Consider the following 53,439-nt stretch of genomic DNA (forward strand, 5'->3'; position numbering starts at 1 on the left):
GGAAAAATGGGGGGGTCAGCTGCCCGCAAAGCCGAATGCGGCAGGGTGAAGCGCGAATCGGCCAGTCGGGGGGGGTGGTTGTTCCCCCCCCCCCCCCCCCCCCCCCCCGACCCTCCTGTCCCCTCCCAGGAAGGTTCTTCCGGCGATGTCCCCACGCTTGATCACAGTGCTGCTGGCCGGGCTGCTGGCCCTGCTCGGGCTGGCCACCCCCGCGGTGGCGGCGCCGGTCCAGACCCTGACCTGGACGGGCGGCAACAGCACCACCGAATACGCGTCCGCGCCCACCGGCGCGCTGCCCGGCGAGACCACGATCGTCTTCGAGAACAGCGAAGCCACCGGCAACACGACGGGGATGTCGCACACCCTGACGTTCGACACCTCGACGCCGGGCTACAACCACGACGTCTCGCTCAACATCCTGGCCAACCCCTTCGACCCGCAGAACGGCCGCCACGAGGCGACCGTGACGCTCACGCCGGGCAAGTACCGGTACTTCTGCACGATCCCCGGCCACACCGCGATGGTGGGCGAGTTCGTCGTCTCCGACGGCACCGGCGACACCACGGCGCCGACCGTGACCGCCGCGGTGGCGGGGGACAAGGACCAGGCCGGCAACTACATCGAGTCGGCGACGGTGTCCCTGACCGCGACGGACGCGGGCTCCGGCGTCGCGTCGGTCGAGTACCAGCTGGACGGCGGCTCCTGGACCGCGTACTCGGCGCCGGTGGTGGTCTCCGCCGTGGGCATGCACATGCTCCGCTACCGCGCGACCGACGTCGCCGGGAACACCTCCGAAGAAGGCATGGAGCACTTCACGATCGTCGAAGGGCAGGGGGACACGACCCCGCCCACGGTGACCGCGGCGATCACCGGACAGCAGGACTCGTCGGGCAACTACGTCGACGTCGCCACGGTCAAGCTGACCGCGACCGACGCCGACTCCACGGTGGCTTCGGTGGAGTACCAGCTGGACGGCGGGGCGTGGACCGCCTACACCGCACCGGTCGCGGTGACCGGCGCGGGCGAGCACATGTTCCACTTCCGGGCGACCGACGCCGCCGGGAACACCTCACCGGAAGGCATGTCCCACTTCACCGTCGTGAAGAGCGACACCACCCCGCCGATCGTGACGGCGTCCGTGGCCGGCACGCGGGACGACGCCGGGAACTACGTCGGCAAGGCGACCGTGACGGTGGTGGCGTCGGACACCGGGTCCGGGGTCGGCGCGGTGGAGTACCGGGTGGACGGTGGCGCGTGGACCGCTTATGCCGCACCGGTCCCCGTTTCCGCACCGGGCGCGCACACCTTCGACTTCCGGGCCCGGGACGTCGCCGGCAACACTTCGACGGTGGGGACGGTGTCCTTCGCGGTGGTCGCCGGGGGAGACACGACCGCGCCGTCGGTGTCGGTCGCGGTGAGTGGCAAGCAGAACGGTGACTGGTCGTACGTCGGCCAGGCGTCGGTGACGCTGACCGCGACCGACACGGGGTCCGGTGTGGACCTCGTGGAGTACAAAGTGGACAGTGGAGTGTGGACGCGGTACACGGCGCCGGTCGTGGTGTCCGCGCTCGGCGCGCACACGGTCCGGTCGCGGGCCACGGACGTCGCCGGGAACGTCTCGGACGAGGTGAGCGGCGCGTTCACGGTCGTCGCGGCGGTGCCACCGCCGGACGCCTGCCCGAACTCCGACGTTCGCGACACCGTGGTGATCGGCGGGATCGACAGCCAGGTCGAGAACACCGACATCGGCAACGGCTGCACGCTCAACGACGTCATCGACGAAAACGCGGAGTACGCGTCGCACGACCGGTTCGTGAAGCACGTGAAAGCGGTGACCCAGGAGCTGGTGACCAACGGCGTGCTGTCGTCGGGCGACCGCAACCGCATCGTGACGGCGGCGATCGAGTCCGGTGTCGGCGGCCCGCCGGCGACCGCCCGCACGCCGGAGGTGAAGAAGCGGGTCTAGCGGTTCAGGGGAAGGTCTTCCGGAGCAGGGTGACGTCCTCGCTCAGGACGGCGAGCTCCAGGCGGTGGCCGTCGGCGTCGAGCACGGCCACCGTCATCGCCGTCGCGAGGGACAGGCCCCGGCCCGGTTTGGCGGGGCGGGTGTCCCGCAGGGAGACGGTCGGCGAGGCCAGGGTGACGGGCTCGCCGCGGTTCAGGCGTGCCTGCCAGGTCGCGCCCGCCGGCGTCAGGCGCAGGGTGCCGTGGGTCCAGCTGCCGGGCGGCCGGCGCAGCGAGCAGGGCAGCTTGACCGCCGTCCCCGTCACGACGTCGGTCGGGTCGGCCTTCTTCCGGGCTCTTCGGCGCAGGGTCACGCTGTCGACCAGCCCGCCGAGCAGGCCGTCGATGAGGAGATCCAGCATGATCGCAGGATAGTGCGGTTCAGCTCACCAGGCCGGTGCGATAGGCGTAGACGACCGCCTGCACGCGGTCGCGCAGGTCCAGCGGGAGGCACTCGGCGGCGACCACCACGAAGGCGAGCGCGTCCATCGGCCGGGTCGGCAGGTCGCCGACCCGCGTCCCGTACCCGTGCAGGCCGGCACCAGCGCGCTCGATCACGGCACGACAGTAGCGGCCGGCGCGGCCGGGGTGGCGCGCCGCCGCCGGGGCACGATGTGGCCGCGTCGCCGGGCGAGCGTCATGAACACGGCCGTGGTGATGACACCGGCGGCCACGGAGTACACACTCGCCTCGGGCCCGAACTCACCCCCGGTCAGCACGGCCGGGCCGGAGGTGACGCCGTCCAGGAGCCCTCGGGGCGCGTCCGTGCCGGAGACCCCGGTGCCGAAGAGGCCGCCCTCGGCGAAGTTCCAGGCGAAGTGCAGGCCGATCGGCACCCAGAGGGTGCGGGTCGCGGCGTAGGCGGCGGCGAGCATCCCGCCGGCCTCGACGGCGATGGCGAGCGCGCCCCAGACGGTGGCGTGGGCGTTGAACAGGTGCGAAAGCCCGAAGAGCAGGCCGGTCAGCGCCAGCGCGGTCCAGGTGCCGGTCCACCGTTCGACGAACCGGAAGAGGATGCCCCGGAAGACGAGCTCTTCGGTCACGGCCGCGGCGGCCGAGAACCCGAGCAGGGCCACGGCGCCGCCGACCGAGCCCCACCCGAGCACGTCGTACCCGCCGACGAGGGCGATGTTCGCGATGACACAGCCGAACAACCCGAGCCCGACGAGCATCCCCCGCCCGAGCGCGCGCCCGTCCCAGGTGATTTCGTCGGGCGTCCGGTGTTCGGTCCGCCGCACGACCCAGGCGTAGGTGAGCACCGCGAGGACCGCGCTCAGCAGCCCGAGAACCAGGGTGAGCGGCGCGTTCCAGTGCACGGCGCCGACCACGAGGCTGCCACCGAGCGCAACCACCGCGACGGCCACGAACTGCGTCAACAGTCGCATGGGGGACTCCTTCGTGAGATTCCGCGACGGGCGCCGCGGCCAGGAGAAACGCTAGGGATCTGCCGGGCTGGGGACGTCACCGTGGGGTGGACAGTCCCGGGTAGCTCGCACGGGGGACAAGGCTCAGGCGTGATCCAGGTCATGCCGTGTCACAGGATCCGGGGGCGCGGTGTCTTGAGGCCGAACCTGGGACGAAGGAGAACCTGATGGACCTCGCACTGTGGATCGCCGCCGGACTGCTCGCCGTGGTCGCGCTGACCGGCGGGGTCAGCAAAACGTTCGTGCCGAAGGAGAAGCTGGCCGCGGCGCCGGGAGGGGAGTGGACCGCGAGCGCCGGCGCCGGGTTCGTCCGGAGCCTCGGGGTGCTCGAGCTGCTCGCCGCGGTGGGGCTGGTGCTGCCCGCGGTCCTCGGGATCGCGCCGGTGCTCGTGCCGGTGACCGCAGCCTGCTGGGTCCTGCTGATGGTCGGTGCGATGATCACCCACGTCCGGCACGGCGGGTACCGGTTCGTGGCGCTGAACCTGGCCTACCTCGCGGTCGCGGTGTTCGTCGCCTGGGGGCGGTTCGGGCCCGTGTCCTTCACCGCCTGACCGGCGAACACAGGAAGGGAAGACCATGAGCGACCCCACCGGCGCCTTCGTCGCCCACCGCAACCTGCTCTTCACGGTCGCCTACGAGATGCTCGGCTCGGCGGCCGACGCCGAGGACGTGCTGCAGGAGACCTGGCTGCGGTGGGTGAAGGTCGACCCGGAGCAGGTGCGTGACGAGCGCGCGTACCTGGTCCGGATCACCACCCGGATGGCGCTGAACCGGCTGCGCACGATGAAGCGGCGCAAGGAGTCCTACGTCGGGCCCTGGCTGCCGGAACCGCTGCTCACCGCGCCGGACGTCGCCGAAGACGTCGAGCTCGCCGAGAGCGTGTCGATGGCGTTGATGCTCGTGCTGGAGACGCTGTCGCCGACTGAACGCGCCGTCTTCGTGCTGCGCGAGGTCTTCGAGGTCGGCTACGACGAGATCGCGGACGCTGTCGGCAAGACCCCCGCCGCCGTCCGGCAGATCGCGCACCGCGCGCGCCGCCACGTCGACGCCCGGCGGCCCCGCGAGGCGGTGTCCGCGAGCGAGACGCGGGCGGTGCTCGCGTCGTTCCAGCGGGCGCTGGAAGGGCGTGACCTGCAGGGCCTGCTCGACGTCCTCGCGCCCGACGTCGTCCTGCTCAGCGACGGCGGCGGGGTCAAGCAGGCCGCGCTGCGCCCGGTCGCCGGCGCGGACAAGCTGGTCCGGTTCGTCCTCGGCGGCATCGGCCGGGTCGGCGCCGTGCTCACCACCGAGCCGGCCGTCGTCAACGGCAACCCGGCCCTCGTCCTGCGCCTGGACGGCGAGATCGACGGGGTGATGGCCATCCGGCTCGAGGACGCGCGCATCACCGGCGTCTACTACGTCCGCAACCCGGAGAAGCTGACCCGCTTCGGCTCGGAGACGCCGCTGACCTTGCGCTGAGCGCGCACAGTGCGCACTCCGGCGCGCCGCGTGAACGAGGACAGGTAGGGAGTCGGGTACTTGTACGGGTGCGGTGGCGCGCGGCCCGGGTCAGGCTTGACCGGCCGTCGTTGACCGTGGGAGGTCGGAGAACACATGGTGCAAGGCCGGTCGCGTCCCCTCCTCCGGGTCGTCTCCCCCGCGGACGTCCCGGAGCCGCGACCGGCCCCCTCGGGGGGCCGCGATCGTTACGCCGACCTCGAAGACCGCCGGCTGGCCGCCATCCTGGCCGCCGAGGACACCGCCGAAGAGCACGGCCTGAGCCCGCACGTCCGCAGCACCTGCCACGTCCACCGCAGCTGGGTCCACCGGTGCGTCGCCGACGTGCTGCACGTCCTCGTCGTCACCGGGCACCGCTGGTGCCGCCGCTGCGAGTGCCCGGTCGACGTCGCCGTCGACGAGACCCCGCCGGGCGCGGTGCACCTGTTCTGCCCGCGGTGCGGCCAGGCGGATTCGGCGGCCAACCGGCAGGTCCGCAAGGCCTGCCGCGCCAGCCTCGCCGCGCTGCACGGCGGGGCCACCCCGACGTTGTACCGGCTCCCGGACGCGTGAGGGCCATCCGAGGGACGACCGCGCGGTCGCATTGACCCGTCCGCCCGGACGTCCCTACGGTTCACCCGTGGGCAAGGCAGGGGCGACGTGCGGGAAGGGCAACCTGCCCGCGGACACGACGAGCTTCGTGGGCCGCAAGCCCGACGTCGCCGAGGTGAAGCACCTGCTGACGCGGGCCCGGCTGGTCACCCTCACGGGGGTCGGCGGCGTCGGCAAGACCCGGCTGGCCGTGCAGACCGCGGCCGGGCTGTCGCGGGCGTTCCCGGACGGCGTCTGGCTGGTCGAGCTCGCCGGGCTCCACGACCCGGCGCTGGTCGCCCACACCGCGCTGGAGGCGCTGGGGGTGCACGACGAAACCGGCCGGAGCCCCGCGGCCGTGCTGGCCGAGCACCTGCGCGACCGCCGGCTGCTGGTCATCCTGGACAACTGTGAGCACCTGATGGACGCCTGCGCCGCGCTCGCGCACGACCTGCTGCGCGCCGCGCCCAGGCTGCGGCTGCTCGCGACCAGCCGGGAGCGGCTGGCGCTGGCCGGGGAGCACCTCTGGCCGGTTTCCCCGCTGCCGCTGCCCGAAGCCGGCCGTCCGCTGCCCGAAGGCGCGTGGCTGCAGTACCCGGCGTTGACGCTGTTCGCCGAGCGCGCGGCCGCGGTCGACCCGGGCTTCGCGATCACGCCGGAGAACCAGGAGCGCGTCGCGCAGGTGTGCCGCCTGCTGGCCGGCATCCCGCTGGCGATCGAGCTCGCCGCGGTCCGGCTGCGGGTGCTGACGCCGGCCGAGCTGGAGTCGGGGCTGGCCGACTGCTTCCGGTTGCCCGGCACGGTGAAGCGCGGCGGCGAGCCCCGCCACCAGACCCTGCTCGCGGCCGTCGGCTGGAGCCACACCCTGTGCGGCCCGGCCGAGCGCCACCTGTGGGCGCGGGCGTCGGTGTTCCCCGGCGGGTTCGACCTGGCGGCGGCGCGCCGCGTCTGCGCCGGGGACGGGCTGCCGGCCGAGGAGCTGCCGGAGCGGCTCGCCGGGCTCGTCGAGAAGTCCGTGCTGATCCGGGAGTCCGACGGCGACGGGCAGCGGTTCCGGCTGCTCGAGCCGCTGCGGCAGTTCGGCCGGGACAAGCTGGCCGGGGCCGGGGAGGCCGACGCGGTCCGGCGCCGGATGCGCGACCACTTCCTCGACGTCGTCGTGCGCAGCGAAAGCGCGTGGTTCGGTCCGGAGCAGGCGGAGATCTTCCGGCGCACCCGCCTGGAGCACGCCAACCTGCGGGCCGCGCTGGACTACAGCCTGACCGTGCCGGGCGAGCTCGAAACGGGTCTGCGGCTCGCGTCGACGTTGTGGTTCTACTGGGCGGGCTGCGGGGTGTTCGGCGAAGGCCGGCACTGGCTCGACCGCGCCCTCGCGCTTGCTCCCGAGCCGGGCGAGGAACGCGCAAAAGCGTTGTGGGTCAACGGTTACGTCGCGACGCTGCAGGGAGACCACGCCGGCGCGGTGACGATGCTGGAGGAGTGCCGCGCCTACGCGACGCGTGCCGGCGACGAGGTCGCGCTGGCGTACGCGACGCACCGGCTCGGCTGCAACCTGCTCGTCGGGGACGACATCGGCGACGCGAAGACCCTCTTCGAGGAAGCCCAGGCCCGCTACCGGCGGCTGGGGGAGCTCAACAGCAACGTGATGCTGGCGGGCATCGAACTGGCCGTCGCCTCGATCTTCCTCGGTGACCTCGACCGGGCGGCGGAGCTGTGCGAAGAGGCGTGCGAGACCGGGGACGCCCACGGTGAGCAGTGGGCGAGCGCGTACGCGATCTACGTCCAGGCGCTGGTCGCGCTGAGCCGCGGCGACCTCGACCGCGCGGCCGAGCACGGGCGGCACTGCCTGCGTGTCAAGAGCACGTTCCACGACCTGCTGGGCATCGTGCTGGCGATCGAGGTGCTGGCGTGGAACGAAGCCGCTCGCGGCCGGTTCGAGGCGGCGGCCACGATGCTCGGGTCGGCCCAGCCGATCTGGCAGGCGGTCGGCTTCCCGATGTTCGGCTCCCGCTACTTCGGCGCCCCGCACGGCGACTGCGAAGCCGCGGTGCGCCAGGCCCTCGGCGACGGCCCGTTCGAAGCGACGTTCCGCCGCGGCGGCGAGTTCGGCCTGCCGGAGGCGATCGCCTACGCCCTCGGCGACACCACCCCGTCGGCCGCGGCCGAGCCGAGCCGGCCGACGCTGCTGAGCGACCGCGAAAACGAGGTGGCCGCGCTCATCGCGGACGGCCGCTCGAACCAGGAGATCGCGGACCGCCTGGTGATCTCCCGCCGGACGGCGGAGGGCCACGTCAACCGGATCCTGCGGAAGCTGGGGTTCGATTCGCGGTCGCAGGTGGCCGTTTGGGCCGCGCGGGCGTCGCAGGTGCCGGCGCCTTAACGCTCATTCGTCCGGTTCGATGGCGACGCGCCAGACCGCCTCGAAGCCGGTGCCCTTCGTCTCGAACGTCCAGCCGCGCTCGGAACTCTGCGCGCGCCAGACCTCGTCGACACCCGGGTCCGTGGCGGCCTTCTCGGCCTTTCCCGGCGCGCTTTCGCCGCGCGGGCCGAGGTACTTCTCGCCCGTGTGGATCAGCAGCTCGCCCGGGAGCGCCTGCACGTAGTACTGCTTGCGGAACACGACGTTGTCGGAGAACCCGATGCCGTAGGAGTCGCGCTCGGCGACGTAGATGTCTAGGCGGAAGACCAGGTCACGCTGGTCGCTGTCCGGTTTGGCGCGCGTGTCGACCCAGCCCTCCCAGACGAGCCGGTCGGGGCCGGCCCACACCGTCGCCGGGCCCTTCTCCTCGGCCAGCGAATCGCTGAGCAGCTCCTCCAGCGGCGTCACGTTGTCGCTGAGGTCGGCCTTGCGGAACGGGCCGTAGCAGTTCTCGGCTTCGGCGCTCTGGTGGAACAGTTCGAAGTCGACGTAGCGGGGTTTGATCGAGACGCCGAGGTAGAACTCGCTGTGGCTGAACAGGTCCTGGCCGCGCAGCACCTCGGCCGTGTCGAGCCACAGGCGCACCCGGTGCGTGCCGTGGAAGAAGCGCATCGCGATTTCGTAGGCCTCGCGCGAAGTCACCAGGGAGTCGCTGCCGCCGTGGCACTTGTGGACGAACGTGCGCGGCGCGCCCGGCAGCTGCGCGGAAGTCTGCTTGACCAGGCCGTCACTGTGGTTGTAGCTCAGCGTTCCCTCGGCGAAGAGCGTCGAAAGCCGGTTGCCCGCCGAAGCGATCTTGACGCCGTAGCTGCGGTAGTCGGTGCCGACGACGGTCAGGATCCGTCGCGGGTCGAAGTACGACGGGACGTCGAGGAACTTCTTCTGCGCGGGATCGAACGCGGCGACCTCGTCGGCGGCGTTGGCCACGCCGGGGAGCCCGTCGACGAGCCAGCGCGGCAGCACCTGGAAGGCGATGCCGCGGTGGGGCGTGCCGAGCGTGACGATCCGGTGGACGAGCTCTTCGGGGTCGCGCCCCTCGGATTTCATGTACCGAAGCGCTTCGCGGACGACGAGCCCGCCCATGCTGTGCGCCACGATGTCGACGCCGTCGGTGTGGCCGAGCTCGTGCAGGATGTCGATCAGCCGGGCGAGCCCTTGGCCGTAGCGGCTCACGGCCCGGGGCTTGAGGTCGTAGTAGCGGTACACCCACAGCGTGCCGTCCGCGTTCTTCGCGGCGAGCACCCGCCGCGCCACCGACGGGTCGAGCACCACGCTCCCCTCGATGAGGTCGGCGGGGTAGTTCATCGGGTCCGGCGGCGCGTCGACGTCTTCGGCGTAGTACCCGACGACGTTGGTGGCGTCGCGGTAGGAGTACAGCGAGGACTTCATCGCCCGCAGCACAAAACCTTCGTAGATGTAGTTCTCCCCGCGGCGGCCGGGGTAGACGGTGCCCTCGTTGAACCCCTGGTATCCGCTGGCCTGCTCGTCCGCGACGTCGGGCCCGCCGAACCCGCGCACGAGCACGAGCGGCCGGAGTGTTCCCGGAGTGGACATGGCGGCCTCCCGGCTCCTCGCTCCCGAGGCGACGGGAGTGCTTGAGGAGTCGGAGCCGCGCACCGCGTGTTAGAGAGTGGGGGAGACGTTCACCCGAATGCCGGATCAGCCGAGTCGCTTGTTCCAGTCCTCGAAAGCCGCGATGAGGTCTTCCGGCGCGCCGGTGTCCCGAAGCCGTTGAGTCTCGGCCTCGATGTAGCGCCGGTACAACGGGACCAGCCCCGCCGCCAGCTCCGGCCCGGCTTCGGCCGGGTCGAGCGGATGTCCACCCCGGACCCGCTCCGCCAGCCGCACCAGCGACACCGACGGCGCGTCCGGTTGGGACGCGTACCACTCGATCGCTTCGTCGTTGTTCGCCGCGCGGCCGGTGTCCGTCGTGCCCGAGTACAGGAAGCGAACCGGGAACAACACGGCCTTCGTGAACCACACCTTGTCCGCCAGCAGCCGGCGCGGCTCGTGGAACTCGGCCGTCACCGGCTCGGCCGCCAGGACCGCGATCGCGAAGGCCGCGCTCTCCAGCAGCAGCTCCGACGCCGCCGGGCGCGCCACCTCCGCCAGGACGTCCGAGCCGAGCAGGACCCGGCCGTGGTCGGCCAGCTGCAGGCGGTCCAGCGCCGGGAAGCGGCCGTCGTCACGGCCTTCGCGCAACGCCGGGAGCGACGCCCAGAACACGGAAAGCTTGCCGTGCAAAGGGCTTCGCTCCTGCAGCGCCTCCGTCGTCGCCGTGACGGACTCGCGGTCACCCTCGGCGACGTCCGTCAGCACCAGGGCCAGGTCGATGTCGCTCGCCGCCGGGGAGTAGCCGCCGTAGGACAGGCTGCCCAGCAGGTACGCGCCGATCAGCCGGTCGCCCAAGGCATCCTGGTACGCCTCCGCGGCTTCGGCGGCGACGGCGCGGGCGGCGGTGGCGGGGTCGGTCGTGGTGGAGTCGGTCATGCGGTCACCGTAGCGCGGCGCGCGCACTCGGCGATGCGGTCGGAAACCACGGTGATCACCTGCCACGCCCGGTCCAGCACCGCGGTCACCGCGTCGACGGTCCAGTCCTTGCGCCGCCGCAACAGCTCGTACCCCATCTCGAGGTGCTCGACGTCGGCTTCGTCGTGCAGCTCGAAGTATTCGTCGTCCGGGAACGCCCGGGTGCCCGCCTGGCTGAACACGAGGCTGCCGGCTTCGAGGGCCAGGTGCGCCAGCACCGCCCGCTGCACGCCCGGCAGGGTCGAGAACTGGTCGACGAACCACGACGCGCCCGACTCGATGACCGGGTCCCACACCAGCTGCCGGTCGTCCGCGCGGCTGCGGGCCAGGATCTTGTCGTGGCCGATCTCCTCCTGCTGGTGCTCCAGCGCGAGGGCCCGCAGCTCCGGGTCGCTCTCGGACACGACCCGCGCGCTGATCATCCGCTGGAACGCGTTCGACCACGGCTGCAGGTACGTGAGCACCGCCTTCTTCGTCTCGTCGGAGGTGTCCCGGTCGGTCAGCAGCCGGATCAGGTCCGACGACTCGTACTCCCGTTGCCGCTGCTCGTTGTGCCGGGCGATGCGCTCGACGTCCTGCTGGGTCACGATCGGCTCCTTACCGTGGTGCTGCCCGAGATCATCTTTTCGCTGCCGCTAACCAAGATCAACCGGCGAAAGGGGGGCCGGCGCCGGCCGGCCGAAGACGGGGAACCGGAAGTACGTGGTCACGTCGCCGCGGCGGCCCGCTGTGCGGTAGCTCACCAGCTCCAGGAAGCCCCGGTGCCCGGCCAGCGGCCCGGGCGCCAGCGCGGCGGCCAGCGTGCGGAACCCGCCGGGGTCCACGCCTTCGGTGTGCAGCAGGGCGGCGGTGCGCTCGACGGCTTCCTCGTCGTCGGCCGTCAGGCCGGGCAGCCGCAGGTAGGTGGTGGACTCGGCGGCTCGGTCCAGTCCGGACCGGAACGCCAGGCAGCTCAAGGCCGCTTCCCCGGCGTCGGCGCGTTCACCGGTCAGGACGCGGTAAGCCGGCTCCGCGCGGTCACCGTCGTGACTGACGGCCACCGAAGCGACGCGGTTCATCTCGCTGAGTGCCGCGCCGTGGTTGCGGTAGTAGATCTTGACCCGGGCGTCCGCCTCGCCGGCCAGGTCCACCGCGAAGAACTCGATTTCCCGTTCGCCTTCGACGGTTTCGATGCGACGCCGGGCGTCGTCCCACGCAGTGGTCATGCCGAGCCGGTCCATGGCCTCCGCCACGGCCGCCTCGCGGTGCTGGTGCGGCCACGGGTACAGCCCGAAGTACGTCTTGTGGACGATCCCCGACGGCGGGCGCCAGGCGATCGAATGCCACACCGGCGCGGGCGACGGACGCCCGCCGCGCGGGGTGAACGTCTCCCGCACCTTCGTGTCGAAAGCGCTGTCACCAGGGGAAACCACGTCGTGGCCGAGACTGTCGAACAGCACCCGCAGCTCCGGGTGCCGTCCCGACCAGTTCACCGACATCTCGGCGGGGAACCCGTCGTCCGCCACATAGGACGGCTGGGCGGGCACGGCCCCGATCCGCTCGTGGGCCCACGCGGGCAGCAGCCCGCGCAGCAGCAGGGTGGCCCGGACGGACTGCTCCACCGGAACCGCGAGCGCGTCACACGCCGTGGCCCAGAGCCCGCACAGAAAGTCACCGAAGAGCCGGCCCTGCGCCGGATAGTTTTCCCTTATATATTCAGGAAATTCCGGCGCACGACTGGTCACGAGCGGATGTTATCAAACGGATGCGTGCTCAACTAAAACTCAGCACCCGGGTGGTCCAACCAATTGCGCCATGTGGGTTTGCCGCAGTCCGAGGTGGACACGCTGGGACACTTCGGACTCCGGCGTGTCCCGACCGGACACCGAACGGACAAAGCGCAGGTCTCAGACCCGCGCCGGCACCACCGTCATCGCGTGCTTCACCAACCGGATCAACGCGAGCTTGCTGGAGTCCCTGTCACGCGCGTCACACATGACGATCGGCACCCGGTCCGGGACGACGAGGGCCTCGCGGATCTCGTCGGGGGTGTAGCGCGGCGCGTTGTCGAAGCAGTTCACCGCGACGACGAACGGGATCTTCCGGCGTTCGAAGAAGTCGATCGCGGCGAAGCTGGTCTCCAGCCGCCGGGTGTCGACCAGCACGATCGTCCCGATCGCGCCGCGCGCCAGGTCGTCCCACATGAACCAGAAGCGCGCCTGGCCCGGCGTCCCGAACAGGTACAGCACGTGCCGCGGCGAGATGGTGATCCGGCCGAAGTCGAGCGCGACGGTGGTCGTCGTCTTCCGCTCGACGCCGGAGAGGTCGTCGATCCCCGCGCTCGCCTCGGTGAGCACCTCTTCGGTGGTCAGCGGCGGGATCTCGCTGACCGAACCGACCATGGTGGTCTTCCCGGCGCCGAACCCGCCCGCGACGATGATCTTGACGGGCGTCGGGACCAGCTCGGTCCCCGCGCCGTCAGTACTTGATGAGGCCATCGAGAACCGCCTGGAGTGTTTCGAGGTCCGGCGACTGCGCCGGGTTCTGGGTGGGGGAGCGGGTGATGACGAGGCCGCGTTCGATGAGGTCGCCGACGAGCACCCGCACGACCCCCAGCGGGATCTTCACGTAGACGGCGATCTCGGCGACCGACACCGGGTGCCGGCACAGCTGCACGATCGCTTGGTGCTCCGGGCCGAGCCCGGCCGGCTCCTGCTCCGAACGCAGCGTCATGACCTGCGTGGACAGGTCGAGCCGCGCGTTGTCGGCGGGGGTGCGGCCGCTGGTGATCGTGTACGGGCGGACCAGCGGCCCGGCGGCCTCGTCGTACCAGCCTTCGTCGGTGCTCATGTGGCCTCCCGCAGGATCTGCGCCGCCTCGCGCGGCGCCGACACCATGTAGTCCCCGACCCGCTTCACCAGCCGGCTCATTTCGTAGGCGATCATCTCGACGTCGACGTTGTCCGCGGCGAGCACGGCGAGGCAGGCGCCCAGGCCCGCCGCCGAGACGAACAGGTAGCCGCGCTCCATCTCGATCATGTTCTGCAGCACCGGGCCGCGGTTGAACTGCTTGCTGACCCCCTTCGCGAGGCTCTGCAGGCTGGAGGCGATGGCGGACAGCTGGTCCGAGTCGTCCTTGCTCATCCCGGCCGACTTGCCGATGAGCAGACCGTCGGCGGACAGCACGATGGCGTTCTGCGCGCCGACCACGCGGCTCACCACGTCGTCGAGCAGCCAGTTGAGATCGGGTTTGGGGTTCCCGTACTCGTTCATGCGTCAGAAACCTTGACTTTCCTCTGTGGACTTTCCCTGTGTGCTGTCGCGGACTACGCGTCTTCGGGCCCGACGCGTCCCCGGCGGGTGCCCTTGTGGAACGCGGCGAGGGTGCGCGCGGTGCCTTCACCCGGTGCCACGACGTCGTCCTGGCTGTCGTCGGGTTCGTGTTCGAGCTGGGCGACGAGGTTCTGCTGGGGCTCCCGGCGGGGCAGCCGGGGCCGGTCGTCGGCCGGTCGCCCGGCGGCCGGCCCGGCCGGGGGCGCCACCGCGGCGGGCGGGGGCGCCGCGACCGCCGGCGCCACGGCGGGCGCGGGGTCGGGCGGGGTGAGCGCGCGAGCCGGGTACGGCCTCGGCTTGGCGTCTCGCTTCATCGGGATCTGGCCGGTGAACGAGCTGGGCGTGTCCATCGAACGGAGCGGGCTTTCTGCTGCCTGCGGCGCGGGGCCGCCCACCGGGGCGAGGACCGCGGTGGTCTCCGCCGGGGTGGATCCGGGTTCGTCGGCCGGGCTCGCCTGCTGGCCGGCCAGGTGGTGGGTCGGGACGAGCACGGTGGCGCGCAGGCCGCCGTACCGGGACGGGTCGAACGTGACGGTCATGCCGAGCTTCGCCGCCAGGCGCGCGACCACGAACAGGCCGAGGCTGGAGTCGGCCCGCAGCGCCATCGCGTCGAACTCGGGCGCCTCGGCCATCATCGAGTTGGCCCACTCGCGGACGCCGTCCTTCATGCCGAGGCCCTGGTCCGAGACGTCGATGACCACGCCGCGCGCGACCAGGCGGCTGGTCACCTCGACCGGCGAGCCGGGCGGGGAGAACGACGTCGCGTTGTCGACCAGCTCGGCGACGAGGTGGATCGTGTCGGCCACCGCGGCGCCGACGATCGAGACGTCGGCGACCTGCTCGACCTGGACCCGCGCGTACTGCTCGGTCTCCGACACGGCCGCGCGCAGCACCTCCATCAGCGGGACCGGCTTGCGCCACCGGCGGCCGGGCTGCTTGCCGCCGAGGATGATCAGGTTCTCGGTGGTGCGGCGGGCGCGCGCGGCGAGGTGGTCGAGCTGGAACAGCGCCGCCAGCTGGGTCGAGTTGTCCTCGCGGGCTTCCATCTCGTCGAGGATCTGCAGCTGCTGGTGGACCAGGACCTGGTTGCGGTGCGCGATGCCGAGGAACACGTTGTGCACACCGCTGCGGGCCTTCGCCTCGCTCGCCGCCGCGTTGACGGCGGTCAGCTGGGCGGTGTTGAACGCCTCGGCCACCTGGCCGATCTCGTCGCGGCCGTGGTCGAGCTGCGGGAGCTCTTCGGCCAGGTCGACGGACTCGCCGTTCTTCAGCCGTTCCACGATGTCCGGCAGCCGGTTGCGGGCGAGGTCGAGGGAGTCGTTGCGCAGCCGGGCGAGGCGCGTCATCAGGGCGCGGTCGACGAGCGAGCGGGACACCCGCACCGCGACGATGATCGCCGCCAGCGACGCGAGCAGCGCCAGGATGGAGCCGATGATGACGTTGCGCAGCTGGGCGTCACCGGAGTCGATCGCGGCCGCGGAAACCTTGTCCGCCTGGGTGATCGCGAGGTCGTTGAGGTTCTGGGCGACCTGGTTCGTCGCGTTCTGCCAGTCCGTTTCGGACACCGGCACGGAGTTCTGCTCGCTGGGCGACCACGGGCCGTGCTTGACGATCGCCACCTCGGCGGTCGCCAGCTGCTGCCAGGCGGCGCTCTTGACCAGCGTCTGGTACTTGGTGCGGACGGCCGGGTCGAGGAACGGCTCGATCTGCGCCAGCTGCGTCCGGTAGGTCCCGGACAGCTGCGCGAACTGGGCGAAGTCGTCGGGCGCGAAGGTGCCGGCGGAGAAGGCCGTCGACACCAGCGACGTCTCGCGCGACATCGCGTCACCGGCGCGGAAGACCGACGTCGCGGTGATGCCGCCGGTGGCCGCTTCGGCGTCGGGGACCACGCGGGCCTGGGTGTCGAACAGGTTCGACGCCGTGTCCATCACGCCGTTGTAGTAGGTGTTGACCTGCGCGCGGTCGATGCTGCGGAAGCTGATCTGCGAGCGCAGCACCGGAAGCTGGTCGAACTGGGCCTTCAGCGCGTTGACCTTCGTCGCGATTTCGTCCGGCGCGTTGGAGATCGTCGCGGCGAAGGCGTCCTTGAGGACACCGAGCTTGTCGTCGGTGGCCTTCTGCTGCTCCTGCAGCCGGCCCGGGCCGAGCGCCGGGTCGTCCAGGTACTGCAGCGCGGTCTGGCGTTCCTTCTGGAACTCGGCGAGCGCTGTGGCGGCGGGGATGGACACCTCGCGCACGGACGCCGCGACCAGCCGGACGTAAACGCCGTTGAAGAGGAAGTAGGAGGAGACCGCGATCCACAGCACCAGCAGCGTCACGCTGGGGATGAGCACGGTCCGGGTCAGCCTTTTGCGGATCGACTTGTCGTACGGCTTGTCCGACTCGTCCTTGTCGTCTTTGTTCAGCACGGCGGTTCACGAACTCCTGAGTGACGGTCGGCGAAGATGGGGGACCCGGACGAGGAAGCGGACACGACGAAGGGACGCAGCTGCCGCCGTCACCCGTCTTCGCCTCACCCTCCGTGTTGCCGCAGAATCGATCAGGGTCCGTTTTTTACCACGAACCGGTGAGCCACGGTGGTGCTGACCCGGTGAGCCGACGGCCGTCCGCCGAAGCGCGAACGGTGTTTACCGTGTGCTCCGGGGTGACTACCGGCGTTTGCTCTGGTAAGGGCGTCGGCGACGTGTTCGGGGGTCCGGTTCGCTGGGCCGAACGGGTGAAAGGCAAATCGCATTCGCCCGCCACGCCCGACACCGTGGGGCCGGAGACGGACGGGCACGGGTTCTGCCCCGGAAGCCGTCGCCGACGCCGGTTTTCCGGGGTGGCGAGACCCTTCGTCGAAGATTTCGAAAGTACGAGCGGTGATCCGTTGCGGTGCCGGTCTGCCTGAGCCCTTTGACAAATAGGTAAGTCTTGTCAATCCATCTGTACATCATCTATCGTTCTGTAAACCAGCCAACGGAGGAGGGTGTGATGAGCGAGGTGACCGGGACCGTGCCCGCCGGCTCGACCGAGCGGTGGCACGACCGCAAGCGGTACCTGTGGCTGATCGGCCTGGTGGTGCCGTCGCTGGCGTTCCTCGCCATCGGGTTGCACGCGGCCACCGGCTGGGGCGGGTGGTTCTGGATCGGGCCGGTCGTGATCCTCGTGGTCGTGCCGCTCGTCGACCTGCTCACCGGGCTGGACCGCAGCAACCCGCCGGACGACGTCATCGAGCGGCTGGAGAAGGACCGCTACTACCGCTGGATCACCTTCGCGTTCCTGCCGATCCAGTACGTCGGCTTCGCCGCCGCCTTCTGGCTGATCGCCCGCGGCGACGTCGGCGTGGCGGACAAGATCGGCCTCGCCGTGTCCATCGGGTGCATCGGCGGCATCGGCATCAACACCGCGCACGAGCTGGGGCACAAGAAGGAGAGCCACGAGCGCTGGCTGTCGAAGATCGCGCTGGCGCAAAGCTTCTACGGCCACTTCTACATCGAGCACAACCGCGGCCACCACGTCCGCGTCGCGACTCCCGAGGACCCGGCGAGCAGCCGCGTCGGCGAAAGCTTCTACCGCTTCTGGCCGCGCACGGTCTTCGGCTCGCTGAAGTCGGCGTGGCGGCTGGAGCGCAAGCGCTACGCGCGGCGCGACCGGCACCCGTACCGGCTGGGCAACGACGTCGTCAACGCGTGGCTGATGTCGGCGGTGCTGTGGGCGGCGATGGTCGGCTGGCTCGGGGTGGGGGTGCTGCCATACTTGGTGATCCAGGCCGTGGTCGGGTTTTCGCTGCTGGAGGTGGTCAACTACATGGAGCACTACGGGATGCTGCGCCAGCGGGTCGGCGGCCCCGGCAAGCGGCGCTACGAGCGGGTGGCGCCCCACCACAGCTGGAACTCCAACAACATCGCCACGAACGTCCTGCTCTACCACCTGCAGCGGCACAGCGACCACCACGCGAACCCGACCCGGCGCTACCAGACGCTGCGCGACTTCGAGGAGTCGCCGGTGCTGCCCACCGGGTACGCCGGGATGATCGTGCTGGCGCTCATCCCGCCGGTGTGGCGCAAGGTGATGGACCCGCGGGTGCTCGCGCACTTCGACGGCGACATCTCGCGCGCCAACCTCCAACCGTCCAAACGGGACAAGATCCTGGCCCGCTACGGAACCCGCGTCACGGCGGCCGCCCCGGAAATCACCGACACCCGTGGTGACGCCACGGAAGGCGGGATGTGCCCGGGCTGCGGGTACGTCTACGACGAGCGGCGCGGCGACCCGCGCGAAGGCTTCCCGGCCGGCACGCCGTGGTCGGCGATCCCGGACTCCTGGTGCTGCCCGGACTGCGGGGTGCGCGAGAAGGTCGACTTCGTCGCGCCGGGCCGGGTGGGTGCGTGATGCGGATCGAAGCGGACCTCGACCACTGCATCGGCGCGGGCATGTGCGAGTCGCTGTCCCCGGACTTCTTCGAGGTGGGCGACGAAGGCCTCGTCGTGCTGCTCGACGAACAGCCCGGGGAGGACCGCCGCCAGGAGGTCTCCTCCGCCGTCAGCTCCTGCCCGGTGCTGGCCCTGAAACTGCGGGACTGACACCACGACGATGAGTACGGGATTCGCGCCCGAGGGCGGACAGCACCGGCAGCCGATCATCACCGCGGCGATCGAGCTGACCGCGCGGTCGGGCTGGCCGGCGGTCACGATGGCCCGGCTGGCGGAGCTGGTCGGGGTCAGCCGCCAGACCGTCTACAACGAGATCGGCTCCAAGGCCGCGCTCGCCGAAGCGATGGTCTCGCACGAGCTCGGGCGCTTCCTCTCGGTGGTCGACGCGGCCTTCGACCGCCACGAGACCGACCTCGTCGAGGCGATGTACGACGCCGTCCGCGCGGTCCTGGAGCTGGCCGAGGACAACGTCCTGCTGCGCGCGATCGCCTCCGCGTCGCACGGCGCGGCCAGCGAGCTCCTGCCGCTGCTGACCACCCAGGCCGGCACGCTGCTCGCGCGGGCGAGGGCGATGCTGACCGTGCGTGTGCTGGTCTACCGGCCGGCGCTCACGGACGAGCAGGTCGCCGTGGTGATCGACCTGGTCGTCCGCGCGGTGCTCAGCCACGTCGTGCAGCCGTCGGACACGCCGGCGCGCACGGCGGACGGGCTGGCGTGGGTGGCGGCCCGGGTCCTCGGCGCCGACGTCGTCCCGCCGCTGCGCCACACCTGACGGCTCAGGCGTTCAGCGGAGTCCGTGGCGGTCCAGCCACGCGGAGATCTCGGTGCCGATCTCCTTCGGCCGGTCCTCCTGCGCGTGGTGCCCGGCTTCCCCGCACGCGACGACGTCCAGCGCCGCGATGTTCGCTTCGCACCACCGCGTCATCGCCTCGCCGATGAGCAGCGTCGGGGATCCTTCGAACGTCATGAGCAGCTTCGGGACGTCGGTGCTCGTGGCGAGCCACTCGTCGTAGGCCTCGATGCGCGAGACGAGCCCGGCCGGCTCACCGCCGAGCGGCAGCTGACGGGCCCAGGCGAGCACCGGCCGGCGGCTCTCGGGGGTGGGGAACGGCGCGAGGTAGGCGGCCAGGTCGTCGTCGCCGACGGGCGTGCGGACGCCGCCGGTGAACGCCTGCCGGACGAAGAGATCCTGCGTCAGCACCATGTCTTCGCCGACCCCCGGCGTGCGGATCTTCCGCGACCGCTCCGCCGCCTGCGGGGTCAGGTCGTCCCAGGCCATCGGCTTCACGATGGTCTCGAAGAACGCGATCCCGCGCACCCGGCCGGGATGCCGCGCGGCGTGGTCGAAGGCGAGCGCGCCACCCCAGTCGTGCCCGACGAGGACGACGTCGTCCAGGCCGAGCTCGTCGAACCAGGCGTCGAGGTGCCGGGCGTGGTCGTCGAAGCTGTAGCCGAGGTCGGGCTTCGGGGAGCGGCCCATGCCGATGAGGTCGGGCGCGAGCAGCCGGCCGCCGCCGAGGTGCGGGCGGACGTGGCGCCAGCCGTGTGCCGAACCGGGGTTGCCGTGCAGGAAGACGATCGGGGTGCCGGCGCCGGATTCTTCGTGGTACAGGGTCATGGCTTGTCCCTTCAGGGATCCAGTGGGGTGTCGAGGAGGACGGTGAGCTCGCGGGTCAGCGCGGCGGTGCGGTCGCCGTCCCGGCCGCCGAGCGGCGCGAGGAGCCGGTCGAGCAGCTCGGCCACGGTCGTGATCGCCGGCTCGACCACTTCGCGGCCGCGCGCGGTGAGGGCCAGCCGGATGGTGCGGGTGTCGGCGGGGTCGCGAGTGCGGTCGACCAGGCCGTCGGTGTCGAGGGTGCGCGCGAGCTTCGAGACGTAGAGCGCTTCCAGTCCGGTGTGGTCGGCCAGTTCCCGTTGGCTCGGGCTGGTTCCGGTGCGCTCGAGGCCGGAGAGCGAGGCCAGGAACACGTACTGGGCGTGCGTCAGGCCGATCGGGGCGAGGGCGCGGTCGACGGCCGCCCGCCACCTCATCGACAGCCGCCAGACGAGGTGTCCCGGAGTGCTCATGCCAAATACAGTACATGGCTACTAAGTACATGGCTACTATCTGGCGGTCGAGAACGCTCCGGCGGTGCCGAGCCGGATCAGGCGGCGAGCTCCCGGACGCGCGCCATCGCCTGGCGGACCTCGGTGAACCCGGTGGTCAGCGGGCTGAGCCCGACGCGGATGCCGTCCGGACGGCGGAAGTCGATCAGCACGCCGTTCTCGATGAGGACCCGGGAAAGCCGTTCGGCGTCCGGGTGCCGCAGGGTGACGTGCCCGCCGCGGCGGGCGTCCTCGCGCGGCGAGGCGACCGTGAAGCCGAGGGGGACGAGCCACGCGTCGGCGAGGTCGAGCACCCAGCGGCCGAGCGCGACGGCCTTGGCCCGCACCCGGTCGATGCCCGCTTCGGCCAGGAGCGCGACCCCTTCCCGGACGCCGATCATGCCGAGCACCGGCGGGGTGCCGGACAGCGCGCGGCGGATGCCGGGCGCGGGCACGTAGCGCTCGGCCATGCCGAAGGTGTCCGCCGCGCCCATCCAGCCGGTGATCGGCTGCCCGAACTCCGCGTGGTGGCAGGAGTTCACGTAAAGGAACGCGGGAGCGCCCGGGCCGGCGTTGAGGAACTTGTACGTGCAGCCGACGGCGAAGTCGGCGCCGTCGGCGTCCAACGCGACCGGGATCGAGCCGACGCTGTGGCAGAGGTCCCAGACGGTGAGGGCGCCGCGGTCGTGCGCCAGCCGCGTGATGCCCGCGAGGTCGGCGATCGCCGCCGACCGGTAGTCCACATGGGACAGCACGACGGCGGCGGTCCGCGGCCCGGTGACCGCCGCGACGTCTTCGGGGCGGACGTCGGCGGTGTCGATCCACCGCACCGCGGCGCCCAGTTCGGCGGCGACGCTCTCGACGAGGAACCGGTCGGTCGGGAAGTTCGCGGTGTCGGTGACGATCTCGTCGCGGTCCGGCCGCAGCGCCACGGCCGCCCGCAGGACCTTGTAAAGGCACACCGAGGTCGAGTCGGCGACGATCGTCTGCCCGGGCGCGGCGCCGAGCGCGACGCGGCCCAGCTCGTCACCGAGCTGCTCGGGCAGCGCCAGCCACCGTTCGTCCCACGACCGGATGAGCCGGGCGCCCCACTCCTGCCCGACGACCTCCTGCAGCCGTTCGGCGGTGGCGAGCAGCGGGCGGCCCAGCGAGTTGCCGTCGAGGTAGGCGACCACCCCGGGATCGGCGATCGGGACGAACCGGTTCCGGAACCCGGCGAGCTCGTCTTCGGCGTCGAGGCGCGCGGCCCGCTCGGCCGAGGTGTCCACGGCGGTCAGTGCTTTTCTTCCTTGACCCGCGCGGCTTCCTTGCGCACTTCGGCCTGGGTGGCGCGCTCACGCACCAGCCAGTCGGGGCTTTCGGTCTTCAGCGCTTCGATCTGCTCGGTGGTGAGCGGGTCGGTGATGCCGCCGCGGGTGAGGCCGCCGATGGAGACGCCCAGCTTCGCCGCGACCACCTGCCGCGGGTGCGGGCCGGTGCGGCGCAGCTCGCGCAGCCACTCGGGCGGGTCGGCCTGCAACGCGTTCAGCTCGTCGCGCGAGACGACGCCCTCCTGGAACTCGGCGGGCGTGGCTTCGAGGTACACACCCAGTTTCTTCGCCGCCGTCGCGGCCTTCATGGTCTGGGTGGTCTTGTGCGACGTCATGCCGTCCAGGGTAGCCAGCGTCACCCCCGGTAACCTGACCCGGTGACCGACCCCGTCTCCTTCAAGCTCGGCTACGTCCCGGGAGCGACCCCCGCCAAGTGGGTGCGGACCTGGGGCGAGCGGATGCCGGCGGTCCCGCTGGTCCTCGTCCCGGTCGCCGCGGCGGACGCGACGGGGCTGCTGCGTGAGCGCGGTGCGGACGCGGCGTTGCTGCGGTCGCCGATCGACCGCGACGGCCTGCACGCCATCCCGCTCTACACCGAGACGACGGTCGTCGTGGTGCCCAAGGACCACCTGGCCGCCGCGGCCGACGAAGTGTCCATCGTGGACCTGGCGGACGACGTCGTGCTGCACCCGCTGGACGACACGCTGGAGTGGCCGGAGCTGCCGGGCCGCCCGGCGCTCGAACGCCCGGCGACGACGGCGGACGCGATCGAGCTGGTGGCGGCCGGCGTCGGGGTGCTGTTCGTCCCGCAGTCGCTCGCCCGGCTGCACCACCGCCGTGACCTCACCTACCGGCCGGTCGGGGACGCGCCGCAGTCGAGCGTCGCGTTGTCGTGGCTCGAAGAGGAGACGTCGGACCTGATGGAGGAGTTCATCGGCGTCGTCCGCGGCCGCACGGTCAACAGCACGCGCGGCCGCCCGCAGGCGCCCGCGGAGCGCAAGCGCCCGGAGCGTAAGCCGGTCGCGAAGAAGCCTGTCCGGCGAAGCGGCGGCGGTCCGGCGAAGCGCGGAAAGCCCCGCCGCCGCTCCTGAGCGCGGTCAGTTCGTCGAGCAGACGCAGTTGCCGTCGGCGCGGTCGGGCAGGTCGGGGTCGTCGAACCAGAAGCCGTTCTCGCCGAGGTAGCGGAACTGCAGCACGGTGCCCGGCGCGACGTCGACCGACGCCGAGCGGCGGCCGTTGGAGCGCGGGGTGAGGTGGTGGCGCCCGGGCGTCCAGTCGTTGAACGACCCGACGACGCTCACCCGTCCGGGCGGTGCTCCGGCGGGCAGGCTGAAGGTGACGCGCTGCGTGCCGGCCCGGCTCTTGCTGATCTTGATCACTGCGGTGACGGCCTTTCACGGATAACGGTCGGGCGGACGTGCTCGGCACTGAGCGCCGACATGATGGCACAGTGGTGACGGTTCGGTCACCCGCAGTGCCCGAAGGAATGACGACGCCGCTCATCGGTTCGCCACCGACCGGGTGGTCCTGCCGCGAACCATGATCATTTCGGCGCCGGAGCTGCGTTCAGGTGCGAGACTGGCGGCCGTGACCGTCACCGTTGATCGTCATGTCAAGGACCCGTGCGCCTGGCTCGGCGCCGTCACCCACGACCTCGCCGGGCTGCCCCCGGCCGGCACGCGGGCGGTGCTCCGCGCGGTGTGGGACGGCCTGGTCGCCGCCCGGCTGGCCGGGTTGCACGTCGCCGCGGTCTCCCCGCGCTGGCAGGTCCGGCAGCGCCACGCCGAAGCCGTCGAGTTCGACCTCGCGGTGCAGCTGGCGCGCGACTGGACCGTCGGCACCGGCCTGGCCATCCCGGCCCGGCTGCCCGGGGCCGCGGTCGCCTGGTCCGCCGCCCGGGCCGACGCCGCGGTCGCCGCGATCGTGCTGTTCTGCGGCACCGCCGAATCGGTGCTGCGCAAGGCCGGCGAGCTGACCCCGGTGTGGGAGGACAGCCTCCTGGGCCCGGTCGCGTTGACCCACTGGCTCGCCGACTGCTGGCGCGGCGGCCACACCGGGTGCCCGCTGCGGCTGCCGGCGCCGCCACCGCCGTGGTGGCGCTGAGCGTGTCCGTCAGGAGATGGCTGGGCCGGGCGAAGCCGGCGTAGGGCGAGAGGAGGCCGGGGTGACCGAACCACCGGCCCCGCTCGCGAGACTCACGGACGGCGCCCGGGCGGCGCTGGGTGCGTTGCTGCAGACCGAGTTGACGGCGGCGTGGACCCGGGCGCGGCTCGCGGGCTGCCCCGCGGCGGTGCTGGCGGAGGTGTTCGAGGCGCGTCGCCGCGCGGTGGCGGAAGACGGCCCCGGCGAGCCGTCACTTTCGCCGTGAAAGATGCGCCGACGGCTCAGCGGTCGAGCACCAGCAGGACCGTGGCCATGATCTGCTCGAGCCGCGCCGGGTCCGCCAGTGCCGCGCTCACCCAGTCGTCCCGCGCCGACCCTCGCTGCGCCACCACGTCCGGCCGGTCGCCGAACAGCAGGCGGACCACCGAGGTGACCGCGAGCGCCGGGTCGTCGCCGCGGTCGAGGCGGGTCTCGATCGCCTGCAGCGCCTGCTCCGCCAGTCCGGCCAGCCGGGCGTCTTCGACCTCGTGCGGGTGGACCAGCTCCAGGGCAGGCAGGTCCACCGGGCTGTCCGCCGGGGCCGGGGCGACCGGGGCCTGCTTGTGCCCGAGCGGGCGCTCGACGTGCGCCGCGTACCACTTCGGGCGCGTCCGCATCGCGGCCAGCACCCGCCGGACCTCACGGTCGAGCGTGTCACGCGTGTCCCGGCCGGCCGGCGACGCGCCGGTGAGCTCCGCGCGCCGGGCCGCCCAGCCGTCCAGCGGCCACAGCTCCGCGCCCGCCGTAGCCGGCACGCCCACCCACGTCAGGATCTGGACGGCCAGTTCGCACAGCCAGCGGTCCCCGCCGAGGGCTTCGCCCAGCCAGCCCGGGAGCCGAGGTCGTTGCAGCGCCCCGATTTCGCCGCGCCGCCGCCGGTGGGCGTCGACCGCGGCCGGGCTCAGGCGGGTGGCGAGCCAGCCCTCGAGGTTCTCGATCGGGTCGACCGCGCGCCGCAGCGCGTGCTCCACCACCGCTTCGACGTCGTCGTGGAAGCGGTCGAGGCAGTCCGGCCGCAGCCAGCGGAGCCCGCGGGCGCAGTCCGGGTGCCGGCGCTGCCGCTCCAGCGGCTTGGTGATCCGCGTGAAGACCAGTGGCCAGGCCAGGGTGTAGACGGCGCCGCGCAGCCGCGCCAGGTCGCCGGGCGGGGCGGCCGAAGCGGAGCCCGCGAGCCGGCCGTCGCGGGCCAGCCGGCGCAGCCCCGCGACGTCGGCCGGCCCGATCGCCGGGTGGGTACTGTCGAGCAACGGTCCTCCCCGATGTCGTCGACCGGAAAATGGTCGGTCAGCGGGAGAACCGGAAAAGGCCCGCGGCAGGCCGAATGCACGCCGGACTGGCCACCCACTGGCCACTCGCGAATCACCTGATCAGCGCAGCCGGCACCGCCGATCGCGCCGCGGTCCGCGTGCCACAATCGGGTTCCCATGGCACACGAGGACGGTCTGCTCCGGGAGCTCACCAGGCTGCGCCGGGGCTGGGGGCTGGAAGCCGAACGGCTGCGCACGAGGCTCGGGCCGCTCGTCTCCGGCTGGTGTGAGGTCCACCGGACGGCGAACGACCGCGAGGCGCGACGCGTCGTGCGGGAGGCGATCGCGGCCGCGATCGCCGAGTTCCCGGCCGACGACCGGCTCGCGGTCAACGTCGCGCTCGGCGTCGCCCCCGGCTCCCAGCACGCCCTGCTCAGCGCCCGGGTCGGCGTCCTGGCCGACCGGCTGCGGGTCTCCGAACGCACGGCCCGGCGCCGGATCGACCGCGCGTTCGCCCGGCTCGCCGCCGAGATCGAGGCCGGCGCCCACCCCGGCGAGGGTGCGCCCGACCCGGACCGGGGCTGGTTCGTCAAGCAGCTCAAGGCCCTCGTGCGGCTGGACACCGACGAGCCGGAGCTGATCGAGGAACGCCTGATCGTCGCGACCCGCGACGGCCTGAGCCGGATCTCCGCGCAGTTCACCGTGCCCCGTATCGAAGACGGCCGGGACGGCGAGCGCCGGGTCGACGCCGACGCCCAGCACGGCGTCCGGATCAGCGAGGCGAACCGGGAGGGCCGGCGCCACTTCCGCCTGCTGCTCGACCTGCCGCGGCCGCTGTCCCGCGGGGACAGCCACACGTATTCGCTGGTGTACCGGATCCGGGACGGCCGTCCGATCCGGCCGTCCTACACGTTTGTGCCGCTGGTGACGTGCGAGTCGTTCACCGTGCGCGTCCGCTTCGACCCGCATCGGCCGCCGCGCGCGGTCTGGCGGTTGGACCGGGTGCCGCCTTCGGTGCTCACCGACCCGCCCGAGCCGGGCGAGACACTGCTCCTCGACGGCGCCCACGAGGTGGCGCAGGACTTCGCCGCACCCCAGCTCGGGTACGCGTACGGGCTGCGGTGGCTGAACGAAGATATTCCTTGACTTGAATATTCGGATCGATGAATACTTCGGGGCATGGACCGGATCGCGGCAGCCTTGGGGGACGCAGCTCGGTGGCGCATCGTCGAGCTCCTCGCCGAACGTCCCCGGTCGGTGGGGGAGCTGGCCGAGCTGACCGGGCTGCGGCAGCCGCAGACCACCAAGCACCTTCAGACCCTGGCTCGCACCGGGCTCGTCGCCGTCTTCCCGCTCGGGCAGCGCCGGGTCTACGCGCTTGAAGCGCAACCGCTCACGGCGCTCGCGGGCCGGCTGCGGGAACTGGCCGAAACCACCGAAGCGCACGAGGGTGAGCGGGACGTCGTCGCGCGGTACCGCGCCGCGATCGAGCGCGAGACCGCGGATCGTGACGGGTGGGCGGACGGGCGCACGTTCGCGTTCGAGCGTCTGCTGGCCGCGCCTCGCGACGTCGTCTGGCGGCACTGGACCGACGCGGACCTGCTGGCGTCCTGGTGGGCGCCGCCGTCCATGACGGTCACCGCGTGCGCGCTCGAACCGCGAGCGGGCGGGCGGGCCGTGCTCGACTACCGGGACGCCGACGGCGTCTACCGCTCCGAAGGCCGGGTCGGCCTCGCCGAAGCGCCGGGGCGGCTCGTGTTCACCCTCGCGGTGACCGGCGAAGCGTCGTTCACCGGCCAGTACGACCTCGAGCTCACCGCGGCGCCGGAGGGCACGCGGTTGCGGCTCGGCCTGCGCATCACCGCGACGACCGCCGAAGCCGTCGCCGCCATCGCCGGTATCAAGACCGGCTGGGGTCAGGTGCTCGACCGCCTCATCGACGTGCTCACCCCGGGAAAGGACTGATCACCGTGACCGACCGCAGAGTGACCGCGAACCTGAGCATCACCCTCGACGGCCGCTACGCCGGCCCCGGCGGACCGGGCGACCTGGGCGCGATCCTCCCGTACGCGACCACGGAGGTCGCGCGAGGCCAGCTCACCCGCATTTGGGAAGGCGCGACGACGGCGGTGCTCGGCCGGCGCAACGCCGAGGGTTTCCTGGGTTTCTGGCCCACGGTCGCCGCGGACGAGACCGCCGACCCGCGCGACCGCGGGTACGCGAAGTGGCTGGTGCAAACGGAGAAGGTCGTCTTCTCGACCACGCTGACCGAGGCGCCGTGGGAGCGCACGCGCCTGGTGGACGCCCCGGCCGCGGACGTCGTCACCGAGCTCAAGGCGTCGGGATCGGGCGACATCCTCGTGAACAGCAGCGTGAGCGTGATCAAGGCGCTGCTGGCGGCGGACCTGCTCGACCGGCTGTACCTGATGGTCTGCCCGGAGATCACCGGCGGCGGGCCACGGCTGTTCGAAGACGGCCTGCCCGCGTCCCGGTGGCGCCTGGCCCACCACGAGACCGGCGCGTTGGGGGAAACGGCCGCGGTGTACGACCGGGTCCGGTGAGGACGAGGGGAGCTCGGCTCGAGCTGGAACGGGTGGGGCGGGCGGGGCTCGAACCCGCGGCCAAGGGATTATGAGTCCCCTGCTCTAACCAACTGAGCTACCGCCCCCTGGCCCCGGCGCGCAGGTGGCACGGGGATTTGCAAACGCAAAGAAGACTCAGTTCGCTTCAAGTTATCACAGCGGCCATCCGGGGAGATCCGGTAGGCCAAACAGGTTGAAACGGCTGCCGATCGGGGGAGGCTCGTCTAGGTTGCAAGGGCGTCACCGCTGACCGGAACGGCGGGAGGACTGACCTTTGGCCAGTGCACACCGGGCCGTGCTGCCCGACCACCGGGTGATCCGGCTCGCGCTGCTCGACGCGCTCACCGCGGGGGCGGGCCTGGGGTACCTTGCGCACCAGTACCGGGAGGCGCTCGTGGCGAACTCCGCGGTGATCGGCTTGGCGCTGCTCTTCGTGGTCGCGGCCGGGTACGTGGTCCGCGCCGCCGCGCGAGCGCTGTCTCGGGCGAACTCGCGCGCCGACGCCATCTTCGCCGACGAACTGCGGGACAAGCCGTCGCCCCGGCCGCGCGGAAAGCGTTGGTAGGCAATACGAAGACGGCGGATTCCGCGGCTCATGGCGCGGGGGTGGTGGGCGTCGTGGCTGGTGTGGTCGGCGTCGTCGTAATCGTTGGTGTCGTGGTGGGCGGTGCCGCCGTCGCGCCGTAAGCCGCGTAGGTGAACCAGATCTGGCCGAAGGTCTTCGGCGTGGTCTGGGTGAACATCGCCCGCACCTGGAACGTGCTCGCGGTGTAGGAGCCCTGCACCGTGTTGAGCACGAACGCGTTGAACGGGCTCGGCGTGTTCGCCGAGACGACCACCGCCTCCGGCACCTTGCCGAGGCCGTGCGTGACGGTGCAGAAGCCGCCACCGTCGGTCGTGCAGGTGGCCTGCGCCGCTTGGACGATCGGCGCGGGCGCCGGCCCCACGGCGGCCGACGCGCCGGCGACAACCACCGCGCCCGCCGTCACCACCAGAGCGCCGGCCAAGGCCGCGATCACTGTTCGTGTCATGACGATCCCTCCCTAGGCCCCCGGAGTCGCCTTGCCGACGCGCGCTGTTACGCCGTCCACAGTGGACAGCGAGCGTCAGGCGGGCACGAGCTCCTCCACCGCGGCATCGGCGTACCGCCGGGCCAGCGTCGCGCAGACGATCAGCTGGATCTGGTGGAACAGCATCAACGGCAGCACGATCAGGCCCACCTGCGCGTGCCCGAACAGCACCGTCGCCATCGGGAGCCCGCTGGCCAGGCTCTTCTTCGACCCGCAGAACACGATCGTGATCCGGTCGGCGCGGGCGAAACCCAGCAGGCGGGCGCCCCAGCCGGTCGCGGCGAGCACCGCCGCCAAGAGCACGCCGCAGACCAGCACGAGCACCAGCAGGTGGCCGACGTCGAGGCGGTGCCAGATGCCCTCCGTCATGCCCGCGCTGAACGCCGTGTAGACGACCAGGAGGATCGAGCCGCGGTCGAACAGCTTGAGCGGGCCCGAGTTGCGGGTGATCCAGCCGCCGATCCAGCGGCGCGCCAGCTGCCCGGCCACGAACGGCGCCAGCAGCTGCAGCACGATCCCGAGCACCGCCGAGGCGTCGACCCCGGCGCCGTCGCCGGACAGCAGCAGCGCCACCAGCAGCGGCGTCAGCACGACCCCGGCCAGGTTGGACAGCGACGCGCTGCAGATGGCGGCCGCGACGTTGCCGCGCGCGATCGAGGTGAACGCGATCGACGACTGCACGGTCGAGGGCAGCACCGTCAGGAACAGGACCCCGGCGGCCAGCGCGGGCGGCAGCACCGAGGACGGCAGCAGGAACAGCGCCAGGCCGAGCAGCGGGAACAGCACGAAGGTCGCGGCCAGCACCACCGCGTGCAGCCGCCAGTGCCGCAGCCCCTCCACGGCTTCCCGCGTCGACAACCGGGCGCCGTACAGGAAGAACAGCAGCCCGACGGCGATCGTGGTGGCGGTGCCGAAGCCGTCGGCGACCACGCCCGATGCGGGCAGGAGGGTCGCGACGCCGACGGTGGCGAGGATGGCGACGATGAACGGGTCGAGACGTAACCGGGGCATGGATCTCCTCTCACGGCTATTCTCGGCACTGCCGTGCTCATTGTGAACCCCGATGACCGGACTGACTGTTATCGACGATCGCGATAGAGTGGCCGGGTGCTCGACCCCCGGTTGTGCCGTTCGTTCCTCGCCGTCGCCGAGACGCGCAGCTTCACCGCGGCCGCGCGGCGGCTGGGGGTCGGGCAGCCGACCGTCAGCCAGCACGTCCGCCGGCTCGAACGCGACTCGGGCGGGCTGCTCTTCGCCCGCGACACCCACACCGTCGAGCTCACCGCGCGCGGGCAGGCGATGCTGGGGTTCGCGCAGACGGTCGTCGACACCGAAGAGCGCGCGGAGCGGCACTTCCGCGGGGCCGAGCTGCGCGGCCGGGTGCGGTTCGGCGTCTCGGAAGACTTCGCGCTCGGCGAGCTGCCGGAGATCCTGCACCGGCTGCGCCGCAGTCACCCGCTGGTCGACGTCGAGCTGACCGTCGAGCTTTCGGACGTCCTCGCGCAGCGGCTGCGGGCCGGGCAGCTGGACCTGGTGCTGGGCAAGCGCCGTCCGGGTGCGCACCACGGCCGGCTGCTGTGGCGGGAGCCGCTGGTCTGGATCGGGTCGGCGGCGACCGTGCTCGAGCCCGGCCAGCCGGTGCCGCTGGTGCAGTACCCGATGCCGTCGATCACGCGGCAGCTCGCGGTCGAATGCCTGGAGCGCGCCGGGCTGGAATGGCGGGCCGCCTGTCAGACGTCGAGCCTCACCGGCCTTCGGGCCGCGGCGGCCGCCGGGCTGGGGGTCACGCTGCACGCGCGCAGCCTCGTCCCGGCCGACCTCGTCGAGCTCGACGGCCTGCCCGAGCCCGGCGAGATCGAGTTCATGCTGCTGTCCCGCGAATCCCGGGAGGGACCGGCGGCCGCGCTGGAGGAGTTCGTGCTGGACAGCGTCCGCCGCTAGGCCACGACGCGGAACCGCTCGCGGTACTCGCCCGGCGTGGTGTTCACCGTCCGGCGGAAAGCCCGGGTCAGGGTGGAAACCGTGCCGAAACCGCAGGTGGCGGCGACGCGCGACAGCGAGTCGTCGGTGGTTTCCAGCCGCTGCCGGGCCGCCTCGACCCGCGCGTGCTCGACGTAGGCGGCGGGCGTCATGCCCAGCTCGGCCTTGAACACGCGAGTGAGCTGCCGGTCGGTCAGGTGCGCCCGCTCGGCCAGGTCGGTCACGGTCAGCGCGTCGGCGAGGTGGGCGGCGATGTGCTGGCGCAGGTCGTCGACGCGCCGGGTCGCGGACGCCGGTTCGACGCCGACGCTGAACTGGCTCTGCCCGCCCGGCCGCCGGAGGAACATGACGAGCTGGCGGGCGACGCGGGCCGCCGGCCCGGCGCCGAAGTCGTCCGCGACCAGGGCCAGGGCGAGGTCCAGGCACGCGCTCAGCCCGGCCCCGGTCCACACCGGCCCGTCGCGGATGAAGATCGGGTCGGCGTCGACCGTGACGCCGGGGTGCTCCGCGGCGAGCTGGCGGGCGGTGGACCAGTGCGTGGTGGCGCGCTTGCCGTCGAGCAGCCCGGCCGCCGCCAGCAGGTGCGCCCCGACGCACACCGACGCCACCCGGCGGGACTGGCCGGCCAGCCGGCGCACGGTTTCGACCACGGCCGGGTCGCACCGGGCGACGATCTCCCGGTTCTCCCCGACGGTGACCGCGCCCGGCACGACCAGGCTGTCGATCGGCGTGCCGGCCAGCTCGCCGAAGGTGACGTCCGGCAGGACGCGCACCCCGGCGGAGGTGGTCACCGGGTCCGGCGTCTCGGCGGCGAGGAGCACGCGGTAGCCCGACGGCCGGTCGAGCTCCCGGTGCAGCAGCGAGAAGACCTCGGCCGGGCCGGTCACGTCGAGGAGGTCGACCCGGTCGAAGAGGACGACCACGACCAGCCGCTCGGGGTGCTCCATCGGGGTCCGTTCCGTCGATGTCGGTTTCTGCGTCAAGCATGTCATTGCCGACACGTACCGCCGAGCTTAGCGTCGAAAGCGCCCGGAGAAACCGGGCAGTGCCAACGAAAGGACACCGAACATGGCGAGGACGACGTTGCGCGAGCTCTCCGGGCTCGACGGGACCCCGGCCGCACTGGCCGGCTCGACGCTGATCCTGGTCGACTACCAGAACACCTACACGCGCGGTGTGCTGGAGCTCGACGGCTGGCGGCCCGCGCTGGCCGCGGCCCAGGAGCTGCTCGCCGCGGCCAGAGCCGCCGGGACGACCGTGGTCCACGTCGTCAACGACGGCGGAGAAGGCACGCCGTACGACGTGCGGGCCGAGATCGGCGCCATCCACCCGGACGTCGCCCCGGTCGACGGCGAGGCCGTCGTGGTCAAGAAGGCGCCGAACGGCTTCGTGGACACCGAGCTCGGCGAGCGGGTCGACGCCGCCGGACACGAGGACGTGGTCATCGCCGGCTTCATGACGAACATGTGCGTCACGTTCACCGCCGAGGGCGCGTTCCTGCGCGGCAACCGCCCGACCGTCGTCGCGGCCGCCTGCGCGACCCGGCCGCTGGCGACCCCGGTCGCGGCGGTGACGGCCACGGAGCTGCACCACAGCGCGCTGGCGACCATCGGCGACCTGTACGGCGTGGTCGTTCCGGGCGTCGCGGACCTGCGGTGAGTCAGTCCTCTTCGCCGGTCAGGAGTCTTCGCAGCCGGGCCAGCGCGCGGTGCTGGGCGACCCGCACGGCGCCGGGTGTCGAGCCGACCGCCCCGGCCGTCTCCTCCGCCGACAGCCCGACGACCACCCGCAGCACGACGATCTCCCGCTGCTTCGGCGGCAGCACGTCCAGCAGCCGGGCGAGCCGCTCGTTCAGCTCGAACCGCAGCGCCTGCTGCTCCGGGCCGGCGCTTTCGCTGACGCCGTCGGGGACCTCGGGCACCGGGTCGGTGCGGTTGCGGGCCGCGGCGCGGTGCGCGTCGGCGACCTTGTGCTGGGCGATGCCGTAGACGAAGGCGAGGAACGGGCGGCCCTGGTCGCGGTAGGACGGCAGCGCGGTGAGCACGGCGAGGCACACCTCCTGGGCGACGTCGTCCGCCGAGGCGAAGGACCGCTCGTTCCGGCCGACGCGGGCCCGGCAGTAGCGCACGACCAGCGGCCGGATGGTGGCGAGCAGCCGGGCGGTCGCGGCGTCGTCCCCGGCGATCGCGTCGGCCACCGGCTCGTCGTGGCGGCGCCAGTGGCTGGGGAACGCCTCGGGCGGCGGCGCCGCGGCGATCTCCCGGACGAGGGCCCGGCCGCGCACCCGCAGCAAGGTGCCTTCGACGTCGAGGCCGACGCGCAGCGAGTCGTGCAGCGCGGTGTTGGACTCCCGCAGCAGCTCGGTGATCGCCCGATCCCCGTACTCGGTTGCCGGCATGGTGCTCACCTTTCCCTGTCCCGCTTCTCGTCGGGTGCCGCGGCCCGCTGGCGCCGGAGGCGTTCGCGCACGTGGCGGAGGTTGGAGCGGACGGTCGCGGGCGCGATGCGCAGCGCCTCGGCGATCTGGGTCGGCGTGAACCCGTCGAGCGACCAGGTCAGCACCGTCCGCTGCTGACCGGGGAGGGAGGCGAGCAGGTCGATGAGGCCGGCGTGCTGCTCGACCAGCGCGCCCAGCTTCTCGTCCTCCCGCGGGTCGCCGGCGAGCGTCCAGTCCGCGCGCAGGTCACCCGCCGCGTCGAGCAGCCGCCCGGCGACCCGGCGCACCCAGGCGCGCGGGTCCTCGAGGGTCGGCCACGCCTCCAGCGCGTGCAGCATCGCCTCGGCGGCGACGTCACGCGCGGTCTCGACCTCGAACCCGGCTTTGCACAGGAACGCCACCAGCGGCGGGAAGTCGGCGCGGAAGAACGCGTCGAACTCGTCGTGACTGCACACGGACCCCTCACCGCCCCTCGCCTCCACAGAAACAGGAGCGGTGAGGTGACCGCTACGTGTAACGATCCGGTCAAGACTGCCCGAGAGGAGTAATGCACTGCTCCGGCTCGGTGACGCGATGTGACGAATGGGCGCGGTGGATCTTGGGTACCCCAGCGGACACGAGGCCGCGAACGGTGAGTTCCGGTCACCGCCGCGGCCCGGACGGAGGGGCCGCGGCGCGGGCCCGCCGGGTGGAGAGATCTCCGCCGGGGCCTGGTGCGGGTTCGGTCCGCGCCCGGACCGGAAAGCCTTGCCGGGTGCGGGAAGCCGGGCCCGCCGTCCGCACGGGCGGACACGATCGGCGGAGACGGGCCGGTGGCGCTCGGCCGGGTGCCACCGGCGCGCGATCTCGCCGATCGAGTGACGTGATCAACATCGAGATCCGGGGAAGAAAGGCGTACTCTCATGTGTTGCAGTCTTGGTTGCCCGGAGGGTGAGCCGGGGACCGAAGCCAAAACCCCCTTGACCCAGGCGGATTCGCTCGCGCGCCCGCCGCGGTCAAGTCGGTTGACGCGCCCTGACAATGGGAAACAGTAAGAGCTGAAGGAGGTGAACGAAGGAAATGGAAGCCACGATGACGGGCTGGGCGGAACTCGCGGCCTGCAAGGACGAGGACCCGGAACTGTTCTTCCCGATCTCCGAGGTCGGCCCCGGTGGTCGCCAGACGGCGCAGGCGAAGGCCGTGTGCGCGCGCTGCCCGGTGCGCGCCGAGTGCCTCGGCTACGCGCTCGACAACGGCCTCGACCACGGCGTCTTCGGCGGCACCACCGCGGAGGACCGCCGCCGGCTGGTGCGCAGCGCGCCGCAACGGCATCGAGCTGCTTGACCGCCGCCCGGTGACCTCTTCCCGGCGGCCTGGAGCAAAAAACACGAATCCGGAGAAAATCGATTCCGGGACGTCGTGTGCCCGGGTGGGTGATTCCGAGTGAGTCACCCACCCGGGCTTTTTCACGCCGTTCGCACTCGCGTATTGACCGCGCCCATTCCGCGTTCGTGCCCGCGCTCCCCGGCGATCGTGCTCAGTCCACCCAGGTTTCCGGCAGCCCCCACGCCGCGGCCCGGACCGACTCGAACGCGGCCATCGCGGTGATCAGCCCGTCCTCGACCGTCAGCAGGCTGACCCCGAACCACCGGAAGTCGTCCTCGCCGGGCCGCCGCAGGTAGGTCGCCACCGCCGGCTGGCGGTTGGCGTGGGTCGGGCGCATCCGGAACCGCCCGACGCAGTGCGGTGACGCCGGGTCCAAGGACAGTGACAACGCGCGGATGATCGAGTCGCGGTTGCCGAACCACAGCGTGTACGGCGGCATGATCGCCTCGGCGTCCTCGTGCAGCAGCCGGGCCACCGCGCCGGGGTCACCCTGTTCGTAGGCGGCGATGAACCTCTTGAGCAGTGCGCTTTCCGCGGCCGTCGGGGTGCCCGCGGTCCAGTCGGCACGGCGCGCGGGCAGCCGTTCACGCAGGGTCGCGCGAGCCCGCTGGAGCGCGCTGTTCGCGGACGCGACGCTCGTCTCCAGCAGCCCCGCCGTCTCCTTCGCCGACCAGCCCAGCACGTCCCGCAGGACCAGCGCCGCCCGCTGCCGCGGCGGCAGGTGCTGCAGCGCCGCGAGGTAGGCCAGCTCGACGGTCTCCCGCTCGACGACGACGGCGTCCGGCCCCGGCTCGTCCAGGAGCCGGTCGGGGTAGGGCTCGAGCCACGGCAGGTCGGCGGCGGCGATCGGCCCGGCCGGCTCCCCGGGCGGCCCCAGCTGGTCGGGCAGCACCCGCCGCGGCCGCTTGGCGAGCACGTCGAGGCAGGCGTTCGTCGCGATCCGGTACAGCCAGGTGCGCACGCTCGCCCGGCCCTCGAAGCCGTCACGGGCCTTCCACGCCCGCAGGAACGTCTCCTGCGCCAGGTCCTCGGCGTCGCCCAGCGAGCCGAGCATCCGGTAGCAGTGCACCTGGATCTCCCGCCGGTGCCGCTCGACGACGGTCTCGAAGTCCGCTGCGTGACCCACCCCGGCACGCTAGCGCAGTCCCGGCTGGAAGACTGCTCCCGTGAGCGGAACGGTGCTGGTGCTCGGCGGACGCAGTGAGATCGGGCTGGCCGTGGCGGTGCGCCTGGCCGGCGACGCGCGGCGGGTCGTGCTGGCCGCGCGGCCGGGCACGGACCTGGCCGGGCCGGTAGCCACCCTGCGCGAAGCCGGCGCGGCCGAGGTCGAGACCACCGAGTTCGACGCCGACGACCTCACCGCGCACGGTCCGTTCCTCGAGCGGGTCGCCGCCGAGCACGGGCCGCTCGACGTCGTGGTGCTCGCCTTCGGGATCCTCGGCGACCAGGAGCGGGCCGAAAAGGACGCCGCGCACGCCGCCGCGATCGTGCACACGGACTACGTCGCCCAGGTCGGGATCCTGACGCACGCCGCGAACCTGCTGCGCGCCCAGGGGCACGGCAGCCTCGTCGTGTTCTCCTCCGTCGCCGGGGTGCGCGTGCGCCGCGCCAACTACGTCTACGGCTCGGCGAAGGCCGGTTTGGACGGCTTCGCGAGCGGCCTCGCCGACGCGCTCCATGGTTCAGGTGTCCATTTGCTCCTCGTCCGTCCCGGGTTCGTGATCGGCCGGATGACCGAGGGCATGAACCCGGCGCCGTTCTCGAGCACCCCGGATCAGGTCGCCGACGCGACGGTCGCCGCGCTGCGCCGCGGCCGCAGGGTCGTCTGGGTGCCCGGTGTACTCCGTCCGGTCTTCTTCGGGATGCGCCTGCTGCCGCGCGCGCTCTGGCGCCGGATGCCGCGCTAGGGTGCGGTTGTGGCCACGGCCACAGCACGGATCCGTGTGCGTGCCGGTACTTTCCGTCGCGAAAGCGGCCGATCGGCTCGATCTCGCTCGGCCGATCGGGCAGCGTCACAAGTTTTCGACAACTTTCTCAGGGTATTCCCAGCTAACGCGGTGATCCTCGAACGAGGGGCCGGAGGTTCACCAGAGGGAAGCAAGGGGAAGTGTCGTGCTGCTGTCGTCGCGGGGGCGCCGCATCGGGGTGCGGGTCGCGCTCGGCGTCGTGTCGACGCTGGTGCTCGCCGCCACCGGCTACGCGTGGACGCAGCTGAGCAAGCTGGACAACGGCATCGTCACCGCCGACGTCATCCCGCCCGCCGCGCAGATCGACGGCAGCGAGACGGTTCCGGGGGAGCCGCTCAAGGTCGCCCAGAACATCCTGCTCGTCGGCATCGACGCGCGGACCGACGCGTACGGCAACCCGTTGCCGCAGAACGTGCTCGACGCGTTGCACGCCGGAGGCGGGGACGACGGCGGCGACACCACCGACACGATGATCGTGGTGCACATCCCGGCCGGCGGCGCCGCGGCCACCGCAGTCTCGATCCCGCGTGACTCCTATGTGGACATCGCGGGCGGCTACGGCAAGCACAAGATCAACTCGGCGTACAGCCGCGCCAAGAACGCCGCGATGTCCGGGTTGCGCGCGCAAGGGCTGAGCGGCCCGCAGCTGGAGGTCGCGGCGAACGCGGCCGGCGCGAAGACCACCATCCAGACCATCGAGAAGTTCACCGGCCTGACGATCAACCACTACGCGGCCATCAACCTCGCGGGGTTCGACGCGCTTTCCCAAGCCGTCGGCGGGGTCGAGGTCTGCCTCAAGGAACCGGTGCACGACACCTACTCCGGCGCGGACTTCGCGGCCGGCCAGCAGACGCTGTCCGGGGCGCAGGCGCTCGCCTTCGTCCGGCAGCGCCACGGGCTGCTCAACGGCGACCTCGACCGGATCGCGCGGCAGCAGGCATTCCTGTCCGGGATGGCCAAGAAGGTGCTGAACGCGGGCACGTTCACCGACGTGTCGAAGCTGAACTCGCTGGTCAGCGCGGTGCAGGGTGCGGTGGTCCTGGACAAGGGCTGGGACGTGCTGAGCTTCGCGCAGCAGCTGCGCGGGATGACTTCGGGCGCGATCGGGTTCGTCACGATCCCGGTGCAGAGCCTGTCGCTGCAGACGCCGTCCGACGGCGACGCGGTGAAGGTCGACCCAGCGCAGGTCCAGCAGTTCGTGCGCACGGCGATCAGCACCCCGGCGGTGCAGGCTTCGGGCGACGACACCCCCGGCGGCGTCAAGCCGGTCGCGGCGACCACCACGAAGACACCGTCCGCGGGCACTTCGAACACTTCGGACACCCCGGGCGGCAAGCAGCCGGCGACCTCGACGGCCGCCGGCTGCGTGAACTGACTTCTTACACGAAGGCGCTCTGCCCGGTGATCGCCTTGCCGACGATCAGGGTGTTCATCTCGCGCGTGCCCTCGAAGGAGTAGATCGCTTCGGCGTCGGCGAAGAACCGCGCGACGTCGTACCCGAGCACGATCCCGTTGCCCCCGAAGATCTCCCGGCTCCAGGCGACGACCTCGCGCATCCGCGAGGTGACGAACGCCTTGGCCAGCGACGAGTGCTCGTCCTTGAAGATCCCGGCGTCCTGCAGGCGGGCCAGCTGCACGAGCATGCCCCACGACGCGGTGATGTTGCCGAGGCTCTTCACGAGCAGGTCCTGCACCAGCTGGAACCGCGCGATCGGGCGGCCGAACTGCTTGCGCTCGCCGGCGTAGGCCAGCGCGGCTTCGTAGGCGCCGATCATCACGCCGAGCGCCTGCCACGCGACCCCGCCGCGGGTGGCGCGCAGGATCTCCGCGACGTCGCGGAAGGAGTTGATGCCCTGCAGGCGGTTCGCCTCCGGCACCCGGACGTCGGTCAGGGTGATCTCGGCGTTCTCGACGATGCGGAACGCGGTCTTGCCCTGGATCTTCTCCGGCACGAAGCCCGGCATGTCCTTCTCGACGACAAAACCCTTGACGTGGTTGTCATCGACGTCGCGTGCCCACACCACGACGTAGTCGGCGAAGGTCGCGTTGCCGATCCACTTCTTGGCGCCGTTGAGGATCCAGGCGTCGCCGTCCTTCTTGGCCGTGGTGCGCATTCCACCGGCCACATCGGACCCGCCGAGCGGCTCGGTCATCGCGAACGCGCCGATCTTGTCCATCGCCGCCATCTCGGGGAGCCAGCGGTCGCGCTGCTCCTGGCTGCCGCCACTGTAGATGGAGTACATCGCGAGTCCGTTGTGGACACCGAAGAACGTCGCGACGGACGCGTCCGTGCGGCTCATCTCCATCGCCATCATGCCGGTGAGGAGGTGGCTGACCGCGGGCTTGTGCTCGCCGTAACCCTCGTAGGGCAGGCCGGCGAGGCCGCTCTCGCGGAACATCCCGATCAGTTCCTTCGGGAAGGTCCCGGCTTCCCAGTTCTCGTTCACCAGCGGCTTGACCTCGTGGGTCATGAACTCGCGCGCCTGGACGAGCAGCTTGCGCTCGTCGTCCGGCAGCAGCGCTTCGAAGTCGTAGAAGTCGGCGGTGAGCTTGTCCTTGAGCGGTTCCATGTCAGTTCTCCTCCATTGCGTTCAGTACTGCGAGCTGCTTGCGGTCGCGCGTCTCGGCGAGTTCCGAGTACGTGGAGGAGCCGTAAGCCTGTTCGACGGCTTCGATCAGCCGTTCCTGCTCTTCTTCGGTTTGCGATGGGTTGCCCAGGCTCGCCCACATCTTCTTCATGGACTTGCCGATGTGCTCGGCCATGTGCCGGTAGCCGCCGGGGCCGCCACCGAGGTGCGAGCCGAGGAACGGCCCGACCGTCGCCCAGCGGATGCCGAGCGAGCTGGTGATCACCTTGTCGAGGTCTTCCGGCGTGACGACCCCCTGCTCGACGAGGTAGATCGCCTCGCGGCTCAGCGCGTTCTGCAGGCGGTTGCCGACGAACCCGGGGATCTCCTTGCGCTCCACGACCGGCGTCCGGCCGAGTGCGGTGTAGAAGTCGACGGCCTTTTCGACGCTGTGCTTGCTGGTGCGCTCGCCGGGGACGACCTCGACCAGCGGGATCAGGTGCGGCGGGTTGAACGGGTGTCCGATGAGGACCCGGCTCGCGTCCGCCAGCTCGGCGGTGAACGCCGTGGACGGGATGGCGCTCGACGAGCTCAGCAGCAACGCGTGCCGCGGCGCTTCCTTCTCCAGCTTCGCGAACAGGTCCTTTTTGAACTCGACGTTCTCGGGTCCGTTCTCCTGCACGACATCCGCGTCTCGCACGGCTTCGGTGACGTCGGCGGCGAGGTGGACCCGGCTCGCCAGGTCCGCGGCCGTGGCGCCGAGGTGCGGGGCGAACTTCGCCAGCGCGTCGGCGACGGCGTCGGCGAGGTCGGGGCGGGGGTCGGTGACCCGGACGGTCAGGCCGTGGTGGGCGAACAGCGCCGTCCAGGACAGGCCGATGGTGCCCGCGCCGATGACTGCCGCGTTCTTCATGACCGGACTCCCTTCAGGTAGTCGAAGACCGGCTTGACCGGGGCGAGGGTCAGGTCGGTGAGGATGTGGCTGGCGGAGACGACCTCCAGCACCGGCAGGTCGGCCAGCGGGGCCAGGACGTGCTGGAACAGCTGCAGCCGCGCGGGGCCGGTGTAGGCCTCCTTGACCACCACGTCGGTGATCTCGGTGCGGACCAGCTCCTGCACCCGCGGGGCGCCGTCGTAACCCGGGATGGTCTTGAGCATGAACGTCGGGACGGTGATCTGCCGCTCGGCCTCGCGGGCGTCCAGCTCGTGGTGCTTGTAGCCCATGGTCGCGGTCGCCACCCGGAGCGTCCCGTAGTCGAGCGTGCCCACCAGGACACCGTTGTCGACATACAGACTCGGGCTGCCGATGGTCTTCGGGTAGGCGCTGACCTCGCGCCCGGACGCCGTCGCCGGGAAGTTGTCGAGGTACATCGCGTGCAGGTACTCGCCGCGTTCGCCGTCGAAGCTGACCTCGATCGCCTGGCCGGACTCGGTGTACGGGCCGTAGCCGGAGACGTCGCCCATCTTCATGACCTCGAAGCGCACCAACGGTTCTTCGACCTGGAGCGGCTCCGGGACGACGGCGCGCAGGGCGTCGGCGTCGGTGCGGTAGACGATGTTCAGGTACTCGCGGTTGGTGAACCTCGGGACCACGGGCGCGAACGCCGGTGCCGTCAGGGGAGTGGTCACGTGCTGTCGGACTTCTTCGATCTTCATTCGCCTGTCCACTTCGGAGCGCGGCGCTCGGCGAAGGCGGTCATGCCCTCGCGGACGTCGTGGGACTGCATCAGTTTCTTGACTTCTTCGCGCTGGGTGGTCGCGGGATCCGCGGCCCGCACGATCTTCTTGACGGCGGCGAGCGCCAGGGGCGCGTTCTCCGCCAGCTTCTCGGCCAGCTGCAGCGCGACGGCGGCGGCGTCCCCGTTCGGCGTCACGCGGTTGACCAGGCCCAGCTCACCCGCGCGGCGGCCGGTGACCGGCTCGCCGGTGAGCAGGAACTCCATGGCCAGGTGGTGCGGGATCCGCTTCGGCAGCCGGATCACACCGCCACCCGCGGCTATCAGGCCGCGCTTCACTTCGGGAAGGCCGAACTTCGCGTCTTCACCGGCGACGATCAGGTCGCAGCCCAGCGCCAGCTCGAACCCGCCGCCCATCGCGAACCCTTCGACCGCGGCGATCAGCGGCTTGGCCAGCTCGGCCTCGGTGAGGCCGCCGAACCCGCGTCCCGGGATCTCCGGGGACTCGCCCTTCAGCGCGGCTTTAAGGTCCATGCCGGCGCTGAAGGTGTTTTCGGCGCCGGTCAGGACGCCCGCCCGGAGCGCCGGGTCGGCTTCCAGCTCGTCCAGCGCGGCGGCCAGCTGCGTCGCGACGGCGGCGTTGACCGCGTTGCGGGCCTGCGGCCGGTCGATCGTGATCAGCAGGGTGCTGCCAACCCGCTCAGTGCGCACTTCACTCATGACTTCACACTTTCCAAGGCGGAGCTTTCACGTGAAAGCGATCCGGAGTTACGACCTCCACGTCACTTTCACGTGAAAGTGCGGTGGTTCAGACCAGTTCGGCGAGGACTTCGGCGGTGTCCTGGCCGGTCAGGGGGGCCAGGCGGCGGATCGAGCCGGGCGTCGCGGAGAACTTCACCGGGATGCCGACCGTGCGGATCGTGCCCTCGCTCGGGTGCTCGACGGTGTCGAGCAGGTGGCCGTCGCGGACGTAGGCGTCCTCGTGCGCCCGGTCCAGCTCCAGCACCGGCGCCATCGGGATGCTGTGCTTCGCGCAGACCTCGGCCCACTCGGCGGTGGTCAGCGCCGGGGCGCACGCCGCGATCTCGCCGGTCAGCCACTCGTTGTCGGCGCGGTCGATGGCGTCGCCGTTCACCCGCGGGTCGTCGGCGAGGTCCGGGCGGCCGGCCGCGGCGAAGAAGTCGCGGAAGTTCTTCGGGTTGTAGGGGATGACGCAGGCGAGGCCGTCCTTGGTGCGGACCGCGGCGTGGCCCTTCGTCATCGAGAGCGCAAAGCCGGTGGGGCCCTCGGCCGGTTCGTAGGTGTGCCCGGCGAGGTGCTCGACCAGGTTGAACGCGAGCAGCGTGTCGGTCATCGGGATCTCGATCTGCTGGCCCTGGCCGGTCTTGTCGCGGTGCACCAGCGCGGCGAGCACGCTGTAGGTGATGGTCAGCGACGACACCTTGTCGCCGATGATCGTCGGCAGGTAGACCGGCTCGCCGAGCGCGCGGTTGGCGACGTCGACCAGGCCGGAGGAGGCCTGCACGGTCTCGTCGTAGGCGGCGTTGCCGGCCTGCGGGGAGTCGCCGCGGAAGCCCTGCGCGTGGGCGTAGACCAGGCGCGGGTTGCGCTCGGCGACGTCGGCGTAGTTCAGGCCGAGCCGGCTCAGCGCGCCGGGGCGCATGTTGGTGATCAGCACGTCGGCCGTGTCGATCAGCTTGAGCGCCTGCTCGCGCTCGGTCTCGTCCTTGAGGTTGAGGGCGACGCTGCGCTTGTTGCGGTTGACGTTGAGGTTCAGCGGGGTCATGCCCGGCGTGGTGCGGTACTGGCCGACCCGCACGGTGTCCGCGGGCGACTCGATCTTGATCACGTCGGCGCCGAGGTCGCCCAGGATCTGGGCCGCGTACGGGCCCATGACCACGGTCGAGAGGTCGATCACACGCACGCCGTCCAGCGGGCCGGTGGTGATGTCCGTCATCATTCGTCCTTTCGCGCCTTGCTTCGTTGCTCTACTTACGAACGTAGGCGTGGGCGGGGCGAAAGGGAATGATCATGATACGCACAATGGTATGACCGCGGTGGTCATACCATTTGTCTAGGTGGTGATGAGGTCTTTGAAGATGTCTTTCGCGGCTTCGACGAGCTCGTGGAGGTCGCGGTCCCGACGCCACAGCAGGCCGGTGTCCAGCTGGGGCCGGAAGTCGCTGAACGGCAACACGATCACGTTGTCCAGGCGGTAGCCGTGCATCGGGCTCCGGTCGTCCAGCATGGAAATGGAAAAGGCCTCGCCGCTGGAAATGATTTCGGACGTCCCGCCGTAACCGGTGTTCGTCAGGCGAATGCGTTTCTTGACGCCCAGTTCGCTCAACTGGTGGTCGAGCTGGTCGAAATAGGCGGGGGTGATTTCCCCAGGTGAGGCCACGTACGGGAATTCGGTGAGCTCGGCCAGGCTGACCGAGTCGCGCCCGGCGAAGAGATCCGCGGGGACGACCGCGCCGAGCCGTTCCGACATCACCGGCAGCTGCTCCAGCGCCGGATCGGTGACCGGCAGCCGGGCAAGGGTGAGCGCGAGCTTGCCGTCGTGGACGCCCTGGACGAGGTCGGCGGTGGTGCCGGGCCAGCGCTTGAGCTCGTACCGGGCTTTGACCCGCTCGGCGAGGGCGTTGACCCGCTCCCGCAGATCGGGGTGCACCCCGGCGGGCATGCCGAGGAAAACGGTGCTGCGCTGCGGTTTCGTCGCCTCGGCGAGTTTCCAGGGAATGGCGCCGACCTGCTCGAGGACGTCCCGCGCCAGCGGCAGCAGAGCGGCCCCGGCGGCGGTGAGCGTGACGTGGTGGGTGCTGCGGTCGAAGAGCTGCTGCCCGAGTTCGTGCTCGAGGTCCTTGATCCGCTGGCTGAGCGGAGAGGCGGCCATGTGCAGCTTCCGGGCCGCGGCGGAAAAGTTCAGCTCCTCGGCGACCGCGACGAAGTAACGCAGGTGCAGCATCTCCATGCCCCGACCCTACGGCCCCCACCGTGTCGTCCACCCAGGTACGCGTGTCGTCCCTTCAACCCCACGTGATGCCCCTCCAATCACGCGAGATGCCCGCCCAATCACGTGAGTTACGCGCCCAATCACGCGAGTTCCGCCCCTGATCACGCGAGTCCCGTGTACCGGAACGGACGACACGTGTGCCTGGATGGACGACACGCGTGATCAGGGGGTCGACACGCCGCGGCGGACCAGGGTGAGCAACCGGCCGGGCTCGCCGCCGGACAACGCGATGCCCGTGGCGAGCAGGAGCAGGTCCAGCTCGGTCACGTCGGACGCCACCGCACCGGCGGCCCGGGCGCGGCCGAGCAACGCGGCGGCGGTCGTGTTCATCGCCGCGTGCCAACCGGCGAACAGGCTCTCGTGCTCACCCGCCGGACCGGCCAGCGAAAGCGCAAGATCACGCTTGGTCCGCACATGCTCGACGAACAGCCCGAGCCATGCGAAGAGCGCTTCGCCGGGGTTGTCGGCTTCGAGGTCCGCACGGCTTCGCAGCTCCGCGACTTCGTCGGCGTACACGGCGACAACCAGCTCACGCCGGTTCGGGAAGTGCCGGTACAGGGTGGCGTTGCCGACGCCGGCGCGGCGGGCGATGCGGTCGAGCGGCGCGTCCGGCCCGTCCTCGGCGAAGACCTCCCGCGCCGCGGCGAGCACGAGCGCCTGGTTGTCCCGCGCGTCCGACCTGCGGGCTCGTGCCGTCATGCTGCTCCCTTGCCAAGTGGGGACGTCCCCGGTTAGCGTAGCCGGACCTGACCGGGGATGTCCCCACTTAAGGAGCAGCATGGACGCCGCCGAGGTCCACCGCAGGCTGATCGCGTTGACGCCGTTCACCGCGGAGAGCGTCGCCGAAGGCCTGCGCTACATCGACCCGCAGGTGATCGACCACCGCGGCGGCGCGGGCGGCGACCACCACGGCATCGACGCCTGGCGCGCGAAGTGGGAGGCCATGCTCGGCGGCGAGTTCTTCAGCGGCTTCCGCGACGTCGGTGTGCGGGTCGAGCAGAACGTCGCCGGCGGCGAGTTCTCGGTCAACCGCTACACGAGCACCGGCACGCAGCTCTCGACCGGCCGCAGCTACGCCGTGACCAGCATGGACATGATCCGCGTCCGCGACGGCCGGGTGGTCGAGCACTGGGCCGTGATGGACGTGACGGACCGCGCGGCCCAGCTCAGCCCGGAGGGAGAGACGCCGCCAGCGGGAAGGTGATCGTGAACGCCGCCCCGCCCTCCGGCGCCGGGCCCGCGGCCAGACTCCCACCCATCCGGGTGACCAGGCCGTGGACCAGGGCCAGCCCGATGCCCGACCCGACCGGACGGCGGTCGCGGTACCGCGCGTTCAGCACCCCGCGCTCGAACGCCACCGGGTAGTCCTCCGGCGCCAGGCCCGGGCCGCCGTCGCGAACCGACAGCAACGCCGAAGAACCGGACACCGCCAGCGAAAACACCATCGGCGCTCCGGCCGGCGTGACGCGCAGCGCGTTCTCCGCCAGCCCGTCGACCACCTGACGCAGCCGCCGCGCGTCCGCCGGCACCGGCACCGGGCCCGGAACCGCCGACACCGACAGCCGCACGTGCTCCCGCGCGCACCGCAGCTGCCAGACCTCGGCGCAGTCGCGCACCAGCGCACCCAGGTCCAGCGACGCGACGTCCAGCCGGAACTCGTCGGCCCCCAGCCGCGCCAGCTCCAGCAGGTCCGAGACCAGCCGCTCCAGCCGCGCGGCCTCCCGCTGGATCGTCTGCCCGGCCCGGACGGCGTCGTCACCCGACGCGACGCCGTCCGCGATCGCCTCCGCGAACCCCGTCACGGCGGTCAACGGCGTCCGCAGCTCGTGGGACACCGACAGCAGGAAGTCCCGCTGCCGCGCTTCACTCACCGCCAGCGCGTCGGCCAGCGAGTTCAGCGACCCGGCGACCTCGGCCACCTCGCGCGGCCCTTCCACCGGCACCCGGACGTCGCGCCGCCCGGCCCGCAGCGAGCCCGCGGCCAGCGCGGCCCGGCGCAGCGGACGCCCCAAAAGCCGGCCCGAGACGAAGCCCGCCAGCGCCGCGACCAGCAGCCCGATGCCCAGCGCCAGCGCGATGCTGCGCACCAGGGCGCGTTGCGTCGCTTCGGCGTTGCGCGCGGGCAGGACCAGCGCGAACGCCGCCCCGCGCGTGCCGACCACCCGCGTCTCGACGAGGTACTGCGAACCCGCGACCGTGACGCGCCCGGAGTGGTTCGCGCCGAGCCCGAGCTTTCCCGCGGCCTGCACGGCGGCGCCTTCGCCGGCAGCCTGCCCGCCCGCGCGGCGCACGACCACCGAAATCCCTTGCCCGCGCACGACGTCGGCCACCTTGCCGACGCCCAGCCGGTTCCCGATGCCGGTCTCGTCGAGCTGCGTCGCGACGACGTCGGCCTGCGCGGAAAGCGACGACTGCAGCACGTTGTCCGCCGTCGTCCGGATCAGCCGGGCCGCGACGAGCCCGGCCACGATCACCGCGACCCCGGCCACGGCGAGGCACACCAGCGTGATCCGCCCGGCCAGCGTCCCCCTCATGCCGGGTCCGCCGCGTAGCCGATGCCGCGCACCGTCCGAATCGGACTCGACGCGCCCAGTTTCGCCCGCAGCTGCGCGACGTGGACGTCGACCGTGCGTGTGCCCGCGGCCGCGGCGTACCCCCAGACGGCGCTCAGCAGCTGGTCACGCGAAAGCACCTGCCCGGGGTGCCGGAGCAGGTGCGTGAGGAGGTCGAACTCGGTGGACGTCAGCGAGATTTCGACGTCGCCCGCCCACGCGCGGCGGCTGGTGAGGTCGACCCGCGCGCCCCCGACGGTCAACGTCGAAGCAGCCGGAGTCGCCCCCGATGCGCGACGCAGCACTGTCCGTACGCGGGCCGCCAGCTCGCGCGGGCTGAACGGCTTGGTGAGGTAGTCGTCGGCGCCGATCTCCAGGCCCAGCAAGCGGTCCAGCTCGTCGTCGCGGGCGGTGACGAACAGCACCGGGGTCCAGTCGCCGGCCGCGCGCAGCGCCTTGCAGATCTCGATACCGTCCATTCCGGACAGTCCGATGTCGAGCACGACCGCCACCGGCTTGAGCCGCCGGACGGCGTCGAGCGCCCGCCCGCCGTCGGCCTCGACGTGCACGCCGAAGCCGTCGCGCTTGAGGTACAGCGCCGCCAGCTCGGCGATCGCGGCCTCGTCCTCGACCACGAGGACGAGGCCACGCCCCGGTGACCCCATGCCTGCTCCCGTCTCCGCCGTCACTTCCGGGGAGACGCTAGCCGGTCAGGGGGAGCCATCGCTGTTCATGTCGGACTCGACGCCGTTGAGTGTCGACTCGATGCCGCTCAGTTCCGACGACGCCGGGGACGACCCGGAGTCCGGCGGGCCCATCAGGTTGTCGCGGCAGGCCGAGCAGCCGAGCGCGACGATCGCGGCGGCCCCGACCGCTGCCGCGATCCTCGCCGCCCTCACTTGCTCGGCGCCGGCGCCGCCGGCTTGCAGTGCGCCGACGCGAAGGCGTCGAGCTTCTGCTTCGCCGTGTTCAGCTCGCCGACCTTGCCCTGGCGCTTGGCGGCGCGGTCGTCGAGCTTCTTGGCGCGGTCCTCGTGGCCCGCGGTGCGCTGGTCCTGCGCCCGGGCCTTGAGGTTGGCGACCGAGCCGGTGATCTCGGCGCCGCCGTTGATCCGCTTCTGCAGGTTCTCGGCCCTCTTCTGCAGCTTCGGCACCCAGTCGCCGCAGACCTGCTGCGACTCCTCCGGGCTGAGCGTGATCGGCGCGACCGGCGCCGGCGACGTGGTCTGGGCGGAGGCCAGCGGCGCCGCCACCAGCAGGCAGGCCGCGCTCGCGCCGCCCGCCAGCGCCAGCCGCGTCCAGGTGGTTCCTCGCATCGTGTCTCCTCGTGTGTCCGGGTTACGAGGAGAACTTTGGCGGGGCGGTGTTCGGAGGGCGTCCGCCTAGTGTTCGGGGTTTGTAAGGCCGAGGGTGAGCGACGTCCGCGCGAGGTCGAACGTCAGCGTGTCGCCCAGCGGCGGCAGCGCCGGGTCGAACAGCTGCCCGTCGGTGCCGCCGAGCAGCAGGCCGAGCCGGTGCCCGGCCGGGACGACGTGGTCGAGCGCGGTCAGCGTGAACGTCATCGGGTACGCCCGGCCCGGGACGAGCGGTTCGCCGTGCCGCAGCGACGCGTGGTGCCCGAGGTCAGCCCAGCCCGCGGCGACGATCTGGTGGTCGGCCGCGACGAGGTCCGTGGTGGTGTCCAGGAAGCACGCGCTGTCGCCCGGGAAACTGACGCCCCAGCACGACTTCGTGGTCAGGTTCTTGATCCCGCTGCCGTAGTTCGCGGTGTTCCGGACGGTGGCCGGACCGTAGTCGACGAGCGCGACCCCGAGCCGCGCGGCGGTCTTGTCCGACGACGCGGTGATCGTCACCGACGGAGATCCCGCGAGCCGCACCGCCGAGGTCAGGGGAGCGCCGGTGAACACCGCGGCCGACACGCCGTCCGCCCACTGTTCCCGGCCGATCGCCGGGTCGTCGACCACGGTCGCCGTGCCGGAGCCGCGGCGGCCCAGCGTCCCGTCGCTCGAGGGCCGGAACGTCGCCGACGCGGTCGCGGGCGGCCAGCTCTGGACGTCCGTCCACCGGTCAGGCGCGGTTTCGAGGTGCACGGCGGGTTCGTGCTCGACGCCGTTGCGGACGCCGAGCAGCCAGCGGTCGAACCAGCGGTGCAAGGTCTCGGCCCACTGCGCGCGCTGCAAGTCGAACGGGTCGACGTGCCCGGCCTGGCTCAGCCACGCCTTGCGCGGGACGCCGGCGCGGCCGAGCGCGTCCCACCAGTCCGCGAACTGGTTCGGCGCGACCGCGCCGTCGCCGAAACCCTGTGCCAGGAAGACGCTCGCGCGCACCTGGGCGGCCTTCGGGACGTAGTTCACGCTCTGCCAGTAGGCGTTGTAGTCGCCGTTCGTGCCCGCGCGCGCCTTGATGTCCGCCTCGAACGGCTGGCACAGCTCGGCCGCGCGGTCGTTGTAGGTGAACGCCGAACCGGTGTTCTCCGGCGTGGCCAGGGGCGCGCCGTTCGCGACGAGCTGGGCGTAGTTGTTCGCAACACCCTCGATCGGCACCACGGTCTTGAGCCCCGCGATGCCGGATGCGGCCATGCCGATCGCGGTGGCGCCGTCCTGGGACTTGCCGATCGCGCCGACGGCGCCGGTGGCCCAGTCCGCCTTCACCGGGCGGCCGCCCTCGGGCGCGTCGAAGGCCTTCGCCCGGCCGTTGAGCCAGTTCACGACGGCGTTGCCGTTCTCGACGTCGTCGAAGCAGCCAGACGAGCGGTTCGTGCCACCGACGTCGGCGAGCACCACCGCGTACCCGCGTGGCACGAAGTAGTTGTCGAGGAACAGCGGGAACTGCTGCGGTGTGCCGTCCGGCGCGTAGGTCTTCTTCTGCGACTCGTTGCCGCGGCCGCAGCACGCGTAGTACGGGCTGACGTCGAGGATCACCGGGACGCGCCCGCGCGCGCCGGGCCGGATGACGTCGGCGGCGACGCGGTCGAGCCGCCCGTCGTGGTCGTGGTCGGTGCCGGTTTCGACCCACGCCGTCTCGCGGACGGGCCCGCTTCCGGCGGCGGACGCGACCGGGGTCAGCCCGGTCGTGAGGAGAAGTGCGGCCAAGAACCCCAGTGTCAGACGCATGCCGCCAGTATCACTCCTCGTACGTCGCCAGGAAACGCGCCATGGCGGCGTCGACGGCGTCGCGGTCGCCGGTCGTGACGAGGTCGAGCAGCAGCCCGCGCGCGACGGCGAGGCCGAGCCGGGCGTGGGCGGCGCGGTCGGCTTCGGGGACGCCGTACTGCGCGAGCAGGGCTTCGATCGGGCCCAGCCAGTCCTCGACGACGCCGTCCAGGAACTCGGTCGTGCCGGGGGTGCCGCCCAGGGCCTGGCCGTAGAGCTGGAAGAACAGCTTTTCGTTGGCACGCAGGTCGTCGGCGGTCAGACGCCGCCAGAACTCACGGCCGTCGCCGGCGTCGGCGAGCGCCGCCCGCTGCCGGGCCTCGACCTCGCGCGCGACCGCCGTGAGCAGGCCTTCCTTCGAGCCGAAGTGGTAGATGAGCATGCGGTGGCTGGTGCCGAGCTCCGCCGCGAGCGCGCGCAGGCTCTTGCCCGCGCCGCCGTGGTGGGCGATGTGGTCGATCGCCGCGTCGAGCAGCTTCGCGCGCGGGCTTGTGTCGATCATGTACCAGATGGTACACGTACCAAATGGTACAAGAGATTTCGGTGCGCGGCCGGACGTCCGCGCCCGCCGACACCGTGTACGCCCTGCTTCGGGACGGGGCGAGCTGGCCCGAGTGGTCGCCGCTCGGGTCGTTCGAGCTGGTCAGCGAGGGGGAGGGTGAGCCGGAAGGGCTGGGTGCGGTCCGGCTGTTCCGGACCGGGCGCACTCGCTCGTACGAGAAGATCGTCGTGCTGGAACCCGGCCGGCGGTTCGGGTACTCGCTCGAGCACGGCCTGCCGCTGCGGGACTACGTCGCCTACGTAGACCTCTCGCCGGCCGACGGCGGCACCGAGATCCACTGGCACTCGACGTTCACCGCGAAGATCCCCGGCACCGGCTGGTTCTACCGGCGGATCCTGGGGGTGTTCATCAAGCGGGTGGTGGCCGGGCTGGTCACCGCGACCCAGGCGCGAGTGGCCCCATAGAGTAGGCGCATGTCAGCGCCACGACGGGGATCGACCGGCCGCACGCAGGAGGAACGCAGCGCGGCGATGCGCGTCCGCCTGCTCGACGCGACGGTCGACTGCCTCGTCGAGTACGGCTACGCGGGCACGACGACCACGCGCGTCGCCGACCGCGCCGGCGTCACGCGCGGCGCGCAGGTGCACCACTTCCCGACGAAGGCCGACCTCGTGACGTCGGCGATCCGGCACCTCGCGGAGAAGCGCACCGAGGTGGCGATGGCCGAGCTCGACCGGCTGCGCGCGTCCAGCGACCCGGTCGGCGACGCGTTGCAGCTGATGTGGGAGATGCACCAGGGGCCGGTGTTCTCGGCGACGGTGGAGCTGTGGGTCGCTTCGCGCACGGACCCGGAGCTGCGCCGTCAGATGGCCGAGGTCGAGCCGATCGCGACGTCGAGCCTCGTGGAGTTCGGCAAGGCGCTGCTGCCGGAGCACGCGGAGCACCACGAGTTCCTGCACGCGGTGTACACGGCGATGGACGTGGTGCGCGGCATTCTCATCGCGAGCTGGGCTACCCGCGACCAGGACGAGCTGGAAGCTCGCTGGGAGCGCGGCCGCCGTCACCTGCGGATCCTGTTCACGACGTTGATGGCCGCTACCGCCTGAACGGCGTGTTACTCTCTCCGGGAGAGTGAGGAGGCTCGCCGTGTGGCCGGACCCGTACGACCGCAACTGCCCGACCCGCCAGCTGCTCGACCGCATCGGCGACCAGTGGACGGTCCTGATCGTCGGAGCCCTGAAGGACGGCCCCCTGCGGTTCACGGAAATCGGGCGGCGGGTGGATGGCATCTCGCAGAAGGTGCTCACGCAGACGTTGCGGAGCCTGGTGCGCGACGGGATCTTGACGCGGACGTCGTACCCGACGATCCCGCCGAAGGTCGAGTACGAGCTGACCGCGTTGGGGCGGAACCTTTCCGAGCCGCTCGAGGTGCTGGACCAGTGGGCGAGGCAGCACATGACGGCGGTGCAGGAGTCTCGCGAGGCTTACGACGCGGAGCACACTCCCGCTTCGGCCTGACTTATCGTCTGCGCTCATGTCGATCTCGGTCGTCCTCGACGGCAGCGGGCCGGAAGCCGCCACGCGGCCGCGTACGGCGAGCCGCAGCGGGCGGTCGCCGGCCGGGCCGGGGTCGACCAGGCGACGGTGAGCCGCCTGGTCGCCCGGCGCCGGCCTCAGCGGGCCACCAACCCCGCCTCGTGCGCCAGCAGCCCGGCCTGAGTCCGGTTCGCACAGTCCAGCTTCACGAGCATCCGCGACACATAGCTCTTCACCGTCGCCTCCGCGAGGTGCAACCGCACGGCGATGTCCGCATTGGACAGTCCCTCGCCGAGGCACGCCAGTACATCCCGCTCGCGTTCCGTCAACCCGGCCGTCCGCCGCCGCGCGTCATCGGAACGCTCGCGTCCGTCCGAAGACAACGCCACCAGCCGGCGCGCGGCCGACGGCGACAGCACCGTGTGGCCGTCCGCCGCCACGCGGACCAGGCCGATCAGGTCCTCCGGCGGGGTCGACTTCACCAGGAACCCCGCCGCGCCCGCGCGCAACGCCCGGATCACGTACGTGTCCGCGTCGAACGTCGTCAGCGCCACCACCGCCGGGGGATCCGGGAGCTCGACGATGCGCGCGATCGCCGTCAGGCCGTCGACACCCGGCATGCGCAGGTCCATCAGCACCACGCGGGGGCGGTGGCGGACCACCGCTTCGACCGCTTCGGCGCCGTCGGAGGCTTGGGCCACCACCTCGATGTCGCCCGCCGAACCCAGGATCGTGCGCAGGTGCGCGCAGACCATCGGCTCGTCATCGACCACGAGCACCGGGATCACTGTGCGTGCCTTCCGCCGTCGGAACGTAGGCGGGCAGTATCGCACCGACGCGGAACCCGCCGCCGGGCGCGGGGCCCGCGTCGAACCGGCCGCCGACCAGCTCGACGCGCTGGCGCAGGGCCGCCAGGCCCGACCCGGAGCCGCTGCCCGCCAGCGCCGGGTCCGGCGGCCCGGCCGCCGCGGTGTTGCCCACCGAAACGTCCAGACCACCCGCGTGGTAGCGCAGCGAGACCGCCGCCGACGCGCCCGGCGCGTGCTTGCGGACGTTCGTCAGCGCCTCCTGCACCAGCCGGTACGCGGTGCGCGCGACCGTCGGCGACACCTGCGCCGGGTCGCCGTCGACCACCAGCTCGGTCGCCACCCCGACCGACTGGGACTCCTTGACCAGCCGCGCCGGGTCGCCCGGCTCCTCCGGGCGCAGCGTCCGCGGGCCGCCGGTTTCGGCGCCGTTGCGCAGGACACCGACCAGGTCGCGCAGCTCGTCCAGCGCCTGCGCGCCCTCACGCCGGATGTCCTCGGCCGCCGTCCGCACGGACGGCTCGGCCGACGTGACGCCGAGCGCGCCGGCGTGCAGCACCATCAGGCTGAGCCGGTGCGTGACGACGTCGTGCATCTCGCCCGCGAGCCGCCGCCGTTCCTCCGCGCGGGCCTGTTCGGCCAGCAGGTGCTGCTCGCGCTCGGCGCGTTCCGCGCGGTCCCGCAACGACTTGAGCAGCTGGCGCCGCGCCTCGCCGTACAGCCCGAGCATCGCCGGCAACGTCGTGCTGAGCACCGCGAACGGCGTGGTGCTCCAGCTCGGCACCCACGGCCGGGCCGCGATCAGCGTGAGGGCGCCGGCCACCCAGAGCACCGTCCGCCGGTCGAGCACCCGCGCCAGCTGCGTCAGCACGACGGGGGTGATGGTCGGCACCGTCGTCAGGGCCAGCGGGTGCGCGGCCACCAGCAGGCCCGGCGCGAACAGGTCGGACGCCAGCATCGCGACCGCCACCGCGACCAGCGACCAGGCCACCTGCAGCGGGAACCGGAACATCAGCACGAGCGAGAGGTCGCAGGCCACCTGCAGCACCAGGCCGGCCGCCGGGCCGAGCGGCCCGGTCGTGACCTCGCCCAGCGCGTACAGCAGGACGTTCAGCCCCGCGAACGCGAACGCCGCGAGGAACAGCCAGAAGGCGTCCGCGCGGCTCGGCCACAACGGCCTCCGGGTGCTGGTCACGCGGTCACGGTAGCCGCTCGCCCGGGCCGCCGTGCCGGATGCGCAACCAAAGTTGCGGCTGCCGCGCCGGAGCGCAACTTTTGTCGC

General features: G+C 71.8%; 62 protein-coding genes and 1 tRNA gene. 24 read left to right on the plus strand and 39 right to left on the minus strand.

The window, feature by feature from the left end:
- Window positions 1-145: 145 nt before the first annotated feature.
- The gene (locus ACZ61C_RS22350; RefSeq protein ID WP_465309649.1) at window positions 146-1,966 is read left to right on the plus strand and encodes a cupredoxin domain-containing protein; all 1,821 of its coding nucleotides are present in this window, start codon (window positions 146-148) and stop codon (window positions 1,964-1,966) included.
- A 4-nt stretch (window positions 1,967-1,970) separates the two neighbouring features.
- Here ACZ61C_RS22350 and ACZ61C_RS22355 read toward each other — a convergent pair whose 3' ends face one another.
- The 3 genes from ACZ61C_RS22355 to ACZ61C_RS22365 are packed head-to-tail and all read right to left on the minus strand — an operon-like array spanning window position 1,971 to window position 3,389.
- Complete coding sequence (locus tag ACZ61C_RS22355) at window positions 1,971-2,366, minus strand: hypothetical protein (protein WP_465309651.1); 396 nt, start codon at window positions 2,364-2,366, stop codon at window positions 1,971-1,973.
- Between the two features lie 19 nt (window positions 2,367-2,385).
- Window positions 2,386-2,562 carry a hypothetical protein gene (locus ACZ61C_RS22360; RefSeq protein ID WP_465309653.1) on the minus strand — a complete coding sequence of 59 codons (177 nt, stop codon included), beginning with the start codon at window positions 2,560-2,562 and terminating at the stop codon, window positions 2,386-2,388.
- Complete coding sequence (locus tag ACZ61C_RS22365; RefSeq protein WP_465309655.1) at window positions 2,559-3,389, minus strand: lysostaphin resistance A-like protein; 831 nt, start codon at window positions 3,387-3,389, stop codon at window positions 2,559-2,561. Before ACZ61C_RS22365 ends, ACZ61C_RS22360 begins: the two co-directional genes overlap by 4 nt.
- A gap of 206 nt (window positions 3,390-3,595) precedes the next feature.
- On the opposite strand from ACZ61C_RS22365, the gene ACZ61C_RS22370 reads away from it, so the two are divergent.
- The 4 genes from ACZ61C_RS22370 (at window position 3,596) to ACZ61C_RS22385 (ending at window position 7,875) form a co-directional block, all read left to right on the plus strand.
- Window positions 3,596-3,979, plus strand: coding sequence for a DoxX family protein (locus tag ACZ61C_RS22370; protein ID WP_465309657.1), 384 nt, complete (start codon window positions 3,596-3,598; stop codon window positions 3,977-3,979).
- A gap of 25 nt (window positions 3,980-4,004) precedes the next feature.
- Window positions 4,005-4,886 carry an RNA polymerase sigma-70 factor gene (locus ACZ61C_RS22375; protein WP_465309659.1) on the plus strand — a complete coding sequence of 294 codons (882 nt, stop codon included), beginning with the start codon at window positions 4,005-4,007 and terminating at the stop codon, window positions 4,884-4,886.
- 135 nt (window positions 4,887-5,021) lie between these two features.
- Window positions 5,022-5,477, plus strand: a complete 456-nt coding sequence (locus ACZ61C_RS22380) for a hypothetical protein (RefSeq protein ID WP_465309661.1) — start codon at window positions 5,022-5,024, stop codon at window positions 5,475-5,477.
- A gap of 67 nt (window positions 5,478-5,544) precedes the next feature.
- Entirely contained in the window at window positions 5,545-7,875 is a 2,331-nt protein-coding gene (locus ACZ61C_RS22385; protein ID WP_465309663.1) for an ATP-binding protein, read from the plus strand.
- Between the two features lie 3 nt (window positions 7,876-7,878).
- Here the strand turns inward: ACZ61C_RS22385 and ACZ61C_RS22390 are convergent, their stop codons facing one another.
- From ACZ61C_RS22390 to ACZ61C_RS22425, 8 genes are all read right to left on the minus strand, one after another.
- Window positions 7,879-9,468, minus strand: coding sequence for a lipase/acyltransferase domain-containing protein (locus ACZ61C_RS22390; RefSeq protein WP_465309665.1), 1,590 nt, complete (start codon window positions 9,466-9,468; stop codon window positions 7,879-7,881).
- 105 nt (window positions 9,469-9,573) lie between these two features.
- Window positions 9,574-10,404, minus strand: coding sequence for a hypothetical protein (locus tag ACZ61C_RS22395; protein WP_465309667.1), 831 nt, complete (start codon window positions 10,402-10,404; stop codon window positions 9,574-9,576).
- Entirely contained in the window at window positions 10,401-11,030 is a 630-nt protein-coding gene (locus ACZ61C_RS22400) for a hypothetical protein (protein WP_465309669.1), read from the minus strand. Before ACZ61C_RS22400 ends, ACZ61C_RS22395 begins: the two co-directional genes overlap by 4 nt.
- Window positions 11,031-11,078: 48 nt before the next feature.
- Entirely contained in the window at window positions 11,079-12,167 is a 1,089-nt protein-coding gene (locus ACZ61C_RS22405) for a hypothetical protein (protein WP_465309671.1), read from the minus strand.
- A 162-nt stretch (window positions 12,168-12,329) separates the two neighbouring features.
- Entirely contained in the window at window positions 12,330-12,920 is a 591-nt protein-coding gene (locus ACZ61C_RS22410) for a GTP-binding protein (protein WP_465309673.1), read from the minus strand.
- The gene (locus ACZ61C_RS22415; protein ID WP_465309675.1) at window positions 12,901-13,272 is read right to left on the minus strand and encodes a DUF742 domain-containing protein; all 372 of its coding nucleotides are present in this window, start codon (window positions 13,270-13,272) and stop codon (window positions 12,901-12,903) included. Before ACZ61C_RS22415 ends, ACZ61C_RS22410 begins: the two co-directional genes overlap by 20 nt.
- On the minus strand, window positions 13,269-13,694 hold the full coding sequence (locus ACZ61C_RS22420) for a roadblock/LC7 domain-containing protein (RefSeq protein ID WP_465309677.1): 426 nt from the start codon (window positions 13,692-13,694) through the stop codon (window positions 13,269-13,271). Before ACZ61C_RS22420 ends, ACZ61C_RS22415 begins: the two co-directional genes overlap by 4 nt.
- A gap of 53 nt (window positions 13,695-13,747) precedes the next feature.
- Window positions 13,748-16,162: a sensor histidine kinase gene (locus tag ACZ61C_RS22425; protein WP_465309679.1), complete on the minus strand. Its 2,415-nt coding sequence runs from the start codon at window positions 16,160-16,162 to the stop codon at window positions 13,748-13,750.
- Window positions 16,163-16,727: 565 nt separating this feature from the next.
- Here ACZ61C_RS22425 and ACZ61C_RS22430 point away from each other — a divergent pair.
- Genes ACZ61C_RS22430 through ACZ61C_RS22440 form a run of 3 tightly spaced genes read left to right on the plus strand, consistent with a single transcriptional unit; the run spans window position 16,728 to window position 18,941 of the window.
- Complete coding sequence (locus ACZ61C_RS22430) at window positions 16,728-18,128, plus strand: fatty acid desaturase (protein ID WP_465309681.1); 1,401 nt, start codon at window positions 16,728-16,730, stop codon at window positions 18,126-18,128.
- The gene (locus ACZ61C_RS22435) at window positions 18,128-18,319 is read left to right on the plus strand and encodes a ferredoxin (RefSeq protein WP_465309683.1); all 192 of its coding nucleotides are present in this window, start codon (window positions 18,128-18,130) and stop codon (window positions 18,317-18,319) included. The genes ACZ61C_RS22430 and ACZ61C_RS22435 overlap by 1 nt, the downstream gene beginning before the upstream one ends.
- Window positions 18,320-18,329: 10 nt before the next feature.
- Window positions 18,330-18,941, plus strand: coding sequence for a TetR/AcrR family transcriptional regulator (locus ACZ61C_RS22440; protein ID WP_465309685.1), 612 nt, complete (start codon window positions 18,330-18,332; stop codon window positions 18,939-18,941).
- Window positions 18,942-18,953: 12 nt separating this feature from the next.
- On the opposite strand, the gene ACZ61C_RS22445 is transcribed toward ACZ61C_RS22440, so the two are convergent.
- The 4 genes from ACZ61C_RS22445 to ACZ61C_RS22460 all read right to left on the minus strand — a co-directional run bounded on the left by ACZ61C_RS22445 (window position 18,954) and on the right by ACZ61C_RS22460 (window position 21,899).
- On the minus strand, window positions 18,954-19,787 hold the full coding sequence (locus ACZ61C_RS22445; RefSeq protein WP_465309687.1) for a haloalkane dehalogenase: 834 nt from the start codon (window positions 19,785-19,787) through the stop codon (window positions 18,954-18,956).
- Window positions 19,788-19,798: 11 nt separating this feature from the next.
- Window positions 19,799-20,236 carry a MarR family winged helix-turn-helix transcriptional regulator gene (locus ACZ61C_RS22450; protein WP_465309689.1) on the minus strand — a complete coding sequence of 146 codons (438 nt, stop codon included), beginning with the start codon at window positions 20,234-20,236 and terminating at the stop codon, window positions 19,799-19,801.
- A gap of 77 nt (window positions 20,237-20,313) precedes the next feature.
- Window positions 20,314-21,522, minus strand: a complete 1,209-nt coding sequence (locus ACZ61C_RS22455) for a kynureninase (protein ID WP_465309691.1) — start codon at window positions 21,520-21,522, stop codon at window positions 20,314-20,316.
- Between the two features lie 5 nt (window positions 21,523-21,527).
- Window positions 21,528-21,899 (minus strand): DUF5997 family protein, encoded by a 372-nt coding sequence (locus ACZ61C_RS22460; RefSeq protein WP_465310208.1) that lies wholly within the window; start codon window positions 21,897-21,899, stop codon window positions 21,528-21,530.
- Between the two features lie 42 nt (window positions 21,900-21,941).
- On the opposite strand from ACZ61C_RS22460, the gene ACZ61C_RS22465 reads away from it, so the two are divergent.
- A complete protein-coding gene (locus tag ACZ61C_RS22465) occupies window positions 21,942-22,655 on the plus strand; it encodes a LysR family substrate-binding domain-containing protein (RefSeq protein WP_465309693.1) in 714 nt (237 codons plus the stop codon).
- Between the two features lie 6 nt (window positions 22,656-22,661).
- On the opposite strand, the gene ACZ61C_RS22470 is transcribed toward ACZ61C_RS22465, so the two are convergent.
- Window positions 22,662-22,943, minus strand: coding sequence for an early set domain-containing protein (locus ACZ61C_RS22470; protein ID WP_465309695.1), 282 nt, complete (start codon window positions 22,941-22,943; stop codon window positions 22,662-22,664).
- Between the two features lie 208 nt (window positions 22,944-23,151).
- Here ACZ61C_RS22470 and ACZ61C_RS22475 point away from each other — a divergent pair, with 208 nt between their 5' ends.
- On the plus strand, window positions 23,152-23,667 hold the full coding sequence (locus ACZ61C_RS22475) for a hypothetical protein (RefSeq protein ID WP_465309697.1): 516 nt from the start codon (window positions 23,152-23,154) through the stop codon (window positions 23,665-23,667).
- Window positions 23,668-23,728: 61 nt separating this feature from the next.
- Window positions 23,729-23,932: a hypothetical protein gene (locus ACZ61C_RS22480; protein ID WP_465309699.1), complete on the plus strand. Its 204-nt coding sequence runs from the start codon at window positions 23,729-23,731 to the stop codon at window positions 23,930-23,932.
- A 16-nt stretch (window positions 23,933-23,948) separates the two neighbouring features.
- Here the strand turns inward: ACZ61C_RS22480 and ACZ61C_RS22485 are convergent, their stop codons facing one another.
- The gene (locus tag ACZ61C_RS22485; protein ID WP_465309701.1) at window positions 23,949-24,953 is read right to left on the minus strand and encodes a hypothetical protein; all 1,005 of its coding nucleotides are present in this window, start codon (window positions 24,951-24,953) and stop codon (window positions 23,949-23,951) included.
- Between the two features lie 177 nt (window positions 24,954-25,130).
- On the opposite strand from ACZ61C_RS22485, the gene ACZ61C_RS22490 reads away from it, so the two are divergent.
- The 3 genes from ACZ61C_RS22490 to ACZ61C_RS22500 are packed head-to-tail and all read left to right on the plus strand — an operon-like array spanning window position 25,131 to window position 27,514.
- Complete coding sequence (locus ACZ61C_RS22490; protein ID WP_465309703.1) at window positions 25,131-26,099, plus strand: hypothetical protein; 969 nt, start codon at window positions 25,131-25,133, stop codon at window positions 26,097-26,099.
- 33 nt (window positions 26,100-26,132) lie between these two features.
- Complete coding sequence (locus ACZ61C_RS22495) at window positions 26,133-26,918, plus strand: metalloregulator ArsR/SmtB family transcription factor (RefSeq protein ID WP_465309705.1); 786 nt, start codon at window positions 26,133-26,135, stop codon at window positions 26,916-26,918.
- 5 nt (window positions 26,919-26,923) lie between these two features.
- The gene (locus tag ACZ61C_RS22500) at window positions 26,924-27,514 is read left to right on the plus strand and encodes a dihydrofolate reductase family protein (protein WP_465309707.1); all 591 of its coding nucleotides are present in this window, start codon (window positions 26,924-26,926) and stop codon (window positions 27,512-27,514) included.
- Window positions 27,515-27,547: 33 nt separating this feature from the next.
- Here ACZ61C_RS22500 and ACZ61C_RS22505 read toward each other — a convergent pair.
- A tRNA-Ile gene (locus ACZ61C_RS22505) sits at window positions 27,548-27,621 on the minus strand.
- A gap of 188 nt (window positions 27,622-27,809) precedes the next feature.
- Between ACZ61C_RS22505 and ACZ61C_RS22510 the strand changes: the two genes are divergently transcribed.
- On the plus strand, window positions 27,810-28,100 hold the full coding sequence (locus ACZ61C_RS22510) for a hypothetical protein (protein WP_465309709.1): 291 nt from the start codon (window positions 27,810-27,812) through the stop codon (window positions 28,098-28,100).
- A 28-nt stretch (window positions 28,101-28,128) separates the two neighbouring features.
- On the opposite strand, the gene ACZ61C_RS22515 is transcribed toward ACZ61C_RS22510, so the two are convergent.
- Window positions 28,129-28,566 carry a hypothetical protein gene (locus ACZ61C_RS22515; protein WP_465309711.1) on the minus strand — a complete coding sequence of 146 codons (438 nt, stop codon included), beginning with the start codon at window positions 28,564-28,566 and terminating at the stop codon, window positions 28,129-28,131.
- A gap of 75 nt (window positions 28,567-28,641) precedes the next feature.
- Window positions 28,642-29,616: a bile acid:sodium symporter family protein gene (locus tag ACZ61C_RS22520; protein ID WP_465309713.1), complete on the minus strand. Its 975-nt coding sequence runs from the start codon at window positions 29,614-29,616 to the stop codon at window positions 28,642-28,644.
- 96 nt (window positions 29,617-29,712) lie between these two features.
- Between ACZ61C_RS22520 and ACZ61C_RS22525 the strand changes: the two genes are divergently transcribed.
- The gene (locus ACZ61C_RS22525; RefSeq protein WP_465309715.1) at window positions 29,713-30,546 is read left to right on the plus strand and encodes a LysR family transcriptional regulator; all 834 of its coding nucleotides are present in this window, start codon (window positions 29,713-29,715) and stop codon (window positions 30,544-30,546) included.
- Here the strand turns inward: ACZ61C_RS22525 and ACZ61C_RS22530 are convergent.
- Window positions 30,543-31,532, minus strand: coding sequence for a GlxA family transcriptional regulator (locus ACZ61C_RS22530; RefSeq protein ID WP_465309717.1), 990 nt, complete (start codon window positions 31,530-31,532; stop codon window positions 30,543-30,545). The two genes, ACZ61C_RS22525 and ACZ61C_RS22530, sit on opposite strands and share 4 nt — an antisense overlap.
- A gap of 121 nt (window positions 31,533-31,653) precedes the next feature.
- Between ACZ61C_RS22530 and ACZ61C_RS22535 the strand changes: the two genes are divergently transcribed.
- The gene (locus tag ACZ61C_RS22535; protein ID WP_465309719.1) at window positions 31,654-32,244 is read left to right on the plus strand and encodes an isochorismatase family protein; all 591 of its coding nucleotides are present in this window, start codon (window positions 31,654-31,656) and stop codon (window positions 32,242-32,244) included.
- Window position 32,245: 1 nt separating this feature from the next.
- On the opposite strand, the gene ACZ61C_RS22540 is transcribed toward ACZ61C_RS22535, so the two are convergent.
- Both ACZ61C_RS22540 and ACZ61C_RS22545 read right to left on the minus strand, forming a co-directional pair.
- On the minus strand, window positions 32,246-32,983 hold the full coding sequence (locus ACZ61C_RS22540; RefSeq protein WP_465309721.1) for a sigma-70 family RNA polymerase sigma factor: 738 nt from the start codon (window positions 32,981-32,983) through the stop codon (window positions 32,246-32,248).
- A 5-nt stretch (window positions 32,984-32,988) separates the two neighbouring features.
- Complete coding sequence (locus tag ACZ61C_RS22545) at window positions 32,989-33,477, minus strand: RNA polymerase sigma factor (RefSeq protein WP_465309723.1); 489 nt, start codon at window positions 33,475-33,477, stop codon at window positions 32,989-32,991.
- A gap of 604 nt (window positions 33,478-34,081) precedes the next feature.
- On the opposite strand from ACZ61C_RS22545, the gene ACZ61C_RS22550 reads away from it, so the two are divergent.
- Window positions 34,082-34,345: a WhiB family transcriptional regulator gene (locus ACZ61C_RS22550; protein ID WP_465309725.1), complete on the plus strand. Its 264-nt coding sequence runs from the start codon at window positions 34,082-34,084 to the stop codon at window positions 34,343-34,345.
- 193 nt (window positions 34,346-34,538) lie between these two features.
- Here ACZ61C_RS22550 and ACZ61C_RS22555 read toward each other — a convergent pair whose 3' ends face one another.
- Window positions 34,539-35,513 (minus strand): RNA polymerase subunit sigma-70, encoded by a 975-nt coding sequence (locus ACZ61C_RS22555; RefSeq protein ID WP_465309727.1) that lies wholly within the window; start codon window positions 35,511-35,513, stop codon window positions 34,539-34,541.
- A gap of 40 nt (window positions 35,514-35,553) precedes the next feature.
- On the opposite strand from ACZ61C_RS22555, the gene ACZ61C_RS22560 reads away from it, so the two are divergent.
- Both ACZ61C_RS22560 and ACZ61C_RS22565 read left to right on the plus strand, forming a co-directional pair.
- Window positions 35,554-36,294: an SDR family NAD(P)-dependent oxidoreductase gene (locus ACZ61C_RS22560; protein ID WP_465309729.1), complete on the plus strand. Its 741-nt coding sequence runs from the start codon at window positions 35,554-35,556 to the stop codon at window positions 36,292-36,294.
- A gap of 205 nt (window positions 36,295-36,499) precedes the next feature.
- Complete coding sequence (locus tag ACZ61C_RS22565; RefSeq protein WP_465309731.1) at window positions 36,500-37,729, plus strand: LCP family protein; 1,230 nt, start codon at window positions 36,500-36,502, stop codon at window positions 37,727-37,729.
- A gap of 4 nt (window positions 37,730-37,733) precedes the next feature.
- On the opposite strand, the gene ACZ61C_RS22570 is transcribed toward ACZ61C_RS22565, so the two are convergent.
- The 7 genes from ACZ61C_RS22570 to ACZ61C_RS22600 form a co-directional block, all read right to left on the minus strand.
- Complete coding sequence (locus tag ACZ61C_RS22570; RefSeq protein WP_465309733.1) at window positions 37,734-38,924, minus strand: acyl-CoA dehydrogenase family protein; 1,191 nt, start codon at window positions 38,922-38,924, stop codon at window positions 37,734-37,736.
- Between the two features lies 1 nt (window position 38,925).
- Window positions 38,926-39,834 (minus strand): 3-hydroxyacyl-CoA dehydrogenase NAD-binding domain-containing protein, encoded by a 909-nt coding sequence (locus ACZ61C_RS22575; protein WP_465309735.1) that lies wholly within the window; start codon window positions 39,832-39,834, stop codon window positions 38,926-38,928.
- The gene (locus tag ACZ61C_RS22580; protein ID WP_465309737.1) at window positions 39,831-40,577 is read right to left on the minus strand and encodes an acetoacetate decarboxylase; all 747 of its coding nucleotides are present in this window, start codon (window positions 40,575-40,577) and stop codon (window positions 39,831-39,833) included. The genes ACZ61C_RS22575 and ACZ61C_RS22580 overlap by 4 nt, the downstream gene beginning before the upstream one ends.
- A complete protein-coding gene (locus tag ACZ61C_RS22585; protein ID WP_465309739.1) occupies window positions 40,574-41,317 on the minus strand; it encodes a crotonase/enoyl-CoA hydratase family protein in 744 nt (247 codons plus the stop codon). The genes ACZ61C_RS22580 and ACZ61C_RS22585 overlap by 4 nt, the downstream gene beginning before the upstream one ends.
- 88 nt (window positions 41,318-41,405) lie before the next feature.
- Window positions 41,406-42,554 carry a CaiB/BaiF CoA transferase family protein gene (locus ACZ61C_RS22590; protein WP_465309741.1) on the minus strand — a complete coding sequence of 383 codons (1,149 nt, stop codon included), beginning with the start codon at window positions 42,552-42,554 and terminating at the stop codon, window positions 41,406-41,408.
- Between the two features lie 117 nt (window positions 42,555-42,671).
- Window positions 42,672-43,568 carry a LysR family transcriptional regulator gene (locus ACZ61C_RS22595; protein WP_465309743.1) on the minus strand — a complete coding sequence of 299 codons (897 nt, stop codon included), beginning with the start codon at window positions 43,566-43,568 and terminating at the stop codon, window positions 42,672-42,674.
- A gap of 204 nt (window positions 43,569-43,772) precedes the next feature.
- On the minus strand, window positions 43,773-44,309 hold the full coding sequence (locus ACZ61C_RS22600; RefSeq protein WP_465309745.1) for a TetR/AcrR family transcriptional regulator: 537 nt from the start codon (window positions 44,307-44,309) through the stop codon (window positions 43,773-43,775).
- A gap of 79 nt (window positions 44,310-44,388) precedes the next feature.
- On the opposite strand from ACZ61C_RS22600, the gene ACZ61C_RS22605 reads away from it, so the two are divergent.
- Complete coding sequence (locus ACZ61C_RS22605) at window positions 44,389-44,814, plus strand: ester cyclase (protein ID WP_465309747.1); 426 nt, start codon at window positions 44,389-44,391, stop codon at window positions 44,812-44,814.
- Here the strand turns inward: ACZ61C_RS22605 and ACZ61C_RS22610 are convergent.
- The 6 genes from ACZ61C_RS22610 to ACZ61C_RS22635 form a co-directional block, all read right to left on the minus strand.
- Window positions 44,777-46,144, minus strand: a complete 1,368-nt coding sequence (locus ACZ61C_RS22610; protein ID WP_465309749.1) for a sensor histidine kinase — start codon at window positions 46,142-46,144, stop codon at window positions 44,777-44,779. The genes ACZ61C_RS22605 and ACZ61C_RS22610 overlap by 38 nt on opposite strands.
- Window positions 46,141-46,827 (minus strand): response regulator, encoded by a 687-nt coding sequence (locus tag ACZ61C_RS22615; RefSeq protein WP_465309751.1) that lies wholly within the window; start codon window positions 46,825-46,827, stop codon window positions 46,141-46,143. The genes ACZ61C_RS22610 and ACZ61C_RS22615 overlap by 4 nt, the downstream gene beginning before the upstream one ends.
- A gap of 45 nt (window positions 46,828-46,872) precedes the next feature.
- Window positions 46,873-47,061, minus strand: a complete 189-nt coding sequence (locus tag ACZ61C_RS22620) for a hypothetical protein (RefSeq protein WP_465309753.1) — start codon at window positions 47,059-47,061, stop codon at window positions 46,873-46,875.
- Window positions 47,058-47,477: a hypothetical protein gene (locus ACZ61C_RS22625; RefSeq protein ID WP_465309755.1), complete on the minus strand. Its 420-nt coding sequence runs from the start codon at window positions 47,475-47,477 to the stop codon at window positions 47,058-47,060. Before ACZ61C_RS22625 ends, ACZ61C_RS22620 begins: the two co-directional genes overlap by 4 nt.
- A gap of 66 nt (window positions 47,478-47,543) precedes the next feature.
- Complete coding sequence (locus ACZ61C_RS22630; RefSeq protein ID WP_465309757.1) at window positions 47,544-49,274, minus strand: CocE/NonD family hydrolase; 1,731 nt, start codon at window positions 49,272-49,274, stop codon at window positions 47,544-47,546.
- A gap of 10 nt (window positions 49,275-49,284) precedes the next feature.
- On the minus strand, window positions 49,285-49,815 hold the full coding sequence (locus tag ACZ61C_RS22635; protein ID WP_465309759.1) for a TetR/AcrR family transcriptional regulator: 531 nt from the start codon (window positions 49,813-49,815) through the stop codon (window positions 49,285-49,287).
- Between the two features lie 23 nt (window positions 49,816-49,838).
- On the opposite strand from ACZ61C_RS22635, the gene ACZ61C_RS22640 reads away from it, so the two are divergent.
- The 3 genes from ACZ61C_RS22640 (at window position 49,839) to ACZ61C_RS22650 (ending at window position 51,333) form a co-directional block, all read left to right on the plus strand.
- Complete coding sequence (locus tag ACZ61C_RS22640) at window positions 49,839-50,279, plus strand: SRPBCC family protein (RefSeq protein WP_465309761.1); 441 nt, start codon at window positions 49,839-49,841, stop codon at window positions 50,277-50,279.
- Window positions 50,280-50,345: 66 nt separating this feature from the next.
- A complete protein-coding gene (locus ACZ61C_RS22645) occupies window positions 50,346-50,921 on the plus strand; it encodes a TetR/AcrR family transcriptional regulator (RefSeq protein ID WP_465310209.1) in 576 nt (191 codons plus the stop codon).
- 40 nt (window positions 50,922-50,961) lie between these two features.
- Complete coding sequence (locus ACZ61C_RS22650; protein ID WP_465310210.1) at window positions 50,962-51,333, plus strand: winged helix-turn-helix transcriptional regulator; 372 nt, start codon at window positions 50,962-50,964, stop codon at window positions 51,331-51,333.
- Window positions 51,334-51,488: 155 nt separating this feature from the next.
- Here ACZ61C_RS22650 and ACZ61C_RS22655 read toward each other — a convergent pair whose 3' ends face one another.
- Complete coding sequence (locus tag ACZ61C_RS22655; RefSeq protein ID WP_465309763.1) at window positions 51,489-52,139, minus strand: response regulator; 651 nt, start codon at window positions 52,137-52,139, stop codon at window positions 51,489-51,491.
- A complete protein-coding gene (locus ACZ61C_RS22660; RefSeq protein WP_465309765.1) occupies window positions 52,114-53,352 on the minus strand; it encodes a sensor histidine kinase in 1,239 nt (412 codons plus the stop codon). Before ACZ61C_RS22660 ends, ACZ61C_RS22655 begins: the two co-directional genes overlap by 26 nt.
- Between the last annotated feature and the right edge of the window lie 87 nt (window positions 53,353-53,439).

Source organism: Amycolatopsis sp. NPDC104587 (genome assembly GCF_055583645.1).

Bases quoted from the DNA above. Each gene is read 5' to 3' on its own strand.
- ACZ61C_RS22350 (WP_465309649.1), top strand. From the start codon at position 146: ATGTCCCCACGCTTGATCACAGTGCTGCTGGCCGGGCTGCTGGCCCTG.
- ACZ61C_RS22355 (WP_465309651.1), bottom strand. From the start codon at position 2,366: ATGCTGGATCTCCTCATCGACGGCCTGCTCGGCGGGCTGGTCGACAGC.
- ACZ61C_RS22365 (WP_465309655.1), bottom strand. From the start codon at position 3,389: ATGCGACTGTTGACGCAGTTCGTGGCCGTCGCGGTGGTTGCGCTCGGT.
- ACZ61C_RS22370 (WP_465309657.1), top strand. From the start codon at position 3,596: ATGGACCTCGCACTGTGGATCGCCGCCGGACTGCTCGCCGTGGTCGCG.
- ACZ61C_RS22375 (WP_465309659.1), top strand. From the start codon at position 4,005: ATGAGCGACCCCACCGGCGCCTTCGTCGCCCACCGCAACCTGCTCTTC.
- ACZ61C_RS22380 (WP_465309661.1), top strand. From the start codon at position 5,022: ATGGTGCAAGGCCGGTCGCGTCCCCTCCTCCGGGTCGTCTCCCCCGCG.
- ACZ61C_RS22390 (WP_465309665.1), bottom strand. From the start codon at position 9,468: ATGTCCACTCCGGGAACACTCCGGCCGCTCGTGCTCGTGCGCGGGTTC.
- ACZ61C_RS22395 (WP_465309667.1), bottom strand. From the start codon at position 10,404: ATGACCGACTCCACCACGACCGACCCCGCCACCGCCGCCCGCGCCGTC.
- ACZ61C_RS22410 (WP_465309673.1), bottom strand. From the start codon at position 12,920: ATGGCCTCATCAAGTACTGACGGCGCGGGGACCGAGCTGGTCCCGACG.
- ACZ61C_RS22415 (WP_465309675.1), bottom strand. From the start codon at position 13,272: ATGAGCACCGACGAAGGCTGGTACGACGAGGCCGCCGGGCCGCTGGTC.
- ACZ61C_RS22420 (WP_465309677.1), bottom strand. From the start codon at position 13,694: ATGAACGAGTACGGGAACCCCAAACCCGATCTCAACTGGCTGCTCGAC.
- ACZ61C_RS22430 (WP_465309681.1), top strand. From the start codon at position 16,728: ATGAGCGAGGTGACCGGGACCGTGCCCGCCGGCTCGACCGAGCGGTGG.
- ACZ61C_RS22435 (WP_465309683.1), top strand. From the start codon at position 18,128: ATGCGGATCGAAGCGGACCTCGACCACTGCATCGGCGCGGGCATGTGC.
- ACZ61C_RS22440 (WP_465309685.1), top strand. From the start codon at position 18,330: ATGAGTACGGGATTCGCGCCCGAGGGCGGACAGCACCGGCAGCCGATC.
- ACZ61C_RS22445 (WP_465309687.1), bottom strand. From the start codon at position 19,787: ATGACCCTGTACCACGAAGAATCCGGCGCCGGCACCCCGATCGTCTTC.
- ACZ61C_RS22450 (WP_465309689.1), bottom strand. From the start codon at position 20,236: ATGAGCACTCCGGGACACCTCGTCTGGCGGCTGTCGATGAGGTGGCGG.
- ACZ61C_RS22460 (WP_465310208.1), bottom strand. From the start codon at position 21,899: ATGACGTCGCACAAGACCACCCAGACCATGAAGGCCGCGACGGCGGCG.
- ACZ61C_RS22490 (WP_465309703.1), top strand. From the start codon at position 25,131: ATGGCACACGAGGACGGTCTGCTCCGGGAGCTCACCAGGCTGCGCCGG.
- ACZ61C_RS22495 (WP_465309705.1), top strand. From the start codon at position 26,133: ATGGACCGGATCGCGGCAGCCTTGGGGGACGCAGCTCGGTGGCGCATC.
- ACZ61C_RS22515 (WP_465309711.1), bottom strand. From the start codon at position 28,566: ATGACACGAACAGTGATCGCGGCCTTGGCCGGCGCTCTGGTGGTGACG.
- ACZ61C_RS22520 (WP_465309713.1), bottom strand. From the start codon at position 29,616: ATGCCCCGGTTACGTCTCGACCCGTTCATCGTCGCCATCCTCGCCACC.
- ACZ61C_RS22530 (WP_465309717.1), bottom strand. From the start codon at position 31,532: ATGGAGCACCCCGAGCGGCTGGTCGTGGTCGTCCTCTTCGACCGGGTC.
- ACZ61C_RS22535 (WP_465309719.1), top strand. From the start codon at position 31,654: ATGGCGAGGACGACGTTGCGCGAGCTCTCCGGGCTCGACGGGACCCCG.
- ACZ61C_RS22540 (WP_465309721.1), bottom strand. From the start codon at position 32,983: ATGCCGGCAACCGAGTACGGGGATCGGGCGATCACCGAGCTGCTGCGG.
- ACZ61C_RS22550 (WP_465309725.1), top strand. From the start codon at position 34,082: ATGGAAGCCACGATGACGGGCTGGGCGGAACTCGCGGCCTGCAAGGAC.
- ACZ61C_RS22570 (WP_465309733.1), bottom strand. From the start codon at position 38,924: ATGGAACCGCTCAAGGACAAGCTCACCGCCGACTTCTACGACTTCGAA.
- ACZ61C_RS22575 (WP_465309735.1), bottom strand. From the start codon at position 39,834: ATGAAGAACGCGGCAGTCATCGGCGCGGGCACCATCGGCCTGTCCTGG.
- ACZ61C_RS22580 (WP_465309737.1), bottom strand. From the start codon at position 40,577: ATGAAGATCGAAGAAGTCCGACAGCACGTGACCACTCCCCTGACGGCA.
- ACZ61C_RS22585 (WP_465309739.1), bottom strand. From the start codon at position 41,317: ATGAGTGAAGTGCGCACTGAGCGGGTTGGCAGCACCCTGCTGATCACG.
- ACZ61C_RS22590 (WP_465309741.1), bottom strand. From the start codon at position 42,554: ATGACGGACATCACCACCGGCCCGCTGGACGGCGTGCGTGTGATCGAC.
- ACZ61C_RS22595 (WP_465309743.1), bottom strand. From the start codon at position 43,568: ATGGAGATGCTGCACCTGCGTTACTTCGTCGCGGTCGCCGAGGAGCTG.
- ACZ61C_RS22600 (WP_465309745.1), bottom strand. From the start codon at position 44,309: ATGACGGCACGAGCCCGCAGGTCGGACGCGCGGGACAACCAGGCGCTC.
- ACZ61C_RS22605 (WP_465309747.1), top strand. From the start codon at position 44,389: ATGGACGCCGCCGAGGTCCACCGCAGGCTGATCGCGTTGACGCCGTTC.
- ACZ61C_RS22610 (WP_465309749.1), bottom strand. From the start codon at position 46,144: ATGAGGGGGACGCTGGCCGGGCGGATCACGCTGGTGTGCCTCGCCGTG.
- ACZ61C_RS22615 (WP_465309751.1), bottom strand. From the start codon at position 46,827: ATGGGGTCACCGGGGCGTGGCCTCGTCCTCGTGGTCGAGGACGAGGCC.
- ACZ61C_RS22625 (WP_465309755.1), bottom strand. From the start codon at position 47,477: ATGCGAGGAACCACCTGGACGCGGCTGGCGCTGGCGGGCGGCGCGAGC.
- ACZ61C_RS22630 (WP_465309757.1), bottom strand. From the start codon at position 49,274: ATGCGTCTGACACTGGGGTTCTTGGCCGCACTTCTCCTCACGACCGGG.
- ACZ61C_RS22635 (WP_465309759.1), bottom strand. From the start codon at position 49,815: ATGATCGACACAAGCCCGCGCGCGAAGCTGCTCGACGCGGCGATCGAC.
- ACZ61C_RS22640 (WP_465309761.1), top strand. From the start codon at position 49,839: ATGGTACAAGAGATTTCGGTGCGCGGCCGGACGTCCGCGCCCGCCGAC.
- ACZ61C_RS22645 (WP_465310209.1), top strand. From the start codon at position 50,346: ATGCGCGTCCGCCTGCTCGACGCGACGGTCGACTGCCTCGTCGAGTAC.